38 protein-coding genes are annotated in these 44,757 nt (G+C 70.9%); 22 read left to right on the top strand and 16 right to left on the bottom strand.

Annotated features, from left to right (window positions below; all coding sequences use genetic code 11):
• The 3 genes from treS to glgB form a co-directional block, all read left to right on the top strand.
• Positions 1-1,413, top strand: a 1,413-nt coding sequence (gene treS / locus ACWCQK_RS36395) for a maltose alpha-D-glucosyltransferase (RefSeq protein WP_451162579.1), incomplete at its 5' end; no start/stop codon positions are given.
• 84 nt (positions 1,414-1,497) lie between these two features.
• A complete protein-coding gene (locus tag ACWCQK_RS36400; protein WP_451162581.1) occupies positions 1,498-2,886 on the top strand; it encodes a maltokinase N-terminal cap-like domain-containing protein in 1,389 nt (462 codons plus the stop codon).
• A gap of 29 nt (positions 2,887-2,915) precedes the next feature.
• A complete protein-coding gene (gene glgB / locus ACWCQK_RS36405) occupies positions 2,916-5,471 on the top strand; it encodes a 1,4-alpha-glucan branching enzyme (protein WP_451162583.1) in 2,556 nt (851 codons plus the stop codon).
• Between the two features lie 83 nt (positions 5,472-5,554).
• Here the strand turns inward: glgB and ACWCQK_RS36410 are convergent, their stop codons facing one another.
• From ACWCQK_RS36410 to ACWCQK_RS36430, 5 genes are all read right to left on the bottom strand, one after another.
• Positions 5,555-7,777, bottom strand: a complete 2,223-nt coding sequence (locus ACWCQK_RS36410) for a HelD family protein (RefSeq protein ID WP_451162585.1) — start codon at positions 7,775-7,777, stop codon at positions 5,555-5,557.
• 204 nt (positions 7,778-7,981) lie between these two features.
• Entirely contained in the window at positions 7,982-8,323 is a 342-nt protein-coding gene (locus tag ACWCQK_RS36415) for a thioredoxin family protein (RefSeq protein ID WP_451162587.1), read from the bottom strand.
• A 7-nt stretch (positions 8,324-8,330) separates the two neighbouring features.
• Positions 8,331-8,759, bottom strand: a complete 429-nt coding sequence (locus tag ACWCQK_RS36420; RefSeq protein WP_451162589.1) for a MerR family transcriptional regulator — start codon at positions 8,757-8,759, stop codon at positions 8,331-8,333.
• Between the two features lie 66 nt (positions 8,760-8,825).
• The gene (locus ACWCQK_RS36425; RefSeq protein ID WP_451162591.1) at positions 8,826-9,590 is read right to left on the bottom strand and encodes a DUF2127 domain-containing protein; all 765 of its coding nucleotides are present in this window, start codon (positions 9,588-9,590) and stop codon (positions 8,826-8,828) included.
• Positions 9,591-9,679: 89 nt separating this feature from the next.
• Positions 9,680-11,071 carry a cation:dicarboxylate symporter family transporter gene (locus ACWCQK_RS36430; protein ID WP_451162593.1) on the bottom strand — a complete coding sequence of 464 codons (1,392 nt, stop codon included), beginning with the start codon at positions 11,069-11,071 and terminating at the stop codon, positions 9,680-9,682.
• A 175-nt stretch (positions 11,072-11,246) separates the two neighbouring features.
• Between ACWCQK_RS36430 and ACWCQK_RS36435 the strand changes: the two genes are divergently transcribed.
• Both ACWCQK_RS36435 and ACWCQK_RS36440 read left to right on the top strand, forming a co-directional pair.
• On the top strand, positions 11,247-12,911 hold the full coding sequence (locus ACWCQK_RS36435; RefSeq protein WP_451162595.1) for a sensor histidine kinase: 1,665 nt from the start codon (positions 11,247-11,249) through the stop codon (positions 12,909-12,911).
• Entirely contained in the window at positions 12,908-13,606 is a 699-nt protein-coding gene (locus tag ACWCQK_RS36440) for a response regulator (protein WP_451162597.1), read from the top strand. Before ACWCQK_RS36435 ends, ACWCQK_RS36440 begins: the two co-directional genes overlap by 4 nt.
• 29 nt (positions 13,607-13,635) lie before the next feature.
• Here the strand turns inward: ACWCQK_RS36440 and ACWCQK_RS36445 are convergent, their stop codons facing one another.
• Complete coding sequence (locus tag ACWCQK_RS36445; RefSeq protein WP_451162599.1) at positions 13,636-14,253, bottom strand: hypothetical protein; 618 nt, start codon at positions 14,251-14,253, stop codon at positions 13,636-13,638.
• 63 nt (positions 14,254-14,316) lie between these two features.
• Here ACWCQK_RS36445 and ACWCQK_RS36450 point away from each other — a divergent pair, with 63 nt between their 5' ends.
• The 4 genes from ACWCQK_RS36450 (at position 14,317) to ACWCQK_RS36465 (ending at position 18,419) form a co-directional block, all read left to right on the top strand.
• The gene (locus ACWCQK_RS36450; protein ID WP_451162601.1) at positions 14,317-15,216 is read left to right on the top strand and encodes a 5'-methylthioadenosine/S-adenosylhomocysteine nucleosidase family protein; all 900 of its coding nucleotides are present in this window, start codon (positions 14,317-14,319) and stop codon (positions 15,214-15,216) included.
• 125 nt (positions 15,217-15,341) lie between these two features.
• Positions 15,342-16,721 (top strand): extracellular solute-binding protein, encoded by a 1,380-nt coding sequence (locus tag ACWCQK_RS36455; protein ID WP_451162603.1) that lies wholly within the window; start codon positions 15,342-15,344, stop codon positions 16,719-16,721.
• Complete coding sequence (locus ACWCQK_RS36460; protein ID WP_451162605.1) at positions 16,718-17,578, top strand: carbohydrate ABC transporter permease; 861 nt, start codon at positions 16,718-16,720, stop codon at positions 17,576-17,578. The genes ACWCQK_RS36455 and ACWCQK_RS36460 overlap by 4 nt, the downstream gene beginning before the upstream one ends.
• A 7-nt stretch (positions 17,579-17,585) precedes the next feature.
• The gene (locus ACWCQK_RS36465; protein ID WP_451162607.1) at positions 17,586-18,419 is read left to right on the top strand and encodes a carbohydrate ABC transporter permease; all 834 of its coding nucleotides are present in this window, start codon (positions 17,586-17,588) and stop codon (positions 18,417-18,419) included.
• Positions 18,420-18,467: 48 nt separating this feature from the next.
• Here the strand turns inward: ACWCQK_RS36465 and ACWCQK_RS36470 are convergent, their stop codons facing one another.
• The gene (locus ACWCQK_RS36470; protein ID WP_451162609.1) at positions 18,468-19,493 is read right to left on the bottom strand and encodes an ATP-dependent 6-phosphofructokinase; all 1,026 of its coding nucleotides are present in this window, start codon (positions 19,491-19,493) and stop codon (positions 18,468-18,470) included.
• Between the two features lie 302 nt (positions 19,494-19,795).
• On the opposite strand from ACWCQK_RS36470, the gene pta reads away from it, so the two are divergent.
• The 3 genes from pta (at position 19,796) to pyk (ending at position 24,619) form a co-directional block, all read left to right on the top strand.
• A complete protein-coding gene (pta, locus tag ACWCQK_RS36475; protein ID WP_451162611.1) occupies positions 19,796-21,886 on the top strand; it encodes a phosphate acetyltransferase in 2,091 nt (696 codons plus the stop codon).
• The gene (locus ACWCQK_RS36480; protein ID WP_451162613.1) at positions 21,883-23,091 is read left to right on the top strand and encodes an acetate kinase; all 1,209 of its coding nucleotides are present in this window, start codon (positions 21,883-21,885) and stop codon (positions 23,089-23,091) included. Before pta ends, ACWCQK_RS36480 begins: the two co-directional genes overlap by 4 nt.
• A gap of 100 nt (positions 23,092-23,191) precedes the next feature.
• Positions 23,192-24,619: a pyruvate kinase gene (gene pyk / locus ACWCQK_RS36485; RefSeq protein WP_451162615.1), complete on the top strand. Its 1,428-nt coding sequence runs from the start codon at positions 23,192-23,194 to the stop codon at positions 24,617-24,619.
• 91 nt (positions 24,620-24,710) lie between these two features.
• Here pyk and ACWCQK_RS36490 read toward each other — a convergent pair whose 3' ends face one another.
• From ACWCQK_RS36490 to ACWCQK_RS36505, 4 genes are all read right to left on the bottom strand, one after another.
• Complete coding sequence (locus ACWCQK_RS36490) at positions 24,711-26,042, bottom strand: hypothetical protein (protein ID WP_451162617.1); 1,332 nt, start codon at positions 26,040-26,042, stop codon at positions 24,711-24,713.
• Positions 26,032-26,643, bottom strand: coding sequence for a DUF6114 domain-containing protein (locus ACWCQK_RS36495; RefSeq protein ID WP_451162619.1), 612 nt, complete (start codon positions 26,641-26,643; stop codon positions 26,032-26,034). Before ACWCQK_RS36495 ends, ACWCQK_RS36490 begins: the two co-directional genes overlap by 11 nt.
• 130 nt (positions 26,644-26,773) lie before the next feature.
• Complete coding sequence (locus ACWCQK_RS36500; RefSeq protein WP_451162621.1) at positions 26,774-27,436, bottom strand: DUF6230 family protein; 663 nt, start codon at positions 27,434-27,436, stop codon at positions 26,774-26,776.
• A gap of 670 nt (positions 27,437-28,106) precedes the next feature.
• A complete protein-coding gene (locus ACWCQK_RS36505) occupies positions 28,107-29,078 on the bottom strand; it encodes a tetratricopeptide repeat protein (protein WP_451162623.1) in 972 nt (323 codons plus the stop codon).
• Positions 29,079-29,311: 233 nt separating this feature from the next.
• Between ACWCQK_RS36505 and ACWCQK_RS36510 the strand changes: the two genes are divergently transcribed.
• Positions 29,312-29,932 carry a TetR/AcrR family transcriptional regulator gene (locus ACWCQK_RS36510; protein WP_451162625.1) on the top strand — a complete coding sequence of 207 codons (621 nt, stop codon included), beginning with the start codon at positions 29,312-29,314 and terminating at the stop codon, positions 29,930-29,932.
• A 536-nt stretch (positions 29,933-30,468) separates the two neighbouring features.
• A complete protein-coding gene (locus tag ACWCQK_RS36515) occupies positions 30,469-31,644 on the top strand; it encodes a DUF3103 family protein (RefSeq protein ID WP_451162627.1) in 1,176 nt (391 codons plus the stop codon).
• Between the two features lie 168 nt (positions 31,645-31,812).
• Here ACWCQK_RS36515 and ACWCQK_RS36520 read toward each other — a convergent pair whose 3' ends face one another.
• From ACWCQK_RS36520 to ACWCQK_RS36535, 4 genes are all read right to left on the bottom strand, one after another.
• Positions 31,813-33,513 carry an acyl-CoA mutase large subunit family protein gene (locus ACWCQK_RS36520; protein ID WP_451162629.1) on the bottom strand — a complete coding sequence of 567 codons (1,701 nt, stop codon included), beginning with the start codon at positions 33,511-33,513 and terminating at the stop codon, positions 31,813-31,815.
• 76 nt (positions 33,514-33,589) lie between these two features.
• Positions 33,590-33,928, bottom strand: a complete 339-nt coding sequence (locus tag ACWCQK_RS36525) for a DUF3817 domain-containing protein (protein ID WP_451162631.1) — start codon at positions 33,926-33,928, stop codon at positions 33,590-33,592.
• A gap of 263 nt (positions 33,929-34,191) precedes the next feature.
• Positions 34,192-34,701 (bottom strand): MarR family winged helix-turn-helix transcriptional regulator, encoded by a 510-nt coding sequence (locus tag ACWCQK_RS36530; RefSeq protein WP_451162633.1) that lies wholly within the window; start codon positions 34,699-34,701, stop codon positions 34,192-34,194.
• Positions 34,702-34,734: 33 nt separating this feature from the next.
• A complete protein-coding gene (locus ACWCQK_RS36535; RefSeq protein ID WP_451162635.1) occupies positions 34,735-36,168 on the bottom strand; it encodes an MFS transporter in 1,434 nt (477 codons plus the stop codon).
• A 103-nt stretch (positions 36,169-36,271) separates the two neighbouring features.
• Between ACWCQK_RS36535 and ACWCQK_RS36540 the strand changes: the two genes are divergently transcribed.
• Positions 36,272-37,252, top strand: coding sequence for a DUF5937 family protein (locus ACWCQK_RS36540; protein WP_451162637.1), 981 nt, complete (start codon positions 36,272-36,274; stop codon positions 37,250-37,252).
• Positions 37,253-37,301: 49 nt separating this feature from the next.
• Here ACWCQK_RS36540 and ACWCQK_RS36545 read toward each other — a convergent pair whose 3' ends face one another.
• Positions 37,302-38,972, bottom strand: a complete 1,671-nt coding sequence (locus tag ACWCQK_RS36545; RefSeq protein ID WP_451162639.1) for an FAD-dependent oxidoreductase — start codon at positions 38,970-38,972, stop codon at positions 37,302-37,304.
• A gap of 291 nt (positions 38,973-39,263) precedes the next feature.
• Between ACWCQK_RS36545 and ACWCQK_RS36550 the strand changes: the two genes are divergently transcribed.
• The 7 genes from ACWCQK_RS36550 (at position 39,264) to ACWCQK_RS36580 (ending at position 44,635) form a co-directional block, all read left to right on the top strand.
• Positions 39,264-40,406, top strand: a complete 1,143-nt coding sequence (locus ACWCQK_RS36550) for a SchA/CurD-like domain-containing protein (RefSeq protein ID WP_451162641.1) — start codon at positions 39,264-39,266, stop codon at positions 40,404-40,406.
• A 72-nt stretch (positions 40,407-40,478) separates the two neighbouring features.
• Entirely contained in the window at positions 40,479-40,922 is a 444-nt protein-coding gene (locus ACWCQK_RS36555; protein WP_451162643.1) for a cupin domain-containing protein, read from the top strand.
• Positions 40,919-42,187: a beta-ketoacyl-[acyl-carrier-protein] synthase family protein gene (locus tag ACWCQK_RS36560; protein ID WP_451162645.1), complete on the top strand. Its 1,269-nt coding sequence runs from the start codon at positions 40,919-40,921 to the stop codon at positions 42,185-42,187. Before ACWCQK_RS36555 ends, ACWCQK_RS36560 begins: the two co-directional genes overlap by 4 nt.
• A complete protein-coding gene (locus ACWCQK_RS36565; protein ID WP_451162647.1) occupies positions 42,184-43,431 on the top strand; it encodes a ketosynthase chain-length factor in 1,248 nt (415 codons plus the stop codon). The genes ACWCQK_RS36560 and ACWCQK_RS36565 overlap by 4 nt, the downstream gene beginning before the upstream one ends.
• A 16-nt stretch (positions 43,432-43,447) precedes the next feature.
• Positions 43,448-43,705, top strand: a complete 258-nt coding sequence (locus ACWCQK_RS36570) for an acyl carrier protein (protein ID WP_451162649.1) — start codon at positions 43,448-43,450, stop codon at positions 43,703-43,705.
• Positions 43,706-43,707: 2 nt separating this feature from the next.
• The gene (locus ACWCQK_RS36575; RefSeq protein WP_451162651.1) at positions 43,708-44,187 is read left to right on the top strand and encodes an SRPBCC family protein; all 480 of its coding nucleotides are present in this window, start codon (positions 43,708-43,710) and stop codon (positions 44,185-44,187) included.
• 118 nt (positions 44,188-44,305) lie between these two features.
• Positions 44,306-44,635, top strand: coding sequence for a TcmI family type II polyketide cyclase (locus ACWCQK_RS36580; protein WP_451162653.1), 330 nt, complete (start codon positions 44,306-44,308; stop codon positions 44,633-44,635).
• The last annotated feature ends 122 nt before the right edge of the window (positions 44,636-44,757 follow it).

Genomic DNA, 44,757 nt, shown 5'->3' on the forward strand with positions numbered 1-44,757 from the left:
GTCGACGCCGCCCACCAGCGCGGCATGCGCGTGATCATCGACTTCGTCATGAACCACACCAGCGACCAGCACCCGTGGTTCCAGGAGTCCAGGAAGGACCCCGACGGCCCCTACGGCGACTACTACATGTGGGCCGACGACGACAAGCAGTACCAGGACGCCCGCATCATCTTCGTCGACACCGAGGTGTCGAACTGGACCTTCGACCCGGTCCGCAAGCAGTACTTCTTCCACCGCTTCTTCTCCCACCAGCCCGATCTCAACTACGAGAACCCGGCGGTGCAGGAGGAGATCATCTCGGCGCTGCGGTTCTGGCTGGACCTCGGCATCGACGGCTTCCGCCTCGACGCGGTGCCCTACCTGTACGCCAAGGAGGGCACCAACTGCGAGAACCTCCCCGCGACGCACGAGTTCCTGAGGCGGGTGCGCAAGGAGATCGACGCCAGTTATCCGGACACGGTGATCCTGGCCGAGGCGAACCAGTGGCCCGAGGACGTGGTCGACTACTTCGGCGACTACGCCGCCGGCGGCGACGAGTGCCACATGGCGTTCCACTTCCCCGTGATGCCGCGGATCTTCATGGCGGTGCGCAGGGAGTCCCGCTATCCGGTGTCGGAGATCCTGGCGAAGACCCCGGCGATCCCGTCCGGCTGCCAGTGGGGCATCTTCCTGCGCAACCACGACGAGCTCACCCTCGAGATGGTCACCGACGAAGAACGCGACTACATGTACGCGGAGTACGCGAAGGACCCGCGGATGCGCGCCAACATCGGCATCCGCCGCCGCCTCGCCACGCTCCTGGACAACGACCGCAACCAGATCGAACTCTTCACCGCCCTGCTGCTCTCCCTGCCCGGCTCGCCGATCCTCTACTACGGCGACGAGATCGGCATGGGCGACAACATCTGGCTCGGCGACCGCGACGCGGTCCGCACCCCGATGCAGTGGACCCCCGACCGCAACGCGGGCTTCTCCTCCAGTGATCCCGGGCGGCTGTACCTGCCCACGATCATGGACCCGGTCTACGGCTACCAGGTGACCAACGTCGAGGCGTCCATGTCCTCGCCGTCGTCCCTGCTGCACTGGACCCGCCGCATGATCGAGATCCGTAAGCAGAATCCTGCCTTCGGACTGGGGTCCTATACCGAGCTGCAGTCCTCCAACCCGGCCGTGCTCGCCTTCCTGCGCGAGGCCCCCGCGACCGAGGACCAGGGGGACGACCTGGTGCTGTGCGTGCACAACTTCTCCCGTTTCGCCCAGCCGACCGAGCTGGACCTGCGGGCGTTCCACGGGAGGCACCCGGTCGAGCTGTTCGGCGGGGTGCGCTTCCCGGCCATCGGTGAACTGCCGTACCTGCTGACCCTGACAGGGCACGGCTTCTACTGGTTCCGGCTCCGCAAGGACGCCGCCTAGAAGCCCCGGGCGGGGCGGTTTCCACCGTCCCGCCCGGGGCACGCATCAGTAACACCCCGACCCCCCGGGGAAAGGACGCGACCCATGTCGGAAGCCGTCACGCGCACCGCAGCCACAGGACCTGGCCTTCTCGCGTCCCTGGACCCACTGCTGCGGCAGTGGCTGCCGCGGCAGCGCTGGTTCGCGGGCAAGGGACGCCCGGTCACCGGGTTCTCGCCGGTCGCGGCCACCGAGCTGCTTCCGGCGCACGGCTCGCTGGGCCTCTACCACCTGCTGGTGCGCGCCCACCAGCCGCCCGCGCCGGGCGCCCCCGCCCAGCCCGGCGACTGCTACCAGCTCCTCATAGGCGCGCGCGAGGCGCTGCCGCCCCGGCTGGCACCCGCGCTGATCGGACACGTGACCCAGGGGCCGCTCGCCGGACGGACGGTGTACGAGGCCCTGTACGACCCACGGCCCGCCGATGTGCTCCTGGAGGCCCTGCGCTCCCAGGCCCGCGTCGGCGGGCTGCGTTTCGAACGGGACCGGAGCCAGGAGATACGGACCGGTCTGGTCCCGCGGGTGATGACCGCCGAGCAGTCCAACTCGTCGGTGGTCTACGGAGATACGTTCATCCTCAAGCTGTTGCGCCGGGTCGTGCCCGGCACCAACCCGGACCTCGAACTGCCGCTGGCCCTGGCCCGCGAGGGCTGCGCCCGGGTTCCGGCGCCCACGGCCTGGATGCGGGCCGAGCTGTCCGGCGAGTCGTACGTCCTGGGTGTGCTCCAGCCGTTCGTGCAGGGCGCGTCGGACGGCTGGGAACTGGCGCTGCGCGAGCTGGCCAAGGGGGAGGACTTCGTCGCCGAGGCGCGGGCCCTGGGACGCGCCACGGCCGAGGTGCACACCGCGCTGGCCCGGGCGCTGCCCACGGTGACCCTGGGCCACGCCCAGCTGCGTCCGATGGCCGACGGCATGATCGAGCGGCTCGCCGCGACCGCGCAGGCGGTGCCCGCGCTGCGCCCGTACGCGCCCGGGCTGCGCACCGCCTTCGAGGCGCTGGCCGACCTGGCGGCCGAGGGGCAGACCTGGACCGCCCAGCGCGTCCACGGCGATCTGCACCTCGGGCAGTGTCTGCGGTCGCCGTCCGGCGCCTGGTCCCTGATCGACTTCGAGGGCGAGCCGGCCAAGCCGCTGGCCGAGCGGCGGATGCCGCAGCCCACGGTGCGGGACGTGGCGGGGATGCTGCGCTCCTTCGACTACGCCGAGCGCTCCGTGAGCCCGTCGGTGCCGGGCTGGGCGGACGCCTGCCGGGCCGCCTACTGCACCGGGTACGCGGAGGCCGGCGCCCGCGACCCGCGCACCGACCCCGTGCTGCTGCGGGCCTACGAGACGGACAAGGCCGTCTACGAGGTCCTGTACGAAGCCCGGCAGCGCCCCGACTGGCTCCCGGTCCCGCTGTCCGCGGTGCGCCGTCTGGCCGCGCCCGACCTGTCCTGACCTCACCCCCCGCCCAGGAGGCTCCGTCCGTGACCCCCAGCCCCCCGCCCAACGGTTCGCATCCGAAGAAGACGGCCGAGGAGACGACAGCGAAGAAGGCGGCGGCGAAGAAGGCGGCCACCGAGAAGACGGTCGCGAAGAAGGCGGCCACCGAGAAAGCGGTCGCGAAGAAGGCGGTGACCAAGAAGGCGGCGGCGAAGAAGGCGGTCGTGAAGAACGCGGCGGCCGAGAAGCCGGCCACCAGGAAGACCGTCGCCAAGAAGGCCGTGGCCCGGAAGGCGGTCGCCGAGAAAGCGGTGACGGCGAAGGCCGTGACGGCGAAAGCCACGGCCGCGGAGGTCGTCGACAAGATCCCCGGGCAGGCCGTCCCCGCGGCCGCCCCTCCCATACCCCTGGCCATCTCCCCCGCCGTGGACGCGGGCGACCGTGAGCGTCTTCTGCGCGGCACCCACCACGCCCCGCACTCCGTGCTGGGCGCCCACCCGGTGCCCGGCGGTGTGGCCTTCCGCGCTTTCCGGCCGTACGCGAGGTCCGTGACCATCGCCGCCGGGAACCTGCGCGCCGAACTGCACGACGACGGCGACGGGTTCTTCTCGGGCCTGCTCCCGCTGACCGACGTCCCGCCGTACCGCCTGCTGGTGGCCTACGAGGGGACGGTCCAGGACACCGAGGACGCCTACCGTTTCCTGCCCACGCTCGGCGACCTGGACCTGCACCTGATCGGCGAGGGCCGGCACGAGCAGCTGTGGACGGTGCTCGGCGCCGAGCCGATGACCCACCAGGGCGTGGCCGGAACCCGCTTCGCCGTGTGGGCGCCGAACGCGCGCGGGGTGCGGGTGACGGGCTCCTTCAACTTCTGGGACGGCGCGGGGTACCCGATGCGGTCGCTGGGCTCGTCCGGCGTCTGGGAGCTGTTCGTGCCGGGCATCGGCGAGGGCGAGCTGTACAAGTTCGAGATCACCCGCCCCGACGGCTCGCGGACCGTGCGGGCCGACCCGCTGGCCCGGCGCACCCAGGTCCCGCCCGAGACCGCCTCGATCGTGCACGCCTCGCACTACGAGTGGGACGACGCGGGGTGGATGGAGCGACGCGGGACGACCCCGGCGCACGAGGCGCCGCTCTCCGTCTACGAGGTCCATCTGGCCTCCTGGCGGCCCGGGTTGACCTACCGCCAGCTGGCGGACCAGCTGCCCGCGTACGTCAGGGACCTCGGCTTCACCCATGTCGAGCTGATGCCGGTCGCCGAGCATCCGTTCGGCGGCTCCTGGGGCTACCAGGTCACCGGCTTCTACGCGCCCACCGCCCGGATGGGCACCCCGGACGACTTCAAGTACCTGGTCGACGCCCTGCACCGGGCCGGGATCGGCGTCCTGATGGACTGGGTCCCGGCCCACTTCCCGCGTGACGACTGGGCCCTGGCCGAGTTCGACGGCCGTCCGCTGTACGAGCACGAGAACCCGCTGCGCTCCGCGCACCCCGACTGGGGCACGCTGGAGTTCGACTTCGGCCGCCGTGAGGTGCGCAACTTCCTGGTCGCCAACGCCGTTTTCTGGTGCGAGGAGTTCCACATCGACGGGCTGCGGGTGGACGCGGTCGCCTCGATGCTCTACCTCGACTACTCGCGCGAGCCGGGCCAGTGGGTGCCCAACGAGCACGGCGGCCGGGAGAACCTGGACGCGGTGGCGTTCCTCCAGGAGATGAACGCCACCGTCTACCGGCGGGCGCCCGGGGTCGTGACGATCGCGGAGGAGTCGACCGCCTGGGACGGCGTCACCCGCGCCACCCACCACAAGGGTCCGAGCGGCTTCGGCGGGCTGGGCTTCGGGCTGAAGTGGAACATGGGCTGGATGCACGACTCGCTGGAGTACATGAGCCACGAGCCGGTGCACCGCAAGTACCACCACAACGAGATGACCTTCTCGATGGTGTACGCGTACAGCGAGAACTACGTCCTGCCCATCTCGCACGACGAGGTCGTGCACGGCAAGCGCTCACTCGTGTCGAAGATGCCGGGCGACTGGTGGCAGCAGCGCGCGGACCACCGGGCCTACCTCGGCTTCATGTGGGCCCACCCCGGCAAGCAGCTCCTCTTCATGGGGCAGGAGTTCGCCCAGGGCGCGGAGTGGTCGGAGGCGCACGGCCCGGACTGGTGGCTGCTCGACCCGGCGTACGGGGCGGAGGCCGACCACCGCGGCGTGCGCGACCTGGTCCGCGACCTCAACACCGTCTACCGCCACACGCCCGCGCTCTGGCAGCGCGACACCGAACCGGCCGGCTTCCAGTGGATCGTCGGCGACGCGTCCGAGGACAACGTCGTCGCGTTCGTGCGCTACGACGCCGAGGGCTGCCCCCTGCTCGCGGTGTCCCACTTCTCCCCGGTGGTCCGCCACGACTACCGCCTCGGTGTCCCCGACGACGTCCCCGCCTGGCACGAGACCCTCAACACCGACGCGGCGAGGTACGGCGGCAGCGATGTCACCAACCCCGACCCGGTCAAGCCGGAGCCCCAGCCCTGGCACGGCCGCCCGGCCAGCATCCGGCTGACCCTGCCGCCCCTGTCCACGGTGTGGCTGCGGCCGGCCTGAGCGCCGCCGCGCGGTGACCGCCGGTCGGCGCGGTCGTGTGCGGTGGGATCCGCCCACCGCACACGCACCGTGCCGACCACGCCTCAAGCCGCCGGGTCGACCAGTGCCTTGGGCAGCCGGCCGGTGTGCAGCACCCCCAGCCGCTGGGTGGCCCGGGTCAGCGCCACGTACAGATCGCTGGTGCCGTACAGCGCCGGCTCCACCACCAGTACGGAGTCGAATTCGAGCCCCTTCGACTGCCGCGGGTCGAGCAGGACGACACCGCGGGTCAGGTCCGGCTCCGCGCCCGCCGTCACCCCGTCCAGCCGTGCGGCGAGCTTGCGGTGCAGGTGGCGCGGGGCGATGACGGCGAGCCGCCCCTCGGCCGGGGTCAGCTCCCCGACCGCGTCGGCGACCGCGCCGGGCAGGTCGTCGGTCGCGCGCACCCACGGCCGTACGCCCGTCGAACGCACCGAACTCGGCGGCTCGAAGCCGGGCTGCTCGGCGCGCACCACGGCCGCCGCGAGCTCCATGATCTCGGCGGGCGTGCGGTAGTTGACGCCGAGGCGGGTGTGCGTCCAGCGGTCCTCGACGTACGGCGCGAGGATCTTCGCCCAGGAGCCGACGCCCGCCGCCTCCGCGGTCTGCGCCGGGTCGCCGACCAGGGTCATCGAGCGGGTGGGGCTGCGCCGCATGAGCAGCCGCCACGCCATCGGCGACAGCTCCTGCGCCTCGTCGACGATGATGTGCCCGAACGCCCAGGTCCGGTCGCCCGCGGCCCGCTCGGCGGCGCTGCGGTGGTCGTCCTCCTCGTGCCGCTCGGCGAACCGCTCGGCGTCGATGATGTCGTGCGCGGACAGGACCTCGGAGTCCTCCGCGTCAATGTCCTCGAACTCGTAGGTGCGCGAGGCGTAGGAGACGTCGAGCACGCCCTGCGCGTAGGCGACCTGGGTCTCCCGCTCGCGCTCCGCGGCAGCCCGCGCCACCCGCTCGTCCACGCCCAGCAGTTCGGCCGCCTCGTCCAGCAGCGGCACGTCCGCGACGGTCCACGCCCGGGTCACCGGGCGGCGGACGGCGGCCGCGTCCTCGTCGGAGACGTAGCCCACCGGGTCGGCGAGGAAGTCCGCGACCAGACGCTGCGGTGTCAGCCGCGGCCACAACTGGTCGATGGCGGCCCAGACCTCGGGGTTCTCGGCGAGGTCGTCGCGGATCTGGGTGATGTCGCTCGGGTCGAGCAGGTTGGTGCCGTCGAACGGGTCCGTGCCGATGCGCTCGGCGACCATGTCGGTGAGCGTGTTGAGGATGTGGCCCTCGAAGTGCTCACGCGCCACGTTGTGCGGCAGTCCGGCCGAGCGGGTGCGCTCCCGGGCCATCCGCACCAGGCCGTCGTCGAGCATCAGGACCTCGCGGTCGTGCTCGATCGCGATCACCGGGTCGGGCAGCGCCTGCCAGTCGCGTACGACGTCGGCCAGGACGTCCGCCATGTCGGCGCGGCCCTTGACGGCGGCCGCCTCGCGGGTGTCGGTCGCGGTCGCCCGCACCCCGGGGAACAGCTCGCCGACCGTCGCCAGCAGGACGCCCGTCTCGCCGAGCGAGGGCAGCACCTCCCCGATGTAGCCGAGGAAGGCGGGGTTGGGCCCGACGATCAGGACGGCCCGCTTGGCGAGCAGTTCCCGGTGCTCGTAGAGGAGATAGGCGGCCCGGTGCAGGGCCACCGCCGTCTTCCCGGTGCCGGGGCCGCCCTCGACGACCAGCACCCCGCGGTGCGGCGCCCGGATGATCTCGTCCTGCTCGGCCTGGATGGTCTGCACGATGTCGTTCATCCGGCCGGTGCGCGCGGAGTTGAGCGCGGCGAGCAGCACGGCGTCCCCGGTCGGGTCCTCGTGGCCGGTGCGGGTGGCGTCGCCGAGGTCGAGGATCTCGTCGTGCAGGGCGGTCACCGTACGGCCGCTGGTGGTGAGGTGCCGGCGCCGGCGCAGGCCCATCGGGGTGTGGCCGGTGGCCAGGTAGAACGGGCGGGCGACGTCCGCGCGCCAGTCGATCAGCATCGGTGTGCGTTCGGCGTCGTCGGTGCGCAGGCCGATGCGGCCGATGTGGTGGCTCCCGCCCGAGGTGAGGTCGATACGGCCGAAGCAGAGCGAGCCGTCGACGGCGTCGAGCGCGGCGAGCAGCCCGGAGCGCTCGGCGACCAGGATGTCCCGCTCCAGCCGGGCCTGCATGGGCGTGTTGCCCTGCGCGAGCGCGTCCGTGACGCCCGCCTCGGTGTCTCCGCGCAGGGCGTCCACGCGCGCGTACAGGGCGTCGACGAATTCCTGCTCACTACGCAATTCACTGTCTGGAAAATCGGTGTTTGACAATTCTGCTCCCGCGCGGATACACTGTGCCCAGTGGACTTCTTCGCGACCGTTCCTCTGGAAGTCGCGAATTAACGAATATACGCAAAGAAATCCCCCGAGCGCAATTGCTCGGGGGATTTCTTTGCTTACCGCGTGCGGAGCCCGCCCGCCGCGGCCGTCCCGCGTCGCCTGCGGTCAGCCCGCGTCGAGCACGTCGGACAGCTCCTCCAGCAGCCGCCGCCTGGGCCGGGCGCCCACCATCGACCTCACCGGCTCACCGGCGCGGAACACCATGAGCGTGGGCGTCGCCAGCACGCCGTAGGCGATGGTGGTCCGCGGGTTGCGGTCCACGTCCAGCCGGACGACCCTGATCCGGTCCCCCTCCTCGAAGGCGATGTCCTTCAGCACCGGCCCGAGCTGCCGGCACGGCCCGCACCAGTCGGCCGTGAACTGCACCAGCACCGGCAGGTCCGAGCCGATCACCCGCGCCTCGAAGTCCTCGTCCGTCACCTCGGTCACGCCGTCCGTCTCGGTCATGGTTCGATCACCCTTCCCGCCCTCCCAGTTCGCACCGGGGTTCCGGACCGCCCGGAACCAGCGCCTCGGCGGCCAGCGCGGTCCGCGCCGACTCGGCCTTCGCCAGCTGGCCGCCGACCAGGGCCCGCACCGCCCGCAGCTCGCCGATCAGCGCGTCGAGCTCGTCCAGCTTGCGCCGGTAGACCGCGAGGGACGCCGGGCACGAGTCGCCCTCGGGGTGGCCGGCCCGCAGACACTCCACGAAGGGCCGGGTCTCCTCCAGGTCGAACCCGACGTCCCGCAGAGTCCTGATCTGCCGCAGCAGCCTCAGGTCCCGCTCGTCGTAGGACCGGTGCCCATGCTCGTCCCGTCGCGCGGGCAGCAGCCCCCGCGACTCGTAGTACCGCAGCGTCCGCGTGGTGGTGTCGGCCCGTGCGGCCAGTTCGCCGATGCGCATGCGGACGAACGTACGCCTTGACGTCGGCGTCAAGGCAAGCGCGCGGTGCTAGTGCCGCAACAGGCACTAGACCGGCACGCCCGCGGACTCCTCCACCTCCAGGAGCGACGCGCTGCGCCGCTCCTCCTCGAAGGCCCGGCGCCCGCCCCGCAGCCCGAACAGCCGCTTGGTGAGGGCGATGTAGAGCACGGCGAGGATGTTGAGGACCAGGGTGGCGATCTTCAGCCAGCTGATGTGCTCGGTGAGTTCGTAGATCTCCAGCGGGAGGAACGCGGCCGTGGCGACCACGGTCAGGTACTCCGCCCAGCGCTTGGCGTACCAGAGGCCGACCGCCTCGACGAGCTCGATCAGCGCGTAGACCAGCAGCAGGCCGGCCACCAGCACCAGCGTCGAGTGCTCGTAGCCGAACGTCTTCTGGATGGTGCCGACCACGGGTGAGTGGTCGAGGTCGTAGTGGAAGTGCCGGAAGACCGGGCGCAAGACGTCCAGGTACTCGTCGAAGAGCCGGCGCACCGCGTCCTGGCTGTTGCTGAACTTCCAGACGGCCGCCGCGACCAGCACGATGAACACCCCGCGCACGGCCCGTTCGATCGCGAGGAAGCGCAGGATGAACAGGTCGCGCAGCACCTTGCCGCGCGGGACGAGCGGGGCCTCGTCGGCGGGGCCCGTGCCGTGCGGCTCGCCCAGGGCGAAATCGCCGCAGCGCAGACAGCGCCACACCTCGCCGACGGCCGTCTCGGCGCGCAGCCGCTGCCGCAGGCCCGCTTCGTCCGGCGCGTATGTCACATGCCCGTGCCGTGCGCAGGTCCGCCGGTCCCAGTCGATCTTCATCCCCCGTGCCTCCATGTGCGTGCCGCGCCGTTCGACCGGCGCGGCACGCTAATGGAGGCGATTAAGAAGAAGGTAAGGATCGGCCGCGACTACGCCTTGGCCAGTTCCTTCTCGCCGCCCTCGCGCGGCTCGGGCAGGTCGGAGCCGGCCCCCGCGTCGCCGTCGTCCAGCAGCGTCCGCTCGTCGAAGGGCAGCTCACCGGCGAGCACCCGCTGCACGCGGGCCGTGTCGATCTCCTTCGTCCAGGTGCCGACCAGCACGGTGGCGACGGCGTTGCCCGCGAAGTTCGTCAGGGCGCGGGCCTCGCTCATGAAGCGGTCGATGCCGACGATCAGGCCGATCCCGTCCACCAGCGCGGGCTTGTGCGACTGGAGACCACCGGCGAGCGTGGCCAGACCGGCGCCGCTGACGCCCGCCGCGCCCTTGGAGGCGAGGAGCAGGAACAGCAGCAGCGGGATCTGCTCACCGATCGACATCGGCGTGCCCAGGGCGTCGGCGATGTACAGCGACGCCATGGTCATGTAGATCATCGTGCCGTCGAGGTTGAAGGAGTAGCCGGTCGGGACGGTGATGCCGACCACCGACTTGCTGACGCCCAGGTGCTCCATCTTCGCGATGAGCCGCGGCAGCGCGGACTCGGAGGAGGAGGTGGACAGGATCAGCAGGAACTCACGGGCCAGGTACTTGCACAGCACGAAGACGTTCAGGCCGGCGACGACCCGCAGCAGCACACCCAGCACGACGAAGACGAACAGGAAACAGGTCACGTAGAACCCGAGCATCAGCACGGCGAGGCTCTTGAGGGCGTCCAGGCCCGCCGAACCGGTCACCGCGGCGATGGCGCCGAAGGCACCGATCGGGGCCGCCCACATCACCATGGCGAGGATACGGAAGACGAGCCGCTGGATGTGCTCGACACCGCGCAGCACCGGCTGTCCGACCGGGCCCATCGCCTGGAGCGCGAAACCGGCGAGCAGGGCCACCAGGAGCGTCTGGAGGACCTGGCCCTCGGTGAAGGCCGACAGGAACGTGGTCGGAATGATCGACAGGACGAACTCGACGGGCGGCAGCGCCTCGTCGGACACCTGGTCGTGTCCCGTCGCCTTGAGCGCGTCCGTGAGGTGCAGTCCGTCACCGGGGTGCAGGACGTTGCCGACGACCAGCCCGATGGCCAGCGCGACCAGGGACATCGCCAGGAAGTAGCCGAGCGCTATACCGCCGACGGCGCCCACCTTCGCGGCCTTGCGCACCGAACCGATGCCCAGCACGATCGTGCAGAAGATGATCGGCGAGATCATCATCTTGATCAGGTTCACGAAGCCCGTGCCCAGCGGCTTGAGCTCGACCGCGAAGTCGGGGGCCACCAGGCCCACGACGATGCCGAGGGCCACCGCGGCGATCACCGCGAGGTAGAGGTAGTGCGTGCGGTCCCGCTTCGCTGCGGGCGCGGCAGGTGCCGGATTCGGGGTGCTGGCGGCCACGGCTGCCCTCCTTGACGTCTTTGTCGGCTTTCCCGGAGTGCGGCTCACGTCCGGGAAGTGTCGGGAGCGGCGCTCCCGGGGGATGGGGGGATGCCGTGACTATCCACCCCTGTGTGAGGGCGGTCACCCTTCCGTTCATTTAGTTCACGCTTAACGCGGAGGGCACACTGACGACATGCCCCTCCGCTTCCCGAGGCCCCGCAGCCTGGCCGGCCAGCTCTTCGCGATGCAGGCCGTGCTGATCGCGGTCGTCGTCGCCGGGTACGCGCTGTTCACCTACGTCAGCGACCGCAACCAGGCCCAGGAGGCGGCGGGACGTCAGGCCACGGCGGTGGCGCGGTCGGTCGCCGACGCCCCCTCGGTGCGCGCGGCCGTGCGGACCGCCGACCCGACGGCGCTGCTCCAGCCGTACGCGCTGCGGGTCATGCGTGACACCGGCGTCGACTTCGTCACGATCATGGATCCGCGGGGCATCCGCTGGACCCACCCCGCCGAGGACGAGATCGGCCGGCGCTTCCGGGGCAACACCGCCCGCGCCCTGAAGGGCCAGACCTTCACCGAGACCTACACCGGCACCCTCGGCGCCTCGGTCCGCGCGGTCACCCCCATCCTGGACGACGACCGGCGGATCATCGGCCTGGTCAGCGCCGGCATCAGGGTCGAGGCGATCAGCGCGCGGGTACAGGACCAGGTCACGGCCCTGATCGGGGTCGCGGCGGGCGCGCTCGCGCTCGGCGCGATCGGCACGTACGTCATCAACGCCCACCTCCGCCGCCACACCCACGGCATGAACGCGGCCGAGCTCAGCCGGATGCACGACTACCACCAGGCCGCCCTGCACGCCGTGCGCGAGGGCCTGCTGATGCTCGACGGCCGCTACCGGGTGGCGCTGATCAACGACGGCGGGCGGGAACTGCTCGGGGTGTCCGGCGAGGTGGTCGGCCGGTCGGTGGCGGAGCTGGGTCTGCCGGTTCCGCTGACCGGGGCGCTGCTGGCCTCGGAGCCGAGGGTGGACGAGGTGCACCTGACCGCGCGGCGGGTGCTGGTGGTGAACACCTCGCCGGTGTCGGGCGGCGAGCACCGGGGCACGGTGGTCACCTTGCGGGACGTCACCGAACTCCAGTCCCTGACGGGCGAACTGGACTCCGAGCGGGGCTTCACGCAGGCGCTGCGCTCACAGGCGCACGAGGCGGCGAACCGGCTCCACACGGTCGTGTCCCTGATCGAACTGGGCCGCGCGCAGGAGGCCGTGGAGTTCGCGACGGCCGAACTGGAGCTGGCCCAGGCGCTCACCGACCAGGTCGTGGCGGCGGTGAGCGAACCGGTGCTGGCGGCGCTGCTGCTGGGCAAGACGGCCCAGGCGAACGAGCGGGGCGTGGAACTGGTGGTGTCGCGCGAGAGCGGCCTCGACGACGGACTGCTGCCGCGGTCCCTGCCCGCGCGGGACCTGGTGACCATCCTCGGGAACCTGATCGACAACGCCGTGGACGCGGCGCAGGGCAGCGGGCGGGCCCGGGTGACGGTGACGGCGTACACGAAGGCGGCGGACCTGGTCCTGCGTGTCTCGGACACGGGGGCGGGCGTGGACCCGGCCCACGCCGAACTGGTCTTCCAGCGCGGGTTTTCCACGAAGCCGGCCGGACCGGGCGGCCGGGGTCTGGGCCTGGCCCTCGTGCGGCAGGCGGTGACCTGGCACGAGGGGGTGCTGTCGGTGGCGGAGGCCGAAGGGGGCGGGGCGGAGTTCGTGGTGCGGCTGCCGCTGCGCACGGGCGCCGCGGCGCAGGAGACCGTGGCCCGGGAACCCGTCGCGCGGGACGCCGTGCCGGGAGGCGACGCATGACGGCCGGACAGCCCATCCGGGTCCTCGTCGTGGAGGACGACCCCGTCGCGGCGGACGCGCATGTGCTGTACGTGGGGCGGGTGCCGGGGTTCGTGGCCGTGGGCAAGGCCCACACGGGCGCGGAGGCACGGCGGCTGCTGGACCGCACGCCCGTCGACCTGCTGCTCCTCGACCTGCACCTGCCGGACGTGCACGGCCTGCAACTGGCCCGGTCGCTGCGGGCGGCCGGGTACCACGCGGACGTCATCGCGGTGACGTCGGCGCGGGATCTGACGGTCGTACGGGAGGGCGTGTCGCTCGGCGTCGTGCAGTACGTGCTGAAGCCGTTCACCTTCGCGACCCTGCGGGACCGGCTGGTGCGGTACGCGGAGTTCCGGGGCGCGGCGGGCGAGGCGAGCGGACAGGACGAGGTGGACCGGGCGCTGGCCACGCTGCGGGCGCCGGGGCCGGCCGCCCTGCCGAAGGGCCTGAGCGCGCCGACGCTGGAGCGGGTGACGGAAGCGCTGCGGGAGGCCTCGGCGGGGCTCACCGCGGCGGGGGTCGCGGAGGAGGTGGGCATCTCCCGGATCACGGCCCGGCGCTACCTGGAACATCTGGTGGAGGCGGGACGCGCCGCACGCAAGCCGCTGTACGGGCAGGTGGGACGGCCCGAGCTGGTCTACCGCTGGGTCCGGGGGGCGGAGCGGGGAAGGTAGCAGCGGCGGAGCGCGTCAGGCGTGGTCACTCACACGGCATCCGGCCCGGCTCCGGCCCCCGTTCCCACAGCGGTCCCCGCTCCCGCACCCGCACGCGTCGCCGCCCCCGCCCGGAGCGGCAGCGCGTACACCACGATGTACGCCCCCAGCCCCACGACGGCGAGGGCCTCGATCACCGAGAGGGTCAGCAGGCCGCGTCCGAGGTGTCCGGCGGCCCAGTAGACGACCAGCGCGCTCAGCGGGACGACGCAGAAGGCGAGCAGGTCGACGGCGCATTGCACGACCTTGCGTGACCTGCGCCGGGCGTCCGCGCGGTGAAAGGTCTCCCACCCGAAGGCGTGCGTCCCGCCCTCGCCCGCGAGGGCGGCCAGCCGCGGTGCGAGCTCGCCGCGCACGTACGCCCCGATCGCCGAGATCTTCTCGTCGTTGACGAGATAGGTCCACCCGAGCACCACGCACACCGGCGGCAGGCTCAGCAGCATCGACGCCTGCCTGGCCTGCGCCGCCGCGGCGACGACGGCGGCGACCACGGCGAGGGTCACGTACAGCAGATTGTCCCGGAACCCGATCCGCGCCTTCTGCTCGTCCTTGACGCTCTCGTACTCGGCGAGCAGCAACTGCCCGACGGTGACGTCCCGCTCCGTCACTCCCTGTCCCCCTCCGGTATCAACACCGCGTCCGGGTCGACCACTTGGCAGTACCTTAAGGGGATGCCGGAGACGAACCCCACCGTTGTGGTCCTGACCGCGCTCGCACTCGAGTACACGGCCGTGCGCGCCCACCTCACGGACCGCGTGGAACGCGTCCACCCGGAGGGGACGCGGGTCGAGGTCGGCCGGCTCGACGGCACCCCCTGGGCGGTGGCGATCGCCGAACTGGGCGAGGGAGCCGTGGCCACGGCCGCGCTCACCACGCGGATCGCGTCCTGGCTGCGCCCGCAGGCGGTGTTCTTCGTCGGGATCGCGGGCAGCCTCAAGTCCGACATCGGGATCGGGGACATCGTGGTGGGCACCAAGGTGTACGGCATCCACGGCGGCAAGCAGACCTCCAGGGGCTTCCTGGTCCGCCCCGAGGCCTGGCCGGCCTCGCACGCCCTGGTCCAGGCGGCCCGTTCCGCGGTACGGGACATGCCGGACGTTCGGGCGCACTTCAAGCCGATCGCGGCCGGTGACGTGGTGCTCGCGGACTCCCGGTCCGAGATCGCACGGCATCTGCGCGAGCACTACAACGACGCCGCGGCGATCGAGATGGAGGGGTCGGGGGCGGCCCACGCGGCCCACCTCGACGGGCAGTTGGACGCGCTGGTGATCCGCGGGATCAGCGATCTCGCCGACGCGCGCAAGAGCGCGGCCGACCAAGGGGGCTCACAGCAGCGGGCGGCGGCGCAGGCCGCGTCCGTGGCGATGGCGGCCCTGCGCAAGCACCGGCCGCGCGCGGGCTCGCCCGGCACGCGGGACGACGCCCGCGGCGGCTCCGACGGCGGTGCGGGCGGCGCGTTCACGGGGGGACCCGTCTACCACGGGGACCACATCGACTTCAGCGAAGGCACCTTCTTCGGGCCCGTCGTCGGCAGGACGACACGGGAGGACCGGGCGTCTCGCGGCGAGTAGGAGCGGGCGTCGCGACCACCTGCCGACATTCAATATCACGCACACGCATTGACCTGACTAGACCATTCCTCTTACCTTCGCACGGCAGCCATCCCGGCCACGACGAAGTGAGTCCGCAGGAGGTCATGTCCGTGCGTCCTACCGCCCGTACCCGTCCAACCGCCCTGCTAGCGACCCTGATCACGCTCGCCGCGCTCTCCGCCTGCGGCTCCGGTTCCGGCAGCGATCCGGACACCGTGAAGATCTCCTTCAAGCAGTCCACCGACAACTCGATCCACGTCATGGACGACTACCTCGCGGGCGTCAAGAAGGAGTTCGAGAAGGCGCATCCGGGCAAGAAGGTCGAGCTCGTCCCCATCAAGGCCCCGGACTCGGAGTACTACACCAAGCTCCAGCAGATGCTCCGCTCCGCCAAGACCGCCCCCGACCTGGTCTACGAGGACACCTTCCTCATCAACTCGGACATCACCAGCGGGTACTTGAAGCCCCTCGACCCGTACCTCGCCAAGTGGCAGGACTGGGACCAGTTCATCGACACGGCGAAGGCGGCCGCCCAGGGCCAGGACGGCAAGACGTACGGCGTCCCGGACGGCACGGACACCCGGGGGCTCTGGTTCGACAAGGGCGTCTTCCGGAAGGCCGGTCTGCCCGCCGACTGGCAGCCGAAGACCTGGGACGACGTCCTGGCCGCCGCCCGCACCATCAAGGAGAAGGTCCCCGGCGTCACCCCCCTCAACGTGTACACCGGCAAGCCCGCCGGCGAGGCCGCCACCATGCAGGGCTTCGAGATGCTGCTCTACGGGACCAACGACGGCACGTCCGACCCGATGTACGACAAGGCGGCCAAGAAGTGGATCGCCGGCACCCAGGGCTTCAAGGACGCCCTCACGTTCGTCGAGACGGTCTACAAGGAGAAGCTCGGCCCGGACGTCTCCGACGCCCTCGACCCCAACTTCGGTACCCGGGTGCGCGGTGAACTCTTCCCGCAGGGCAAGCTCGGCATCGACCTCGACGGCTCCTGGCTGCCGCAGGACTGGCTGCCCGGCAGCGGTCACGAGTGGCCCGAGTGGTCGCAGAGCCTCGGCCTCGCCGCCATGCCCACCCAGCACGGCCAGGCCCCGGGCAAGGTGAGCATGTCCGGCGGCTGGACCTGGTCGATCCCGTCCAAGGCGGGCAACCCCGACCTCGCGTTCGACTTCGTCAAGACGATGCAGACGAAGGCCAACGCCCAGAAGTGGTACATCGCCAACTCCGGTATCGCGGTCCGCAAGGACGTCGCCGCAGACCCCGCGTACGTGGAGGCCCAGCCCGGCATCAAGTTCTTCACCGACCTCGTGGCCAGCACCCACTACCGGCCGGCGTATCCCGCGTACCCGAAGGTCTCCACCGCCGTCCAGGAGGCCATGGAGGGTGTGACGACGGGTGACCTGTCCGTCGACAAGGCGGCGAGCGGCTACGACGAGACACTCAAGGAGGTCACCGACGGCCAAGTGGTCGAGAAGTGACCGCGCGCTCGCTCACCCGCGCCCTCCCCCTCACCCCGGCCCTGGTCCTGCTCGTCCTCTTCCTGGCGGGCCCGATCGCGTACTGCGCCTACATCGCCTTCACCGACCTCCAGCTCACCGGCCAGGCCCACTCGTCGTTCGTCGGCTTCGACAACTTCCGTACGGCGTTCCAGGACGAGGACTTCCTGAACGCCGTATGGCTGACCCTCGTCTTCACGGTCGTGTCGTCGCTGATCGGCCAGAACACCCTGGGCCTGGGCCTGGCCGCCCTGATGCAGCGCGCCTCCAAGCCGGTGCGCACGCTGACGGGCGCCGTGGTCATCACCGCGTGGGTGCTCCCGGAGGTCGTGGCGGGCTTCCTCCTCTACGCCTTCTTCCGCCGTGAGGGCACCCTGAACGCCATCCTGGACTGGCTCCATCTCCCGTCCCAGAACTGGCTGTTCACCCTCCCCATCCTGGCCGTCTCGTTCGCGAACGTCTGGCGGGGCACGGCGTTCTCGATGCTGGTCTACTCGGCGGCCCTCAACGAGATCCCGAAGGAGATCACGGAGGCGGCGCAGGTGGACGGCGCGGGCGGGTGGCGCCGGATGTGGCACATCACCCTCCCGATGATCCGCCGCTCCATCGGCACCAACCTCATGCTGAACACGCTGCAGACACTGTCCGTCTTCGGACTGATCTGGGTGATGACGAGGGGCGGTCCGGGAGACCGGAGCCAGACCCTGCCGCTGTTCATGTACGAACAGGCCTTCCAGAACAGCATGATCGGCTACGGCACGGCGGTGGCGCTCCTGCTGCTCGTGGTGGCCTCCCTCTTCTCGGTCGTCTACATGCGTCTGCTGCGGACGGAGGTCTGACCCGCACATGTCCCCGGTCTCCCGACGCTCGACCCGGCGACTCGCCGCCGACCTGGGCCTCCTCGTCGTGGCCCTGGCCTTCGCGCTCCCCCTCGTCTGGGTGGTCCTGTCCTCCCTGGACCCGCACGCCGACCTCAGGGTGAAGGCTCCCGACGGCCTCACCCTGGGCAACTTCGACGACATCCTCACCCCGGACATCACCTTCACGCCGCTGCTGAACAGCCTGATCCTGTGCGGCGGCGCGACCGCGCTGACGGTGGCGTGCGCGGCGCTCGCGGCCTACCCGCTCTCCCGCTTCCGCTCCCGCTTCAACCGGCCGTTCCTGCTGTCGATCCTGTTCGCGACGAGCCTGCCCATCACGGCGATCATGGTGCCGGTCTACGCCCTGTTCGTGCAGGTCAACCTGATCGACACGCTCCAGGGCACGATCCTGTTCTTCGCCGCCTCCCAGCTCCCCTTCGCCATCTGGCTGATGAAGAACTTCATGGACGGCGTCCCCAAGGAACTGGAGGAGGCGGCCTGGACGGACGGGGCGTCGTCCTTCCAGTCCCTGGCCCGCATCGTGCTGCCCCTGATGGGCCCCGGGGTCGCCGTCGTGACGGTCTTCTCGTTCGTGATGATGTGGGGCAACTTCTTCGTGCCGTTCATGCTGCTGCTGACCCCGGACCAGATGCCGGCGTCGGTGAGCATCAACGAGTTCTTCGGAAACCGCGGCATGGTGGCGTACGGCCAGCTGGCGGCCTTCTCGGTGGTCTACTCGACACCGGTGATCCTGCTGTACGTGCTGATCGCCCGGCGCCTCGGCGGGGGGTTCGCGCTGGGCGGGGCGGTCAAGGGCTGAGCGCCCGGGCGGCGGCGGGCACGGCGCCACCGCCCGGGACGGCCCTGCCTAGAAGACCGACTCGGCCTCGTCCATGCGGTCCTTGGGGACCCTCTTCAGCTCGGTGACCGCCTCCGCCAGCGGGACCATCTCGACGTGCGTCCCGCGCAGCGCCGTCATCTTGCCGAACTCGCCCTGGTGCGCGGCCTCGACCGCGTGCCAGCCGAACCGGGTCGCGAGCACCCTGTCGTACGCGGTCGGCGTGCCGCCGCGCTGGACGTGGCCGAGGATGACCGGCTTGGCCTCCTTGCCGAGGCGCCGTTCCAGTTCGTACGCGAGGGCCGTGCCGATGCCCTGGAAGCGCTCGTGGCCGAACTGGTCGATCGCTCCCTTGCCGTAGTCCATGCTGCCCTCGACCGGGTGGGCGCCCTCGGCCACGCAGATCACCGCGAACTTCTTGCCGCGGGCGAAGCGCTCCTCGACCATCTTGACCAGGTCGACGGGGTCGAAGGGCCGCTCGGGCAGGCAGATGCCGTGCGCGCCCGCCGCCATGCCGGACTCCAGCGCGATCCAGCCCGCGTGCCGGCCCATGACCTCGACGACCATCACGCGCTGGTGCGACTCGGCGGTCGTCTTGAGGCGGTCCATCGCCTCCGTGGCGACACCCACGGCCGTGTCGAACCCGAACGTCCGGTCGGTCGAGGAGATGTCGTTGTCGATCGTCTTCGGGACGCCGACCACCGGCAGACCGGCGTCGGACAGCATCCGCGCCGCCGTCAGCGTGCCCTCGCCGCCGATCGGGATGAGCGCGTCGATGCCGAAATCGCGGGCGATGTCGGTGGCCTTGTCGCAGGCCTCGCGCAGCCGGTCGCGCTCCAGCCGGGAGGAGCCGAGGATGGTGCCGCCGAGGGCGAGGATGCCGCCGACCGCGTCGAGGTCGAGGGTGCGGTGGTGGCCGTCGAGCAGGCCGCGGAAGCCGTCCTCGAAGCCGATGACCTCGTCGTCGTACTGGGTGACCGCTCGGTGCACGACCGACCGGATCACTGCGTTCAGGCCAGGGCAGTCGCCGCCTGCGGTCAGAACTCCGATGCGCATCGTGCTGTGTCTCCTGCTCGCTGTTGGTACCGGGGAGCCGGTCCGATTGTTTCACGTCCCTCAGGACGATGTCGCTTCCGTATGGTCCGTCGCCATCCGTCCCGATCAGCGCCGTCCGCCCCCCCCTGCCGGGACACCGGTCTTGACGGGCGCCTTATAGAGCGGCAGGGGTATTGTCAAGGGGGTCCAGCTCGCGACAGCGGGCCATTTTTCGCGCCACAACGAGCACAAGAGCAGCTGACGGCGGCGGGCCCCACGAGGACGCCCCCGCGCCAGCCGACCCTACGAAACGGAGAGCACGCGTGACGCGCAGCGTGTACGTGACCGGGATCGACCGCGGCGACGGCCGCCAGGTCGTCGAGCTGGGGGTCATGGAGCTCCTGACCCGGCAGGTCGACCGGGTGGGCGTGTTCCGTCCGCTCGTCCACGACGGACCCGATCGCCTGTTCGAGCTACTGCGCGCCCGCTACCGGCTCTCCCAGAACCCGGCGACCGTCTACGGCCTGGACTACCACGAGGCGTCCGCCCTCCAGGCCGAGCGGGGGACGGACGAGCTGGTGTCGACCCTCGTGGACCGGTTCCACCTGGTCGCCCGCGACTACGACGTGGTCCTCGTGCTGGGGACCGACTTCGCCGACACCCAGCTCCCGGACGAGCTGTCCCTCAACGCCCGGCTCGCCAACGAGTTCGGCGCCTCGGTCATCCCCGTCGTGGGCGGCCGCAAGCAGCCGGCCGAGTCCGTGCTCGCGGAGACCCGCAACGCCTACCGGGCCTACGACGGACTCGGCTGCGACGTCCTCGCCATGGTCACCAACCGGGTCGCCCGGGAGGACCGGGACGAGATCGCCCAGCGCCTCGACTCGCGTCTGCCCGTCCCCTGCTACGTCCTGCCCGACGAGCCGGCGCTCTCCGCGCCCACCGTGGCCCAGATCGGCCACGCCCTCGGCGCCCGGGTGCTCCTCGGCGACGACTCGGGGCTGGCGCGGGACGCCCTGGACTTCGTCTTCGGCGGCGCCATGCTGCCGCACTTCCTCAACGCGCTGACCCCTGGCTGCCTGGTCGTCACCCCGGGCGACCGCGCGGACCTCGTCATCGGCGCGCTGGCCGCGCACAGCGCCGGCACCCCGCCGATAGCCGGCATGCTGCTCACCCTCGACGAGGTGCCCAGCGACGAGGTCCTGACCCTCGCCGCCCGCCTCGCCCCCGGCACCCCGGTGCTCTCGGTGGCCGGAAACAGCTTCCTGACCGCCTCCGAGCTGTTCTCCCTGGAGGGGAAGCTGAACGCGGCCACGCCGCGCAAGGCCGAGACCGCGATCGGCCTGTTCGAGCGGCACGTCGACACCGCCGATCTGCTGGACCGCGTCTCCGCGCCGAGCAGCGACCGGCTCACACCGATGATGTTCGAGCACAAGCTCCTCGAACAGGCCCGTTCAGACAAGCGGCGGGTCGTCCTGCCGGAGGGCACCGAGCCGCGTGTGCTGCACGCCGCCGAGGTGCTGCTGCGCCGGGGCGTCTGCGACCTCACCCTGCTCGGCCCGGTCGACCAGATCCGCAAGAAGGCCGCCGACCTGGGCATCGACCTGGGCGACTGCCTGCTGATCGACCCGGCCACCAGCGAACTGCGCGACTCCTTCGCCGAGCGGTACGCCAAGCTGCGCGCCCACCGGGGCGTGACCGTCGAGCTGGCGTACGACGTGGTCAGCGACGTGAACTACTTCGGGACGCTGATGGTGCAGGAGGGCCACGCCGACGGCATGGTCTCGGGATCCGTGCACTCAACGGCCGCGACCATCCGGCCTGCCTTCGAGATCATCAAGACCAAGCCGGACGCCGACATCGTCTCGTCCGTCTTCTTCATGTGCCTCGCCGACAAGGTCCTCGTCTACGGCGACTGCGCCGTGAACCCCGACCCGGACGCGAAGCAGCTCGCCGACATCGCCATCCAGGCCGCGGCCACCGCCGAGCAGTTCGGTGTGCTGCCGCGGATCGCGATGCTGTCGTACTCGACCGGTACGTCCGGCTCGGGCGCGGACGTCGACAAGGTGCGGGAGGCGACCGGGCTGGTCCGCTCCCGGCGCCCCGACCTCAGGATCGAGGGGCCGATCCAGTACGACGCGGCCGTGGAGCCGAGCGTCGCCGCGACCAAGCTGCCCGGGTCCGAGGTGGCCGGCCAGGCCAGCGTGCTGATCTTCCCGGACCTCAACACCGGCAACAACACATACAAGGCCGTGCAGCGCTCGGCCGGCGCGATCGCCGTCGGCCCCGTCCTCCAGGGCCTGCGCAAGCCCGTCAACGACCTGTCCCGGGGCGCGCTCGTCCAGGACATCGTCAACACCGTCGCCATCACGGCGATCCAGGCCCAGGCCCCGAACGAGAAGGCGTCCGCCCAGTGAGCCCCACCCGCGTCCTCGTCCTCAACTCCGGCTCCTCGTCGCTGAAGTACCAGCTGCTGGACATGCGCGACAGCAGCCGGCTAGCGGTGGGCCTCGTCGAGCGGATCGGTGAGCGGTCCGCACGGCTGAAGCACACCCCGCTCACCGGCGGCGAGGCGCGCGAGCGCAGCACCCCGATCGCCGACCACGACGCGGCGCTCAAGGCCGTGGCGGAGGAACTCGCCAGGGACGGCCTGGGGCTCGACTCGCCCGAGCTCGCCGCGATCGGGCACCGGGTGGTGCACGGCGGGCTGACCTTCACCCGGCCGACCGTGATCGACGACGAGGTGCTCGCCGAGATCGAGCGGCTGATCCCGGTGGCACCGCTGCACAACCCGGCGAACCTCACCGGCATCCGCACGGCCCGCGCGATGCGCCCGGACCTGCCCCAGGTCGCCGTCTTCGACACCGCCTTCCACACCACGATGCCGGAGTCGGCCGCCCGCTACGCGATCGACGTGCAGACCGCCGACGCGTACCGGATCCGGCGGTACGGGTTCCACGGGACCTCGCACGCGTATGTGTCCCGGGCGACGGCGAAGCTGCTGGGCAAGGCGCCCGAGGACGTCAACGTCATCGTGCTGCACCTCGGCAACGGGGCGTCCGCCTCCGCCGTGCGGGGCGGGAAGTGCGTGGACACCTCCATGGGGCTGACGCCGCTCGAGGGGCTCGTGATGGGGACCCGGTCCGGAGACCTGGACCCGGCCGTCATCTTCCATTTGAAGCGCGTTGGCGGAATGTCCACGGACGAGATCGACACTCTTCTCAACAAGAAGAGCGGGCTGATCGGGCTGTGCGGTGAGAACGACATGCGCGAGATCCGTCGGCGGATCGACGAGGGCGACGAACAGGCCCGGCTGGCCTTCGACATTTACATTCACCGTCTGAAGAAGTACATCGGCGCGTATTTCGCGGTGCTCGGCACGGTGGACGCCGTCGCCTTCACCGCCGGGGTCGGCGAGAACGCGGCGCCGGTGCGCGAGGCCGCGATCGCGGGGCTGGAGGGGCTGGGCCTCGCGGTCGACGCCGGTCTGAACGCCGTACGTTCCGACGAACCGCGGGTGATATCGCCCGTCGGCGCGCGGGTGGCGGTCGCCGTGGTGCCGACCGACGAGGAGCTGGAGATCGCCACGCAGACCTACGCGCTGGTCGGAAAGAACAGCTGAACGAGAACCGACGAGTAATACGCCTGAGCGCCGACGCGCCCATTTGCTCCTTCCGCCAGACGGAATATTCCGGAGCGAAACAAACCGATAGGATCGCCCCATGCGCCGTTCGAAAATCGTCTGTACTCTCGGCCCCGCGGTCGACTCCCACGAGATGCTGGTCGCTCTGATCGAGGCCGGCATGAATGTGGCCCGGTTCAATTTCAGCCATGGCACCCACGCCGAGCACCAGGCGCGGTACGACCGCGTCCGGGCCGCCGCCAAGGAGACCGGCCGGGCCATCGGTGTGCTCGCCGACCTCCAGGGCCCGAAGATCCGTCTGGAGACCTTCGCCGAGGGTCCGGTGGAGCTGGAGCGCGGTGACGAGTTCGTCATCACCACCGAGGACGTGCCGGGCGACAAGCACATCTGCGGAACGACGTACAAGGGCCTGCCGGGCGACGTCTCGCGCGGCGACCAGGTCCTGATCAACGACGGCAACGTCGAGCTGAAGGTGCTGGACGTCGAGGGCCCGCGGGTGAGGACGATCGTCATCGAGGGCGGCGTCGTCTCCGACCACAAGGGCATCAACCTGCCCGGCGCGGCCGTGAACGTGCCCGCGCTGAGCGAGAAGGACATCGACGACCTGCGCTTCGCCCTCCGCATGGGCTGCGACATGGTCGCGCTGTCCTTCGTCCGGGACGCCAAGGACGTCTCCGACGTCCACAAGGTGATGGACGACGAGGGACGCCGGGTCCCGGTCATCGCCAAGGTGGAGAAGCCGCAGGCGGTCGAGAACATGGAGGACGTCGTGGCGGCGTTCGACGCCGTCATGGTCGCCCGTGGCGACCTGGCCGTCGAGTACCCGCTCGAGAAGGTCCCCATGGTGCAGAAGCGCCTGATCGAGCTGTGCCGGCGCAACGCCAAGCCGGTGATCGTGGCGACCCAGATGATGGAGTCGATGATCACCAACTCCCGCCCGACCCGCGCCGAGGCCTCCGACGTCGCCAACGCGATCCTGGACGGCGCGGACGCGGTCATGCTCTCGGCGGAGTCGTCGGTGGGCGCGTATCCGATCGAGACCGTCAAGACGATGTCGAAGATCGTCAAGGCGGCCGAGGAGGAACTCCTCGCCAAGGGCCTTCAGCCCCTGGTCCCCGGCAAGAAGCCGCGTACGCAGGGTGGTTCGGTCGCCCGTGCCGCCTGCGAGATCGCCGACTTCCTCGGCGGCAAGGGCCTGGTGGCCTTCACCAAGTCCGGCGACACCGCCCGCCGTCTCTCCCGCTACCGCGCGGCCCAGCCGATCCTCGCCTTCACCACCGACGAGGGCACCCGCAACCAGCTGGCGCTGAGCTGGGGCGTCGAGTCGCACGTCGTGCCGTTCGTGAACAGCACCGACGAGATGGTCGACCTGGTCGACCAGGAGCTCATCAAGCTCAACCGCTTCGACTCGGGCGACATCGTGGTCATGACGGCCGGCTCCCCGCCCGGTGTCCCCGGCACCACGAACATGGTCCGCGTCCACCACCTGGGCGAGAGCGGCAAGTAGACAGGACCGCCGACACGGCACTGAGGGCGCCCCCTGGTGACAGGGGGCGCCCTCAGCTGTGCGGCTCCCGGACGGGCTCTGTGGGGGACGGTCAGTCGGTGATGAACTGGTGCATCCCCGGGATGGTCAGCGTGCCGCCGAACTGGCCTGCCTGCTGGACCTTCACGTTGGTGAAGTAGATCAGCGGGATGTTCAGCGGCGGCGGGCTCTTCGGGCTGAACGTGATCGGGATCAGACCGAACAGGTTGCCCGAGATGCTCTCGGTGTACATGACCGTGTCGCCACCGGTGATCGTGGACTCGGTGCCCTTGCCCGCCTGGACGTGGTACGTCTTGCCGGCCTGCTTGTCCTGCACGGTCTGGTGCAGGTCGACGATGTTCGTCCCCTTGGAGATGACGTACTTCAGGACCTCTTTGACCGTGCCGTTGGCGGTCCTGACCTTGACGACGCCCTTGTAGTCGGCGCCCGTCAGGGTCAGCGCGCTGGCGTTCAGGAACCAGGGGTCGTCGGGCAGCGCGATCTTGTTGTCGACTCCGCCTTCCGCGTCCGTGGCGGCCGGGCAGTCGTCGGGGTCCGTGGTGGAGCTCGCGGAGGGGCTCGGCGACGCGGTGGCGTCCTCCGCCGCCTCGGACGCCTCGTCGGTGACGTCCTTCACGGTGTCGTCCACCGTGTCGGTGGCGTCCTTCACGGTGTCGTCCACCGTGTCGGTGACCTTCTTGGTCGTGTCCTTGACGGTGTCCGACACGTTCTTGTCCGTGGTGGACGTGTCCTTGCCGTCACTCGCCGCGGCCGACGAGGCGGAAGCGGACGGCGTGGGCGTGGCGCTCGCGCTCTCCGTGCCGCCGCGGCCACCGGTGAGGACGTCCCCGAGGGCGTCCCCGATGGTGTCCAGCAGGTTGCCGCTGGACGCGGACGCGGAGGGCGAGGGCGTCGCCGTACCCGTGTCGCCGCCGGACCCGGACGAGCCGCCCGTGGCGGACGTCTGGGACGGGGTGGGCTCGGTCTCGTCGTCGGAACCTGAATCCGGCGAAGAGGGCTTGCCCGCCGTGCCCGAGGACGTGCCGTCCTCGTCCTTGGCGTCGTCCTTCGTGGCGTCGGAGGACTCACTGGCGCTCGCCGACGCGGAGGGCGACGGTGACGCGGACGCCGAGGCCTCCGTGGAGTCCGCCATGGCCGCGACGCAGTCCTTGTACTCCTCGGCCGTCAGGCTCTTGGACGCCGGCTTGTCGTCGGCGCGGGCGAGCGTCGGCGTGAACCCCATCCCCATGAGGACCGCGGTCGGCATCGCCGCCAGGGCTATCGCCTTGCCCGCCGGCACATGGAACCTGGTGAACAGCGGCTTCTTGGGCGCCGCGTGGCGCGGCCCGGTTCTCACAAGCGACGCGTCCGCGTCCGTCCTGTGAGCCACCTCGTCAGCCGACACTGTGCCTCCCGTTCGCCCCGTTGGCCGGGATCGTTGCTGACAGATCGTTCGTGTCGCCCACTGCGTCGGTCTCCTTGGTGAACACCGGGCCCCGGTCCTGCGGGGCCTCGGGGGCACCTTCCGCGGGAGTACCGCCGCCGGTCACCGCGCTCTCGGGGGAGTCGTCCGTCCCGGCACCGCTCTCCTTCGCCGGCTCCGCCTCGGGCGGCGCGCCGGGAACCCATGCCACGGCCATCGCGCCGCCGATGAGGGCGAACAGGAAGCCGACGATGAAGCCGCCGAAGTTGGACACCGGAAGGGACACCAGGCCCAGCAGGATCGCCGCGACACCCGCGAAGATCTGTATGTGCTTCTGGAACCACAGGCTGACGCCCAGCACGACGAGCAGCACGCCGATGATCAGCGACCCGGCGCCGGCCGTGGTGGACATCGCCAGGGTCAGATGACCGATCTGCAGGTGCGCGTACGGGAAGTACATGATCGGAAAGCCACCGATCATGACGAACAGACCGGCCCAGAACGGGCGAGTTCCGCGCCACGCACGGAACTGCAGCCTCCGGCGAGTGAACTGGCCAGGTGCGGCAGGAGTCTCGGCGCTCATGGAAAACAGCTCCCTGGTGCGGCGTTGCTGTGGTGAGAGTGATGGTGCGATGAGGGGTGTGGGGTGTTGCGAAGTCGAGCGGGGTGGCAGGCGGGGGCGCCTCGCGGCTCCCCCGCCCGTCACCGGGTGCTTAGTAGCACTCGTTGGACCCCTGGGACAGCTTCATGCTGAGGCCGGGGAGGGTGAAGGTTCCGGCGGTGGTGGCCCACGCCGTCTGCTCCACGCCGTACAGGTCCGCCTCGGTCGCCTGCTGGGCGAAGCCGAAGGGGTTGGCCTGCTCCTTGCCGCCCTTCATGCCCGGGCCCTTGCCGTCCTTGTTCGGACCGGTGTCACCCGCGGCCACACCGATGTCGATACCGGTGAACACGGCCTTCTTGGCGCCGAGCTCCTCGACGTCGATGTACAGGTTCTTGGCCGAAACGTGCTGTTCCTCTTTGTCGCCCTTGCCCGCCGTCAGCGTCAGGGTGACAGACCCGAGGATCGGGATGTTCGGCGTGACGACCGACTGGCACATCTCTTCGATGGTGGCCGTGCTGAACGACGACACCGCGACCGGGTGAATGGTCTGCTTGCCGGCGAGCGTGTAGCCGTTGTCGATGGCGCCGTACTGCGCGAAGCCCTTGCCGTGCAGCTCCTTCGCCGTCACCTTGAACGACTGACCCGACACGCTGAACGACGCGGCGAGCGCACCCTGCGCGAGGGCGATGCCTATACACGCCGTGGCGGCGACGCTGGGCACCATGACCACAGCGAACCGCTTCCATCTGGTCCCGCCACGCACCTGGGACTCCATATTTCCTCCTTCTCGGACGTACATCGCCTGCCCTCCCGGCTCGCCCCTAGTCGGCGGCTCGGCCGGGCAGCGATGGGAGAAGTGCTACGTCCTCGGGAAGGAGAGCGCCTGTATCCGGTGGCGCGAACCGCGCCCGGAATCACCGGCGATCACCCCCGAGCGACAACCACTGGTCGCGCCTGACGCACATCACGCACAACCCTGCCGGACAGGCTTCGCCCTCGGGCGAAGACCCCCCTGTCCGAGAGCCGACTCACTGTCGTCGACTCTGCTCGGTGGGGACCCACAGTCTCCCGTCGGCCCGACCGGATGTCGGGTACGGGAATGGACCGAGCGTCGCCGATCGTGGTGCATTCTCGCCGCCCGCACAAGGGGGTTCGTTACTGGCTAGTAACGGGCCGATAACCGAAGCGCGACCCAGAGGTCTCGATCCGCGACGCTGGGTGGCTCCCAAGGGGGGTGCAAAGTGGTTGATGGCCGGACAGAACCCGACAGAAGAACGCCCTGGACTTACTCGCAGTAACAGCGGCCGCGATTACCAAGATTTGGTAAAGCGCGGCCGCAGTGACGAGTCGTCGGCAGATCTTTCACTCCGGCACCACACGCCGTCGTGTTTAGCGACAGGTCAGAACGGGGCTCGTGCCCCGTCCGCCACCGGCCGCCGTCCGGCTCAGAACAGCGCGCGTGCCAGCGCCCGCCGGGCCGCCGCGACCCGTGGGTCGTCGGCCCCGACGACCTCGAAGAGCTCCAGCAGCCGCAGCCGTACGGCGTCCCGGTCCTCCCCCGCCGTGCGCTGCACGGTCTCGATCAGCCGACCGAACGCGTCCTCGACATGCCCGCCGACGAGATCCAGGTCGGCGGCGGCGATCTGCGCCCGCACGTCCTTCGGCCGGTCGGCCGCGTCCTTGCGCGCCTGCTGCGGGTCGAGGTCCTGCACCCGCTGGAGCAACTCGGCCTGGGCGAGCCCGAGCTTGGCCTCCATGTTGCCCGGGTCGTCGTTCAGGACGTTCTTGTACGCCTGGACCGCCCCTCCCAGGTCACCGGCGTCCAGCGCCCGCACGGCCGCTTCGAGGAGCGCGTCGTAGGGCCCCTCCGGCATCTCGGGGACCGGCCGCTCGCCCGGCTCGGCGTCCGGGTCGACGCTCAGGCCGGTCAGGCCGAAGCGCTGCTCGGCGACCTGGACCAGCTGGTCGAGGGTCTGCCGGATCTGCTCCTCGCCGGCCGCACCCTGGAAGAGCGGCAGCGCCTGCCCCGCCACGACGGCGAAGACGGCCGGGATCCCCTGGATCCCGAACTGCTGCATCAGCATCTGGTTGGCGTCGACGTCGATCTTGGCGAGCAGGAAGCGCCCGTCGTACTCGACGGCGAGCCGTTCGAGGACGGGGCTCAGCTGCTTGCAGGGCTGACACCACTCGGCCCAGAAGTCGATGACGACCGGCACCTCGGCGGAGCGCTGGAGGACTTCGCTTTCGAAGGAGGCCTCGTCGACGTCGATGACGAGATCGGCCGGGGATACGGCCCCCACCCCGCCCTGGCGGGCCGTTTCGGCGCGCGTCTGCTCGGCCTTGGCCTTGGCCTCCTGGGCCGCCTTCACCGCGGCGAGGTCGACGACGCCGCTCATGGACATGTTCCGTGGCTGCATGCGTCTATCCTCCCCCGTTCCCGCGCGTGAGTGAAAAGCGATGTGAAAGCCCGGCCCGGCTGTGTGCTGTTCGGCGCCGGGTCCCCACCCCACGCCATGTGGTCGTCGCCCGCGCTGGTCCGGCACGAGCTTTCGCTACGACTCGTAGCGTAACGGCATCGGGCGGTTCCGGTACACCACTCCTTGGTGATCTCCCTCACGGCGTCCCGGGAACGGCCGGTTATGGTCGTGGGATGCAGAGCCGCACCCCAGCCGCCCGTACCGGCCGCCCGCGCAGCGCCGCCGCGGACACCGCGATCCTGGCCGCCACCCGGGAGGCGCTGGTCGAACTGGGCTGGTCCAAGCTCACGTTGGGAGACGTGGCGACGCGCGCCGGGGTTGCGAAAACGACGATCTACCGTCGCTGGGCCGGCAAGTACGAACTCGTCGTCGACGCGGTCGCCGAGCTCTTCGACGAACTGGAGCTGCCCGACCGGGGCAGCCTGGCCGCCGACATCGAGGGCGTGGTGCTCCAGTTCGCCGCGATCCTGGCCCGGCCCGAGGCCAAGAGCGGGCTGATGGCGGCGGTCGCGGAATCGACGAAGGACGACGCGCTGCGGGAACGCATCCGCTCCTCCGTCGTCGACCGCCAGAAGCGTCTCGTGCTGGCCGGCCGCGCCCGCGCCCAGGCGCGCGGCGAACTGCCCCCCGAGACGGACCCGGAGGAGGCGGCCCGCACGGTCGACCTCATCTTCGACATGGTGGCGGGCGCCGTGGTGCACCGCACGCTGGTGAGCGCGGAACCGGTGGACCGGGAATGGGCGGCCTCCTTCGCCCGGGTCCTGCTCCTGGGGCTGGCGGGCGCTTCGGCGTGACACGGGCGGCGTTCGCGCCCGTTCCGGATCCGCGCAGCAAGACGGACGACGTTCCCGTCCTTTCCGGATCCACACAGGAAGGCGCACGGCGTTCGCGACAGGAAGGCGCACGGCGTTCGCGTCCGTTTCGGATCCCCGGCGGAAGACGAGCCGCGTTCCCGTCCGTTCCGGATCCACGCACGAAGACAGGCCGCGTTCGCGCCCGTTCCGGATCCGCCGGCGAAGGCGGGCGACCGCGCGCGACGGACACAGGCCTGGACCGGACCCTTCGTTCCGTCGCCGTTCCGCCGCGTTCCATCGCGTTCCGCCGCGGTCCATCGTGTTCCATCTTCGACTCGCTCAACAGGCTTGGTACGTAAGGAAGTTGAGGCGCTGTCAGCTTTCGATCTTCCTCGTCCGGAGGTCTTGCGCACATGGCATGGCCAGGTCACTATGTGCTGCGGAATCTACCCGCATAGATGTAGTTCCAGATTCATCTGTCCCACCCGGCACCATCCCCTGACAGTGCGTCACTCGCATCCGGAGGATCGATCCCCGTGAGACCTCGTCGCACCCCCCGACGTGTCACACTCGCCGCCACAGCGGCCACCCTGCTCGCCCTCGCCGCGGCCCAGACCCTGGCCGTGGCCCCCTCGGCCGGCGCGGCCCCCGCCGCCACCCGGTCGGTTCCCACCCACTCCGGCACCGCCGAAGCGGTCACCGGCGCCCAGGACCGGGCCGCGCGGGCCATAGCCCGCTCGCTCGGCGACAACGCCTGGCGTACTCGACTGCAGTCGGCCGCCCTGACGTCGGACGACGTGGCCGTCACCGCGCTGGCCGGCCGGGCGAACCCCGGCCTGAGGTCCACGCTGGCCGCCGCCGACCACACGATCGCCGCCGCCAAGGGCCTGGACGGCAAGGTCGGCCCGCTGCTCCGGCTGCGCCTCGGCGACGGCTCCATGCGCGCCGCCCTGACCGCCGGCACCACCCCCTGGGTCGCCGCGGCCACCTCGGACGACGCCACGAAGACGGTCACCGCCTACGACAGCCAGGGTCACGCCCACGCCCTGGACGCCGGCAAGGCGCCCGCCCACCCGGTGTACGTCGTCGACATCGACAGCTCCAGGGCGCTGGCGGCCGGCATGGACGTCCTGCGCCAGGAACTGGTGAAGGACGGGGTGCCCTCCACCCTCCCCGGTGCCGCGACCACCAAGTCCGCCGACCGGACCGCCGCGGCCGCCGGCGGCTTCTGGACCACGAAGATCAACGCCGTCGAGCTCTCGGACGACGAGGAGCCCTGGGTCAAGGGCGACGCCGAGATCTACACCCTGGTCACCGGCTTCGGCCAGGACGGCAAGGCCCGCGTCGACCCCGTGGACATGCCGTACCTGGACAACGACGGCACGGTCTACCGGCCCAACCAGATCCTCGTGAACTGGTCGAACTACAAGTACAACCTGGCCGACGCGGTGATGATGGAGGAGGACGGCAGCACCAACTACCACGACCTCGCCGTCGCCATCGCGACCGTCCTGCTCACCATCGCCGACCAGGGCACCTACATCCCGCTGGTCAACGCGGTCCTGAACGCCATCCCGGCCGACTGGTGGACCGACGACCCGGACTACGTCGACTCCTGGTACACCCTGGCGCAGAACAACAACGGCACCTACTACGGCGCCCGGGGCAACGGCTGGATGACCGTGCAGCCCTACTTCGTACAGGAGTTCTAGGGCGAGTACCACTCGTTCGGAGCAGTGAAGAAGTGAGGTGAGGGCCGGTCGGGAACGGACATCCGTTCCCGACCGGCCCTCACCGGTGTGACGACGCGGTCATGTCGCTACGGAGGCGACGGAGCCGACATGGCGACTCGGTGGCCCGGCACCTCGGTGGCCCGGCGGTCAGAAGCCGGCGGGCTCCGTGTACACCCCCCACTCGTCCCGCAGCACCCCGCAGATCTCCCCGAGGGTCGCCTCCGCCCGTACCGCCTCCAGCATCGGGGTGATCATGTTCGAGCCGTCGCGGGCGGCGGCGAGCATCGCGTCCAGCGCCGAGCGCACGGCCGCGTCGTCGCGTGCCGTCCTGCGGTCGCCGAGCTCCCGCACCTGCTCCCGCTCCACCTCGTGGCTGACCCGCAGGATCTCCAGGTCGCCGGTCACGGAGCCGGTGTGGACGTTCACGCCGACGACCCGCTTCTCGCCCTTCTCCAGGGACTGCTGGTAGCGGAACGCCGCCTCCGCGATCTCCCCGGTGAACCAGCCGTCCTCGATGCCCCGCAGGATTCCGGAGGTGATCGGACCGATCGGGTGCTGTCCGTCGGGGTGCGCCCGCAGGCCCCGCTCCCGGATCTGCTCGAAGATCCTCTCGGCGTCGGCCTCGATCCGGTCGGTGAGCTGCTCCACGTACCAGGAACCGCCGAGCGGGTCGGCGACGTTGCCGACGCCCGTCTCCTCCATCAGCACCTGCTGGGTGCGCAGCGCGATCTCCGCCGCCTGCTCGCTGGGCAGGGCGAGGGTCTCGTCGAGGGCGTTGGTGTGCAGCGAGTTGGTGCCGCCGAGCACCGCGGCCAGCGCCTCCACCGCGGTGCGCACCACGTTGTTGTACGGCTGCTGCGCGGTCAGCGACACCCCGGCGGTCTGGGTGTGGAAGCGCAGCCACTGCGCCTTGTCGGACTGCGCGCCGTACACGTCCCGCATCCAGCGCGCCCAGATCCGGCGTGCCGCGCGGAACTTGGCGATCTCCTCGAAGAAGTCGAGGTGCGCGTCGAAGAAGAAGGACAGGCCGGGGGCGAAGACGTCCACGTCGAGTCCGCGGCTCAGGCCGAGCTCCACGTATCCGAAGCCGTCGGCCAGCGTGTACGCCAGCTCCTGCGCGGCCGTGGAGCCGGCCTCGCGGATGTGGTAGCCGGAGACGGACAGCGGCTTGTAGGCGGGGATGCCGGCCGCGCAGTGCTCCATCAGGTCACCGATGAGGCGCAGGTGCGGTTCGGGCTGGAAGAGCCATTCCTTTTGGGCGATGTACTCCTTGAAGATGTCGGTCTGGAGCGTGCCGTTGAGGACGGCCGGGTCGACGCCCTGCCGCTCGGCCGCGACCAGGTACATGCAGAAGACCGGGACGGCCGGGCCGCTGATCGTCATCGACGTCGTCACGTCACCCAGCGGGATGTCCTTGAACAGGACCTCCATGTCGGCCGCGGAGTCGATGGCGACCCCGCAGTGCCCGACCTCGCCCAGCGAGCGCGGGTCGTCGGAGTCGCGGCCCATCAGGGTCGGCATGTCGAAGGCGACGGAGAGCCCGCCCCCGCCGTTGGCGAGGATCATCTTGTAGCGCTCGTTCGTCTGCTCGGCGTTGCCGAACCCGGCGAACTGCCGGATGGTCCAGGTCCGGCCCCGGTAGCCGGTCGGGTGGAGACCGCGGGTGTACGGGTACTCCCCCGGCCAGCCGATCCGCTCGAAGCCCTCGTAGTGGTCCCCTGGCCGGGGCCCGTACACCGGCTCCACGGGATCGCCGGAGAGCGTGGTGAAGTCTGCCTCGCGCTTGCGGGCGGCGTCGTAACGGGCCTGCCAGCGTCGGCGGCCCTCCTCGATGGCGTCTGCGTCCATACCCTTGAATTTACTAGGACGTCCTAGTAAATGTCGATGGCTGACCGCCGTACGGACACCCGTACGGCGGTACTCGTTACGCCTTGGCCACCGCGGGCGAGCCGTCCACGATCTTCGAGTCCAGCTCACGACTGATCCGCCGCTCCACGAAGAAGGCGGCCGTCGGGATGGTCCCGGCGAGCAGCACCCACATCTGCTTGGCGACCGGCCACTTGGCCTTGGAGCCGAGATCGAAGGCGAAGACCAGGTAGACGACGTACAGCCAGCCGTGCGCGATGGCGACGACGCGGGTGAAGTCGGCGGCGCCGTCGATGTCCAGCCCGTACTTCGCGATCATGCTCAGGCACAGCAGGACCAGCAGCACACCGGTGACGTAGGCCAGGACGCGGTAGCGGGTCAGCACGCTTTTCTTCATGCGGACGAGCGTAACCGTCCGTTCCCAGAGATCTTGTCCGGGGCCGTCGCACCCCGGACGCCGCATCCCGGACGCCACGCGTCGGGCCACCGCCCCGGCCAGGGCGCGCCGGGCCACCGCTCGCCGGACGCCCGCTCGCCGGGCTGTCATCACCGGTACGGAGGACCGACCCGTACGGAGGACCAGCCATACGGAGGACCGACCCGTAGGGAGAACGGACCCGTACGAAGTACCCGATCTCACGGCCCACCGGCCCGTACGGACTACCGCTCGTCGAAGTCGTGCGCGGCGACCCGCAGCGGCCGGAGCATCGCGAAGATCTCCGCGCACTCCTCGGAGTCGTACGCGCCGAGCCCGAACTCCATCGCCATCAGGTCGTGGGTGGCCGCCTCGACCACCTCGCGGCCCTTGTCGGTGATGGACGCGAGGGTGCCGCGGCCGTCCTTGGGGTTGGGGCGCTTGTCGACCAGACCGGAGCGGACCAGCCGGTCCACCGTGTTCGTGACCGACGTCGGATGCACCATGAGCCGCTCGCCGATCTTTGACATCGGCAGCTCGCCCGCCTTGGAGAAGTTCAGCAGCACCAGCGCCTCGTAGCGCGCGAACGTCAGCCCGTAGGGCTTGACGACGGCGTCGACCTCGGCGAGCAGGATCTGGTGCGCGCGCATGATCGAGGTGATCGCGGCCATCGAGGGGACGTTTCCCCAGCGCTGCGTCCACAGCTCGTCGGCGCGGGCGATGGGATCGAAGGGAAGGCTGAGCGGCTTCGGCACGTCGTCAGACATTACCCGCCGGTCATATCGCGGTCAGCCCTGTCTCGCCTTTCGGTCGCCGGTGCTCGTACGGCGGGCTCGGACCACGGGCTCGGACGACGGACTGGTACGGCGGGCCTGCACGGCGAGCGTCACGCAGCACACCGTGCCCAGCGCCCCGGCCCCCGCGACGGCCGCCGGCACGCCCACCAGCTCCGCCGCCACGCCGGCCAGCGCCATACCCAGGCCCTGGATGGTCATCAGCCCGGCGGTGAGCAGCGTCATGGTCCGGCCGCGCAGTTCCTCCGGCACCTCCCGGACCAGCCACTGGTCGAGGCCGAGCGTGTACGCCGAGCCCGCCCCCGCCACGAGGAGAAGCAGCAGGGAGACGGCGAGCCCGGGGTGCAGGGCGTAGCCGAGGTAGGGCAGCAGGGTGAGGCAGACCAGCGGGAGCGCGATCCGCTCACGGGTGGCGGGCCGCAGCCGCGCGCCCGCGTACAGCTCCCCGGCGATCGTGCCGACCGGCAGCGCGCACATCAGCAGTCCGAGGCCGGTGGAGCCGGCGCCGAGGCCGTCGGCGTAGGGCGCGGCCAGCGCCTCCGGCGCGACAGAGAACATCGGCGGCACCCAGAACAGCAGGAGCAGGGTGCGGACCCGCCGGTCGGCGAGCACCTGCCGGGCACCCCTGAGGGAGTCCCCCACCAGGGCGCCCGTGCCCCGCGCGCGGGCCGGACGGCGCCGGGTGCCGAACCGCAGCAGGGCGGCCGAGGCGAGGAAGGTGGCCACCGTGACCAGCAGCGCGTGGCGCGGGGAGACCGCGGTGAGCAGCAGGCCGCCGAGCCCGTAGCCGACGAGCAGCGCGCTCTGCGCGACGATCCGCAGCAGGGAGCGGCCGAGGACGAACAGGTCGCCGTCGCCCAGGACGTCGGCGAGGGTGGCCATCCGGGTGCCGGAGAACACCGGGGAGACGACGGCGAGGACGCAGCGCAGTGCCAGCAGTACGGCGATGGGCGCGCCCGGCGTCACCATCAGCGCCACGCATCCCGCGCAGACGAGGTCGCACACCACCAGGACGCGCCGGGCCGGGTGGCGGTCCGCGACCCCGGCGAGCAGGGTGCCGCCGACCAGGTACGGCAGGAACCCCAGCGCGAACGCCAGCGCGCTGAGCAGCGGCGACCCGGTCAGGTCGTAGACCAGGACGGACAACGCGATCTCGCTGACGACCACACCGAGCATCGACAGCAGATGCGCGGCGAAGACGGCCCGGAACTCACGGACCGCGAAGACACGGGCGTAGCCGGTGGGCGAGGGGTCCGTCGGGGACGAGGGGGCTCCCGTGGGCGAGGGAATTCCGGGGGATGCGGGGTTTTCCCGGCTTTCCCGGCTTTTCGAGTGTTCCGGGTGTTCCGGCTGTTCCAAGTGTTCCGGGAGTTCCGGTGGCGTGGCGGGGGCGGGCAGGGTCGTGGTGGGCTCGGGCTCTTCCGGCATGGGGAGCAGCGTGCGGCCGGAGGCCGGGCCCGTCGTAGAGTTTCGGCTGCGGCCGAATCTTCGGCCGGTCCGGAGGGAGATTCCCGGGAAAAGAGGTGGCCTCGTGCCGGTGCGGCTGCGTTTCGGGGAGGACGACTTCCTGCGCTGCCGGTTCGCGCTCTCCCCGCTGTGGGAGACGCAGGAGCTGGTACGCACCCTGAAGCGGCCCGACCGGCAGGGCTACCACGCGCACTGGCTGCGCCGGATCGCCGCGGCGGCCGACGCGCTGGACCTGACCGGGCTGTGGCTGCTGATGCCGCGCCGCGGTCACTCCCCCGACTGGCTGGGCCAGCCGCCCATCGGCCCGGCGGCCGGCTTCGAGGAGGAGATCGCCCGGGTGCGCGCCGCCGATCCCGGGGCGGCCCGCGCGGACACCGCCCGCTCGCTCGCCGACACCCCGGGCGCGCTGGACTCGCCAAGGGGCCGGGCGTGGCTGGCGGACCCGGCCGGCATGATCCGGGAGCTGTCCGACACGCTGGAGGAGGTCTGGCACACCCTCCTCGCCCCCGACTGGCCCCGGCTGCGCGCCCTGCTGGAGGCGGACATCGCCTTCCACTCGCGCCGGCTGGCCGAGGTCGGGCTCGGCGGGCTGCTGCCCGAGATCAACCGGCGGTGCGGCTGGCACGCCGGGACGCTGACCGTCCAGGCGCACGTCGAGTACGAACGGGATCTCGGCGGACAGGGGCTGGTGCTGATGCCGAGCGTGTTCAGCTGGCCGGACGTCATCAGCGGCTTCGACCCGCCCTGGCAGCCGACGCTCGTCTACCCGGCGCGCGGGATCGGCGGCCTGTGGGCCGAGCCCGCCGACCGGCTGCCCGACGCGCTCGTACGGCTGCTGGGACGCGGCCGGGCCGCCGTGCTGACCGCGCTGGACGAGCCGGCCACCACGTCGGCCCTCGCGCACCGGCTGGGTCTCGCGCCGTCGTCGGTGTCCGCGCATCTGACCACCCTGCGCGACACGGGTCTGCTGACCGCGCGACGGTACGGACATCAGGTGCTGTACGAACGGACACCCCTGGGGATCGCTCTCGCCTCGGGAGGCTGAGATCCCTCAGGGGTGCCGTGGGTGACACCGCGTCGCGCGGTGCGCGGACTCAGACCAGGTCGAGCAGCGAGGCCAGGAGGTCGTACAGCGTCGTCTCCGGGTCGGCCACCATGCCCTGCGAGCGCCACGCCACATATCCGTCGGGCCGGACCAGCACCGCGCCCCGCGCCGTCGTGCCGTGCACCTCGGACCAGTCCGTGCCGTCCTGGGGGGCGAGGTCCGCGTGCGGGCCCTTGCCGATGCGGTACGACTCCAGGCGTACGGCGAGACGTTCGGCGACCCGGATCGCCGCCGTGTGCCAGGCGATGTCGTCGGCGCCGCTGAGCAGCACGAGGGAGCTCTCGTACAGATCGAGGGTGGAGGTACGCACGCCGGAGCGCAGGAGCCACATGTGCGGGGCGCGGCTGCCGGGTTCGCCGGTCATCGCCAGCTGCTCGGGCACGACCGGGCCCTCGGCGTCGGTGCCGACCACGGCACCGCGCGGATAGCGGTAGCCCAGGGCCACCTTGAGGACGCCGCCCTGGAGGCCGCCGCCACCACGGCCGCCACCGGCACCGGCACCAGCACCGGCCGCACCGGCGGCGGGGGCGTAGCCCGGGTGGCTGTGCTCCACCGAACGGGCCGCGGCGCGCGCGCTCGTCGCCTGCGCCACGGGCTGCCGCTCGGACTCGTACGACTCCAGCAGGCCGGGGCCGGCCCAGCCGTTGAGGACGGCGGCGAGCTTCCAGGCGAGGTTGTGGGCGTCCTGGATACCGGTGTTGGAGCCGAACGCCCCGGTCGGCGACATCTCGTGGGCGGAGTCGCCGGCGAGGAAGATCCGGCCCTGCGCGTAGCGCTCGGCGACCCGCTGCGCCGCGTGCCACGGCGCCTTTCCGGTGATCTTGACGTCCAGGTCGGGGACGCCGACGGCCCGTCGGATGTGCGCGACGCAGCGCTCCTCGGTGAAGTCCTCCAGCGTCTCGCCGCGCTCGGGGTGCCAGGGGGCGTGGAACACCCACTTCTCCACGTTGTCCACCGGCAGCAGCGCGCCGTCCGCCTCCGGGTCGGTCAGGTAGCAGCAGATGAAGCGCCGGTCGCCGACCGCGTCCGCGAGCTTGAGCGAGTCGAAGGTGACGCTCACGTTGTGGAACAGGTCGCCGGGACCCGTCTGGCCGATGCCCAGGCCCTCGCGGACCGGGCTGCGCGGACCGTCGGCCGCGATGAGGTACTCGGCCCGGACGGTGGTGTGTTCGCCGGTGTCGCGGTTCTTCACGATCGCGGTGACACCCTCGGCGTCCTGCTCGACGGAGAGCATCTCGGTGGAGAACCGGATGTCGCCGCCGAGGTCACGGGCGCACTTCAGGAGCACCGGCTCCAGATCGTTCTGGCTGCACAGGCACCAGCCGCTCGGGCTGAAGCGGGCCAGGCCGCCGCCCGGGTCGATCTCCTTGAACAGCCACTCGCCCTCGCCGCCGGTCAGGGACGGGGCCTGGAGGATGCCGTGGTTGTCCGCCAGGGTCGACGCGGCCTCCCGGATGGGCTGTTCGGCTCCGGCGACCCGGAACAGCTCCATCGTGCGGACGTTGTTGCCTCGCCCGCGCGGGTGCCTCGACGTGCTCGCGTGCTTCTCGACGACCAGATGCGGAACGCCGAGACGGCCCAGGAACAGTGAGGCGGACAGGCCCACGAGGGAGCCCCCCACGACGAGTACGGGTACGTGGTGGTCGACTTCTTCGGTCATCAATGCCTCCAGCAGCGGACCCCGGCTACAGGGCTTCCATGGACCCCCGGCTACAGGGCTTCCATGCCCCGGCGGGAGGGGTTCGTTCGCCCCATTCACCCGACTGGTCACCCGGTATTTCACCCGGTTCGCCCGGGTGGTCACCCACGTGGTTCACGCGACTCGCGCCGTCCCCGAGACCGAACCACGATCGGGGTCCGGGCTGATCGCCGTTCCCGACACCGGGAGCGCCCCGGACCTCACTGAGGAGATGTGTGCTGGATGACAATCTCGGAACGAGTAACGGAACGTGTGTCGGAGCAGGTGCCGGAGCGCGTGTCGGAGCGGGTCTCGCAGTCCGCGTTCGACGGCTCCCGCCTGCGGGTCATCTTGCTGCTGGACCTTCATGACGGTGCCCAGAAGCAGTTCCTGGAGGCCTACGAGCGGATGCGCAACCAAGTGGCCTCCGTCCCCGGCCACATCAGCGACCAGCTGTGCCAGTCGATCGAGAACCCCTCGCAGTGGCTCATCACCAGCGAGTGGGAGAGCGCCCCGCCGTTCCTCGCCTGGGTGAACAGCGAGGAGCACGTCGAGACGGTCCAGCCGCTGCACAGCTGCGTACGTGACACCCGTTCGCTGCGCTTCAGCATCGTGCGCGAGACGGGCAACGTCTCCCCGCCGCTGCCCGAGTCGGAGAAGGGCCACCTCCAGGCGACGGCCCGGCTCGGCGACGGTGTGGTGCGCCACGCCCTCACCTTCACCGTGAAGCCGGGCAGCGAGCGGAAGGTCGCCGAGATCCTCTCCGGCTACGCCTCGCCGCAGGCGCAGGTCGACGAGAACACCCGGCTGCGCCGCACCTCGCTGTTCATGCACGGCAACCGGGTGGTCCGGGCCATCGAGGTGGAGGGCGACCTGATGGCCGCGCTGCGCCACGTGTCCCGCCAGCCCGAGGTCCGGGCGGTCGAGGAGGCCATCAACCCCTACCTGGAGCAGGACCGGGACCTCAGCGATCCGGGTTCGGCCCGGGTCTTCTTCACCCGGGCGGCGCTGCCCGCGGTGCACCACGTGGCGGTCCGTACCGGAGAGCCCGGCGACGTGAAGCGGCACGCGCTGTTCTACCCGGCCAAGCCCGGGTCCGGCATGGCCCTGGCCCGGCTCCTCGCCCGCGAGGACGAGCTGGCGGCCGACGACCCCGCCAACCCGCTGCACGGCAGCACGATCTTCCAGCGCGACGACATCGTCGTCCGTCTGGTGGACGTACGCGGCGACATCGCGCACGACCCCGTGCTGACCCTCGGTCTCAAGGGCGGCCGCAACGGGGCCGTCCTGTCCCGCCTGCTCGACGCCGACGCGCTCGGCGTCGACGGGGCGCCGACGACCGAGAAGGACGTCGTCCGCTTCCTCGAGCGCTCCGACATGCAGCTGGTCACCGACCGCACCACCTCAGGCGTCTGACCGGAGCGTCCGGCCCGGTCCGCGGCCGGACGCGCAGACGCCGTCGGCACACATCAACCGGAGGAAACACACATGACCACGTCCCGCCCACGCATCGTGGACCTGAGCGAGACCGAGCCCAACACCCGACGCGGAGGTGATCTGCGTGCCGTGCTCACGCCCACCGCGGTGGGCGCCAAGAGCGGCTTCATGGGCCTGGCCATCATCGAGCCCGGTGACCGCATCGGGGAGCACTACCACCCGTACTCCGAGGAGTTCGTCTACGTCGTGCAGGGCCGGCTCGAAGTCGACCTGGACGACGAGACCTTCCCCATCAAGGCCGACCAGGGCCTGCTGATCCCGATCAACATGCGGCACCGCTTCCGCAACGTGGGCGACGAGGAGGCTCGGATGGTCTTCCACCTGGGCCCGCTGGCGCCGCGCCCCAAGCTCGGCCACGTCGACACCGAGGTGACCGACGAGACGGAGGGGGCCTGCCGGAGCATGACGCCGGTGCGAGCCGAGGCAGTGTCATGACCCGGCGCGTGGCGGTCACCGGCGTCGGAATCGTGGCCCCCGGTGGCGTGGGCGTACCGGCGTTCTGGGACCTCCTGGCGAACGGCCGCACCGCGACGAGGGGCATCACGCTCTTCGACCCGGCGGGTCTGCGTTCGCGTATCGCGGCGGAGGTCGACTTCGACCCGGCCGCCCACGGAATCGACGCGGCGACGGCCGAACGGGCCGACCGCTATGTCCAGTTCGCCATGGTCGCCGCCCGCGAGGCGGTGCGCGACTCGGGACTCGACCCGGAGAAGGAGGATTCCTGGCGCATGGGGGTGTCCCTGGGCACCGCCGTCGGTGGCACCACGCGCCTCGAGAACGACTATGTCGCGGTCAGTGAGAGCGGCCGGCGGTGGGATGTCGACCACCGCCGGTCCCGCCCCCACCTGCACCGCGCCTTCTCCCCGAGCACCCTTGCCTCCGAGGTCGCCGAACAGTTCGGGGCCCACGGCCCGGTGCAGACCGTCTCCACCGGCTGCACCTCCGGCCTCGACGCGATCGGCTACGCCTTCCACGCAGTGCAGGAGGGCCGGGTCGACGTCTGCATAGCCGGTGCCTCGGACTCGCCGATCTCACCGATCACGATGGCGTGCTTCGACGCCATCAAGGCGACCTCTCCGAACAACGACGACCCGGAGCACGCCTCCCGGCCGTTCGACAGGGACCGCAACGGGTTCGTCATGGGTGAGGGCGGAGCGGTCCTCATCCTGGAGGAGCTCGAACACGCCCGCGCCCGCGGCGCGCACGTGTACTGCGAGGTCGGGGGCTACGCCACCTTCGGCAACGCCTACCACATGACCGGTCTCACCCGGGAGGGCCTGGAAATGGCGCGCGCCATCGACGACGCGCTGGCCCACGCCCAGCTGAACGGCTCCGACATCGGCTACGTCAACGCCCACGGCTCCGGCACGCAGCAGAACGACCGCCACGAGACCGCCGCGGTCAAGCGGTCGCTGGGTGATCACGCGTACCAGACGCCGATGAGCTCCATCAAGTCGATGGTGGGCCACTCCCTGGGTGCCATCGGCGCGATCGAGGTCCTGGCCTGTGTCCTGGCCCTCGTCCACCAGGTCGTGCCGCCGACGGCGAACTACACGAACCCGGACCCCGAGTGCGACCTGGACTACGTGCCGCGCACCGCGCGCAAGGCCAAGCTGCGCAACGTGCTCTCCGTCGGCAGTGGCTTCGGTGGCTTCCAGTCCGCGGTGATCCTGACCCGACCAGATGGGAGGACGCGATGAAGCCGCAGCGTGCTCGGCGCGCCGCCGTCACCGGCATAGGTGTCGTCGCCCCCAACGGGGTGAGTACCGACACCTTCTGGAAGTCCACGCAGGAGGGCGTCAGCGTCCTCGACCGGGTGACCCGCGAGGGGTGCGAACACCTGCCCCTGCGGATCGCCGGCGAGGTCCGCGGGTTCGATCCGGCGGAACTGATCGAGGAGCGGTTCCTCGTCCAGACCGACCGGTTCACCCACTTCGCGATGGCGGCCGCCGACGGCGCCCTGGCGGACGCCCGGCTCGGCCGGGCCGACACCGACCGGGAGCCGTTCGCGGTCGGCGTGGTCACCGCCGCGGGATCCGGCGGTGGTGAGTTCGGGCAGCGGGAACTCCAGCGGCTGTGGGGGAAGGGCCCCCGGTTCGTGGGTCCGTACCAGTCCATCGCCTGGTTCTACGCGGCGAGCACCGGCCAGGTGTCCATCCGCGGCGGGTTCAAGGGACCGTGCGGCGTGGTCGCCAGCGACGAGGCCGGTGGCCTGGACGCCCTGGCGCACGCCGCCCGGGCGGTCCGGCGGGGCACCGACGTGGTCGTGGCCGGTGCCGCCGAGGCGCCGCTGGCGCCGTACTCGGTGGTCTGCCAGCTCGGCTACGAGGACCTCAGCACCAGCGAGGACCCGACCCGCGCCTACCGGCCCTTCACCGCGGAGGCCTGTGGGTTCGTGCCCGCCGAGGGCGGCGCGATGCTCGTCATCGAGGAGGAGACGGTCGCGCGGGAGCGGGACGCGGCGGTCCGGGCGTTCGTCGCCGGGCACGGGGCGACCTTCACCGGCGCGTCCCGCTGGGAGCAGTCCCGGGAGGGGCTGGCCCAGGCGATCCGGGTCGCGCTCGACGAGGCCGGGTGCGCTCCGGAGGAGGTCGACGTGGTGTTCGCGGACGCGTTCGGCTCACCGGCGGCCGACCGTGCCGAGGCGTTGGCGATCGCCGACGTCTTCGGCGCGCACGGCCGGCGGGTGCCGGTGACGGCGCCCAAGACCGGCATCGGCCGGGCGTACTGCGGGGCTCCGGTGCTGGACGTGGCGACGGCGGTGCTGGCCATGGAACACGGCCTCGTACCGCCCACGCCGAACGTCTACGACCCCTGCCACGACCTCGACCTGGTGACGGGGCGTGCGCGTCCCGCCGAACTGCGCACGGCGCTGGTCGTCAGCCGGGGACTCATGGGCTCCAACGCGGCACTCGTGCTGCGGCACGGCGCCCAGGCCCTCTGATGAGAAGGAGAGACAGATGCACAACCAACTGACCGTCCAGGAGCTGGCCGCTCTGATGAAGAAGGCGGCCGGCGTCACCGTCGACGCGCGGGAGCTGGAGGACCGGCTGGACTCCGGCTTCGACGAGTTCGGGCTGGACTCCCTCGGCCTGCTCGGCATCGTGGGTGAGCTGGAGAACAACCACGGCATGATCCTGCCGCCCGACGCGGAGCGGTGCAGGACCCCTCGCGAATTCCTCGACCTCGTCGGCAGCAACGTAGTGGCAGGAGCCTGAACATGGCCGGACACACCGAGAACGAGATCACCATCGCCGCTCCCCTGGACCTCGTCTGGGACATGACCAACGACATCGAGAACTGGCCGCAGCTGTTCAGCGAGTACGCGTCGGTCGAGGTCCTGTCGCGGGAGAACGGCAAGACCACCTTCCGTCTCACCATGCACCCGGACGACAACGGCAAGGTCTGGAGCTGGGTGTCGGAGCGGGAGCCCGACCGGGCCCGGCTCACGGTGCTCGCCCGCCGGGTCGAGACCGGTCCCTTCGCGTACATGAACATCAAGTGGGTGTACTCGGAGACCCCCGAGGGCACGCGGATGCACTGGACGCAGGACTTCGAGATGAAGCCCGACGCGCCCGTCGACGACGCGTGGATGACGGACAACATCAACCGCAACTCCGTCGTCCAGCTCAAGCTCATCCGGGACAAGGTCGAGCAGCGCGCCCGTGAGCGCGCGACCGCCTCCGTCAGCTCCGACTGACCCTTTCGAAACCCACCGAACCCTTCGAATCCGACCGAACCCTTCAAGCCCGTCGGCCCGCGGACCGTCCCTCCGGACGGTCCGCCCGGCTGTCGCCCCCCGAAAGGACGCTCCTCCCATGTACCAGTCCCTGATCGTGGCCCGGATGGCGCCGGGCTCGGCCCCGGACATCGCGAAGGTGTTCGCGGAGTCCGACAGCGGCGAACTGCCGCAGCTCGTCGGTGTGACCCGCCGCACCCTGTTCCAGTTCGACGACGTGTACATGCACCTCGTGCAGGGAGAGCGGCCGCTCGGCCCCGCGATCGCCAAGGTGGTCGACCACCCCTCCTTCCGGGACATCAGCGAGCGGCTCACCGCCTACGTCAGCGCCTACGACCCGGCGACCTGGCGCAGCCCCAAGGACGCGATGGCCCAGGAGTTCTACCGCTGGGACCGCGACGGCTCCTGACGACACCGACGTGACAAGGGCCCGCCCCCGGCGATTGCCGGGGGCGGGGGCCGGGGGCGAGGCGGGGCGGGGGCCCCCCCGCCCCCACACCGCGCGGGGACCCGGGTTGCGGCGGGTTGTGG

The organism is Streptomyces sp. NPDC002306, assembly GCF_053593435.1.

Coding starts and splice junctions, on each gene's coding strand:
- ACWCQK_RS36420 (WP_451162589.1), bottom strand. CDS start 8,759: ATGCGCATCGGCGAACTGGCCGCACGGGCCGACACCACCACGCGGACG.
- ACWCQK_RS36560 (WP_451162645.1), top strand. CDS start 40,919: ATGACCCGGCGCGTGGCGGTCACCGGCGTCGGAATCGTGGCCCCCGGT.
- ACWCQK_RS36400 (WP_451162581.1), top strand. CDS start 1,498: ATGTCGGAAGCCGTCACGCGCACCGCAGCCACAGGACCTGGCCTTCTC.
- ACWCQK_RS36545 (WP_451162639.1), bottom strand. CDS start 38,972: ATGACCGAAGAAGTCGACCACCACGTACCCGTACTCGTCGTGGGGGGC.
- ACWCQK_RS36505 (WP_451162623.1), bottom strand. CDS start 29,078: ATGCAGCCACGGAACATGTCCATGAGCGGCGTCGTCGACCTCGCCGCG.
- ACWCQK_RS36450 (WP_451162601.1), top strand. CDS start 14,317: ATGCCGGAGACGAACCCCACCGTTGTGGTCCTGACCGCGCTCGCACTC.
- ACWCQK_RS36465 (WP_451162607.1), top strand. CDS start 17,586: ATGTCCCCGGTCTCCCGACGCTCGACCCGGCGACTCGCCGCCGACCTG.
- ACWCQK_RS36440 (WP_451162597.1), top strand. CDS start 12,908: ATGACGGCCGGACAGCCCATCCGGGTCCTCGTCGTGGAGGACGACCCC.
- ACWCQK_RS36455 (WP_451162603.1), top strand. CDS start 15,342: ATGTCCGTGCGTCCTACCGCCCGTACCCGTCCAACCGCCCTGCTAGCG.
- ACWCQK_RS36470 (WP_451162609.1), bottom strand. CDS start 19,493: ATGCGCATCGGAGTTCTGACCGCAGGCGGCGACTGCCCTGGCCTGAAC.
- ACWCQK_RS36580 (WP_451162653.1), top strand. CDS start 44,306: ATGTACCAGTCCCTGATCGTGGCCCGGATGGCGCCGGGCTCGGCCCCG.
- ACWCQK_RS36565 (WP_451162647.1), top strand. CDS start 42,184: ATGAAGCCGCAGCGTGCTCGGCGCGCCGCCGTCACCGGCATAGGTGTC.
- ACWCQK_RS36575 (WP_451162651.1), top strand. CDS start 43,708: ATGGCCGGACACACCGAGAACGAGATCACCATCGCCGCTCCCCTGGAC.
- ACWCQK_RS36500 (WP_451162621.1), bottom strand. CDS start 27,436: ATGGAGTCCCAGGTGCGTGGCGGGACCAGATGGAAGCGGTTCGCTGTG.
- ACWCQK_RS36525 (WP_451162631.1), bottom strand. CDS start 33,928: ATGAAGAAAAGCGTGCTGACCCGCTACCGCGTCCTGGCCTACGTCACC.
- ACWCQK_RS36520 (WP_451162629.1), bottom strand. CDS start 33,513: ATGGACGCAGACGCCATCGAGGAGGGCCGCCGACGCTGGCAGGCCCGT.
- ACWCQK_RS36495 (WP_451162619.1), bottom strand. CDS start 26,643: ATGAGCGCCGAGACTCCTGCCGCACCTGGCCAGTTCACTCGCCGGAGG.
- ACWCQK_RS36425 (WP_451162591.1), bottom strand. CDS start 9,590: ATGAAGATCGACTGGGACCGGCGGACCTGCGCACGGCACGGGCATGTG.
- ACWCQK_RS36555 (WP_451162643.1), top strand. CDS start 40,479: ATGACCACGTCCCGCCCACGCATCGTGGACCTGAGCGAGACCGAGCCC.
- ACWCQK_RS36415 (WP_451162587.1), bottom strand. CDS start 8,323: ATGACCGAGACGGACGGCGTGACCGAGGTGACGGACGAGGACTTCGAG.
- ACWCQK_RS36510 (WP_451162625.1), top strand. CDS start 29,312: ATGCAGAGCCGCACCCCAGCCGCCCGTACCGGCCGCCCGCGCAGCGCC.
- ACWCQK_RS36435 (WP_451162595.1), top strand. CDS start 11,247: ATGCCCCTCCGCTTCCCGAGGCCCCGCAGCCTGGCCGGCCAGCTCTTC.
- pyk (WP_451162615.1), top strand. CDS start 23,192: ATGCGCCGTTCGAAAATCGTCTGTACTCTCGGCCCCGCGGTCGACTCC.
- ACWCQK_RS36535 (WP_451162635.1), bottom strand. CDS start 36,168: ATGCCGGAAGAGCCCGAGCCCACCACGACCCTGCCCGCCCCCGCCACG.
- ACWCQK_RS36570 (WP_451162649.1), top strand. CDS start 43,448: ATGCACAACCAACTGACCGTCCAGGAGCTGGCCGCTCTGATGAAGAAG.